This is a genomic window from Secundilactobacillus muriivasis, from assembly GCF_054785195.1.
Genome location: NZ_BAABMI010000027.1, coordinates 1 through 53,766, shown reverse-complemented (window position 1 = coordinate 53,766; position 53,766 = coordinate 1). Strand labels below are relative to the sequence as shown.

At 44.5% G+C, this 53,766-nt stretch carries 78 protein-coding genes, 1 tRNA gene and 1 pseudogene (1 of these 80 only partly in view); 16 read left to right on the top strand and 64 right to left on the bottom strand.

What is annotated here, in order from left to right; genetic code table 11:
• The 61 genes from ACYVR3_RS07235 to ACYVR3_RS06935 all read right to left on the bottom strand — a co-directional run.
• On the bottom strand, positions 1-124 hold the start of the coding sequence (locus tag ACYVR3_RS07235) for a hypothetical protein (RefSeq protein WP_461243690.1). It extends 206 nt beyond the left edge of the window; the window shows 124 of its 330 coding nt (coding positions 1-124); the start codon lies at positions 122-124; the stop codon falls past the left edge of the window.
• Between the two features lie 60 nt (positions 125-184).
• Positions 185-367: an XkdX family protein gene (locus ACYVR3_RS07230; RefSeq protein ID WP_461243689.1), complete on the bottom strand. Its 183-nt coding sequence runs from the start codon at positions 365-367 to the stop codon at positions 185-187.
• 1 nt (position 368) lies between these two features.
• The gene (locus ACYVR3_RS07225; RefSeq protein WP_461243688.1) at positions 369-872 is read right to left on the bottom strand and encodes a hypothetical protein; all 504 of its coding nucleotides are present in this window, start codon (positions 870-872) and stop codon (positions 369-371) included.
• Between the two features lie 33 nt (positions 873-905).
• A complete protein-coding gene (locus ACYVR3_RS07220) occupies positions 906-2,612 on the bottom strand; it encodes a pyocin knob domain-containing protein (protein WP_461243687.1) in 1,707 nt (568 codons plus the stop codon).
• An 83-nt stretch (positions 2,613-2,695) separates the two neighbouring features.
• Positions 2,696-3,325 (bottom strand): hypothetical protein, encoded by a 630-nt coding sequence (locus tag ACYVR3_RS07215; protein WP_461243686.1) that lies wholly within the window; start codon positions 3,323-3,325, stop codon positions 2,696-2,698.
• Positions 3,312-4,484 (bottom strand): baseplate J/gp47 family protein, encoded by a 1,173-nt coding sequence (locus ACYVR3_RS07210; RefSeq protein WP_461243685.1) that lies wholly within the window; start codon positions 4,482-4,484, stop codon positions 3,312-3,314. The genes ACYVR3_RS07215 and ACYVR3_RS07210 overlap by 14 nt, the downstream gene beginning before the upstream one ends.
• A gap of 12 nt (positions 4,485-4,496) precedes the next feature.
• On the bottom strand, positions 4,497-4,880 hold the full coding sequence (locus ACYVR3_RS07205; RefSeq protein ID WP_461243684.1) for a hypothetical protein: 384 nt from the start codon (positions 4,878-4,880) through the stop codon (positions 4,497-4,499).
• On the bottom strand, positions 4,877-5,245 hold the full coding sequence (locus tag ACYVR3_RS07200; RefSeq protein WP_461243683.1) for a hypothetical protein: 369 nt from the start codon (positions 5,243-5,245) through the stop codon (positions 4,877-4,879). Before ACYVR3_RS07200 ends, ACYVR3_RS07205 begins: the two co-directional genes overlap by 4 nt.
• An 11-nt stretch (positions 5,246-5,256) precedes the next feature.
• Positions 5,257-6,063 (bottom strand): hypothetical protein, encoded by an 807-nt coding sequence (locus ACYVR3_RS07195; protein WP_461243682.1) that lies wholly within the window; start codon positions 6,061-6,063, stop codon positions 5,257-5,259.
• Positions 6,064-6,111: 48 nt separating this feature from the next.
• Entirely contained in the window at positions 6,112-6,564 is a 453-nt protein-coding gene (locus ACYVR3_RS07190; RefSeq protein WP_461243681.1) for a hypothetical protein, read from the bottom strand.
• Entirely contained in the window at positions 6,564-7,040 is a 477-nt protein-coding gene (locus ACYVR3_RS07185) for a phage baseplate plug family protein (protein ID WP_461243680.1), read from the bottom strand. Before ACYVR3_RS07185 ends, ACYVR3_RS07190 begins: the two co-directional genes overlap by 1 nt.
• A gap of 11 nt (positions 7,041-7,051) precedes the next feature.
• A complete protein-coding gene (locus ACYVR3_RS07180) occupies positions 7,052-8,053 on the bottom strand; it encodes a LysM peptidoglycan-binding domain-containing protein (RefSeq protein ID WP_461243679.1) in 1,002 nt (333 codons plus the stop codon).
• Between the two features lie 56 nt (positions 8,054-8,109).
• The gene (locus ACYVR3_RS07175) at positions 8,110-13,443 is read right to left on the bottom strand and encodes a phage tail tape measure protein (protein WP_461243678.1); all 5,334 of its coding nucleotides are present in this window, start codon (positions 13,441-13,443) and stop codon (positions 8,110-8,112) included.
• Positions 13,443-13,721 carry a hypothetical protein gene (locus tag ACYVR3_RS07170; RefSeq protein WP_461243677.1) on the bottom strand — a complete coding sequence of 93 codons (279 nt, stop codon included), beginning with the start codon at positions 13,719-13,721 and terminating at the stop codon, positions 13,443-13,445. The genes ACYVR3_RS07175 and ACYVR3_RS07170 overlap by 1 nt, the downstream gene beginning before the upstream one ends.
• Entirely contained in the window at positions 13,678-14,238 is a 561-nt protein-coding gene (locus ACYVR3_RS07165) for a hypothetical protein (RefSeq protein WP_461243676.1), read from the bottom strand. The genes ACYVR3_RS07170 and ACYVR3_RS07165 overlap by 44 nt, the downstream gene beginning before the upstream one ends.
• A 17-nt stretch (positions 14,239-14,255) precedes the next feature.
• Complete coding sequence (locus ACYVR3_RS07160) at positions 14,256-14,693, bottom strand: hypothetical protein (RefSeq protein WP_461243675.1); 438 nt, start codon at positions 14,691-14,693, stop codon at positions 14,256-14,258.
• Between the two features lie 14 nt (positions 14,694-14,707).
• Entirely contained in the window at positions 14,708-15,895 is a 1,188-nt protein-coding gene (locus tag ACYVR3_RS07155; RefSeq protein ID WP_461243674.1) for a hypothetical protein, read from the bottom strand.
• Positions 15,895-16,395 (bottom strand): phage neck terminator protein, encoded by a 501-nt coding sequence (locus ACYVR3_RS07150; protein WP_461243673.1) that lies wholly within the window; start codon positions 16,393-16,395, stop codon positions 15,895-15,897. The genes ACYVR3_RS07155 and ACYVR3_RS07150 overlap by 1 nt, the downstream gene beginning before the upstream one ends.
• Positions 16,382-16,786 (bottom strand): hypothetical protein, encoded by a 405-nt coding sequence (locus tag ACYVR3_RS07145; protein ID WP_461243672.1) that lies wholly within the window; start codon positions 16,784-16,786, stop codon positions 16,382-16,384. The genes ACYVR3_RS07150 and ACYVR3_RS07145 overlap by 14 nt, the downstream gene beginning before the upstream one ends.
• On the bottom strand, positions 16,783-17,196 hold the full coding sequence (locus ACYVR3_RS07140) for a hypothetical protein (RefSeq protein WP_461243671.1): 414 nt from the start codon (positions 17,194-17,196) through the stop codon (positions 16,783-16,785). The genes ACYVR3_RS07145 and ACYVR3_RS07140 overlap by 4 nt, the downstream gene beginning before the upstream one ends.
• A gap of 38 nt (positions 17,197-17,234) precedes the next feature.
• On the bottom strand, positions 17,235-17,462 hold the full coding sequence (locus ACYVR3_RS07135; RefSeq protein WP_461243670.1) for a LysM peptidoglycan-binding domain-containing protein: 228 nt from the start codon (positions 17,460-17,462) through the stop codon (positions 17,235-17,237).
• Between the two features lie 14 nt (positions 17,463-17,476).
• Positions 17,477-17,809 carry a hypothetical protein gene (locus ACYVR3_RS07130; RefSeq protein WP_461243669.1) on the bottom strand — a complete coding sequence of 111 codons (333 nt, stop codon included), beginning with the start codon at positions 17,807-17,809 and terminating at the stop codon, positions 17,477-17,479.
• 13 nt (positions 17,810-17,822) lie between these two features.
• Positions 17,823-18,101, bottom strand: a complete 279-nt coding sequence (locus ACYVR3_RS07125) for a hypothetical protein (RefSeq protein WP_461243668.1) — start codon at positions 18,099-18,101, stop codon at positions 17,823-17,825.
• Between the two features lie 14 nt (positions 18,102-18,115).
• Positions 18,116-18,331, bottom strand: coding sequence for a hypothetical protein (locus tag ACYVR3_RS07120; protein ID WP_461243667.1), 216 nt, complete (start codon positions 18,329-18,331; stop codon positions 18,116-18,118).
• Positions 18,332-18,595: 264 nt separating this feature from the next.
• Positions 18,596-19,654 (bottom strand): major capsid protein, encoded by a 1,059-nt coding sequence (locus tag ACYVR3_RS07115; RefSeq protein ID WP_461243666.1) that lies wholly within the window; start codon positions 19,652-19,654, stop codon positions 18,596-18,598.
• 14 nt (positions 19,655-19,668) lie between these two features.
• Positions 19,669-20,043: a hypothetical protein gene (locus ACYVR3_RS07110; RefSeq protein WP_461243665.1), complete on the bottom strand. Its 375-nt coding sequence runs from the start codon at positions 20,041-20,043 to the stop codon at positions 19,669-19,671.
• Positions 20,044-20,057: 14 nt separating this feature from the next.
• Complete coding sequence (locus ACYVR3_RS07105) at positions 20,058-20,666, bottom strand: DUF4355 domain-containing protein (RefSeq protein WP_461243664.1); 609 nt, start codon at positions 20,664-20,666, stop codon at positions 20,058-20,060.
• Positions 20,667-20,785: 119 nt separating this feature from the next.
• Positions 20,786-21,703, bottom strand: coding sequence for a hypothetical protein (locus ACYVR3_RS07100; protein WP_461243663.1), 918 nt, complete (start codon positions 21,701-21,703; stop codon positions 20,786-20,788).
• Positions 21,648-23,129, bottom strand: a complete 1,482-nt coding sequence (locus ACYVR3_RS07095; RefSeq protein ID WP_461243662.1) for a phage portal protein — start codon at positions 23,127-23,129, stop codon at positions 21,648-21,650. The genes ACYVR3_RS07100 and ACYVR3_RS07095 overlap by 56 nt, the downstream gene beginning before the upstream one ends.
• A 12-nt stretch (positions 23,130-23,141) precedes the next feature.
• Positions 23,142-24,389 (bottom strand): PBSX family phage terminase large subunit, encoded by a 1,248-nt coding sequence (locus tag ACYVR3_RS07090; protein ID WP_461243661.1) that lies wholly within the window; start codon positions 24,387-24,389, stop codon positions 23,142-23,144.
• Positions 24,370-25,131, bottom strand: coding sequence for a phage terminase small subunit-related protein (locus ACYVR3_RS07085; RefSeq protein WP_461243660.1), 762 nt, complete (start codon positions 25,129-25,131; stop codon positions 24,370-24,372). Before ACYVR3_RS07085 ends, ACYVR3_RS07090 begins: the two co-directional genes overlap by 20 nt.
• A 52-nt stretch (positions 25,132-25,183) precedes the next feature.
• On the bottom strand, positions 25,184-25,402 hold the full coding sequence (locus ACYVR3_RS07080; protein ID WP_461243659.1) for a Thoeris anti-defense Tad2 family protein: 219 nt from the start codon (positions 25,400-25,402) through the stop codon (positions 25,184-25,186).
• Positions 25,381-25,572: a hypothetical protein gene (locus ACYVR3_RS07075; protein ID WP_461243658.1), complete on the bottom strand. Its 192-nt coding sequence runs from the start codon at positions 25,570-25,572 to the stop codon at positions 25,381-25,383. Before ACYVR3_RS07075 ends, ACYVR3_RS07080 begins: the two co-directional genes overlap by 22 nt.
• Positions 25,569-25,781 carry a hypothetical protein gene (locus tag ACYVR3_RS07070; RefSeq protein ID WP_461243657.1) on the bottom strand — a complete coding sequence of 71 codons (213 nt, stop codon included), beginning with the start codon at positions 25,779-25,781 and terminating at the stop codon, positions 25,569-25,571. The genes ACYVR3_RS07075 and ACYVR3_RS07070 overlap by 4 nt, the downstream gene beginning before the upstream one ends.
• Before the next feature lie 733 nt (positions 25,782-26,514).
• Positions 26,515-26,586 (bottom strand) — tRNA-Ile (locus ACYVR3_RS07065).
• Positions 26,587-26,773: 187 nt separating this feature from the next.
• Complete coding sequence (locus tag ACYVR3_RS07060; RefSeq protein ID WP_461243656.1) at positions 26,774-27,982, bottom strand: RNA-guided endonuclease InsQ/TnpB family protein; 1,209 nt, start codon at positions 27,980-27,982, stop codon at positions 26,774-26,776.
• A gap of 651 nt (positions 27,983-28,633) precedes the next feature.
• Positions 28,634-29,149, bottom strand: coding sequence for a hypothetical protein (locus ACYVR3_RS07055; protein ID WP_461243655.1), 516 nt, complete (start codon positions 29,147-29,149; stop codon positions 28,634-28,636).
• A 192-nt stretch (positions 29,150-29,341) separates the two neighbouring features.
• The gene (locus ACYVR3_RS07050; protein WP_461243654.1) at positions 29,342-29,776 is read right to left on the bottom strand and encodes a DUF1064 domain-containing protein; all 435 of its coding nucleotides are present in this window, start codon (positions 29,774-29,776) and stop codon (positions 29,342-29,344) included.
• On the bottom strand, positions 29,769-30,107 hold the full coding sequence (locus ACYVR3_RS07045; RefSeq protein WP_461243653.1) for a hypothetical protein: 339 nt from the start codon (positions 30,105-30,107) through the stop codon (positions 29,769-29,771). The genes ACYVR3_RS07050 and ACYVR3_RS07045 overlap by 8 nt, the downstream gene beginning before the upstream one ends.
• Positions 30,108-30,210: 103 nt before the next feature.
• Positions 30,211-30,465 carry a hypothetical protein gene (locus ACYVR3_RS07040; protein ID WP_461243652.1) on the bottom strand — a complete coding sequence of 85 codons (255 nt, stop codon included), beginning with the start codon at positions 30,463-30,465 and terminating at the stop codon, positions 30,211-30,213.
• Positions 30,466-30,610: 145 nt separating this feature from the next.
• Positions 30,611-31,417 (bottom strand): DNA adenine methylase, encoded by an 807-nt coding sequence (locus ACYVR3_RS07035; RefSeq protein WP_461243651.1) that lies wholly within the window; start codon positions 31,415-31,417, stop codon positions 30,611-30,613.
• Positions 31,414-31,551, bottom strand: coding sequence for a hypothetical protein (locus ACYVR3_RS07030; protein WP_461243650.1), 138 nt, complete (start codon positions 31,549-31,551; stop codon positions 31,414-31,416). Before ACYVR3_RS07030 ends, ACYVR3_RS07035 begins: the two co-directional genes overlap by 4 nt.
• 12 nt (positions 31,552-31,563) lie before the next feature.
• The gene (locus ACYVR3_RS07025) at positions 31,564-31,695 is read right to left on the bottom strand and encodes a hypothetical protein (protein WP_461243649.1); all 132 of its coding nucleotides are present in this window, start codon (positions 31,693-31,695) and stop codon (positions 31,564-31,566) included.
• A complete protein-coding gene (locus ACYVR3_RS07020; protein WP_461243648.1) occupies positions 31,688-31,849 on the bottom strand; it encodes a hypothetical protein in 162 nt (53 codons plus the stop codon). Before ACYVR3_RS07020 ends, ACYVR3_RS07025 begins: the two co-directional genes overlap by 8 nt.
• Positions 31,833-32,024, bottom strand: coding sequence for a hypothetical protein (locus ACYVR3_RS07015; protein ID WP_461243647.1), 192 nt, complete (start codon positions 32,022-32,024; stop codon positions 31,833-31,835). The genes ACYVR3_RS07020 and ACYVR3_RS07015 overlap by 17 nt, the downstream gene beginning before the upstream one ends.
• The gene (locus ACYVR3_RS07010; RefSeq protein WP_461243646.1) at positions 32,021-32,437 is read right to left on the bottom strand and encodes a hypothetical protein; all 417 of its coding nucleotides are present in this window, start codon (positions 32,435-32,437) and stop codon (positions 32,021-32,023) included. The genes ACYVR3_RS07015 and ACYVR3_RS07010 overlap by 4 nt, the downstream gene beginning before the upstream one ends.
• Positions 32,434-33,114: a putative HNHc nuclease gene (locus ACYVR3_RS07005; protein ID WP_461243645.1), complete on the bottom strand. Its 681-nt coding sequence runs from the start codon at positions 33,112-33,114 to the stop codon at positions 32,434-32,436. Before ACYVR3_RS07005 ends, ACYVR3_RS07010 begins: the two co-directional genes overlap by 4 nt.
• 11 nt (positions 33,115-33,125) lie before the next feature.
• Complete coding sequence (locus tag ACYVR3_RS07000) at positions 33,126-33,314, bottom strand: hypothetical protein (protein WP_461243644.1); 189 nt, start codon at positions 33,312-33,314, stop codon at positions 33,126-33,128.
• On the bottom strand, positions 33,311-34,174 hold the full coding sequence (locus tag ACYVR3_RS06995; protein WP_461243643.1) for an ATP-binding protein: 864 nt from the start codon (positions 34,172-34,174) through the stop codon (positions 33,311-33,313). Before ACYVR3_RS06995 ends, ACYVR3_RS07000 begins: the two co-directional genes overlap by 4 nt.
• Positions 34,167-34,997 (bottom strand): Lin1244/Lin1753 domain-containing protein, encoded by an 831-nt coding sequence (locus ACYVR3_RS06990; protein ID WP_461243642.1) that lies wholly within the window; start codon positions 34,995-34,997, stop codon positions 34,167-34,169. The genes ACYVR3_RS06995 and ACYVR3_RS06990 overlap by 8 nt, the downstream gene beginning before the upstream one ends.
• Before the next feature lie 114 nt (positions 34,998-35,111).
• The gene (locus tag ACYVR3_RS06985; protein ID WP_461243641.1) at positions 35,112-35,240 is read right to left on the bottom strand and encodes a hypothetical protein; all 129 of its coding nucleotides are present in this window, start codon (positions 35,238-35,240) and stop codon (positions 35,112-35,114) included.
• A 9-nt stretch (positions 35,241-35,249) separates the two neighbouring features.
• Complete coding sequence (locus ACYVR3_RS06980; RefSeq protein WP_461243640.1) at positions 35,250-36,083, bottom strand: PD-(D/E)XK nuclease-like domain-containing protein; 834 nt, start codon at positions 36,081-36,083, stop codon at positions 35,250-35,252.
• Complete coding sequence (gene bet / locus ACYVR3_RS06975) at positions 36,037-36,852, bottom strand: phage recombination protein Bet (protein ID WP_461243639.1); 816 nt, start codon at positions 36,850-36,852, stop codon at positions 36,037-36,039. The genes ACYVR3_RS06980 and bet overlap by 47 nt, the downstream gene beginning before the upstream one ends.
• Positions 36,852-37,064 carry a hypothetical protein gene (locus tag ACYVR3_RS06970; RefSeq protein WP_461243638.1) on the bottom strand — a complete coding sequence of 71 codons (213 nt, stop codon included), beginning with the start codon at positions 37,062-37,064 and terminating at the stop codon, positions 36,852-36,854. Before ACYVR3_RS06970 ends, bet begins: the two co-directional genes overlap by 1 nt.
• Positions 37,052-37,390 carry a hypothetical protein gene (locus ACYVR3_RS06965; RefSeq protein ID WP_461243637.1) on the bottom strand — a complete coding sequence of 113 codons (339 nt, stop codon included), beginning with the start codon at positions 37,388-37,390 and terminating at the stop codon, positions 37,052-37,054. Before ACYVR3_RS06965 ends, ACYVR3_RS06970 begins: the two co-directional genes overlap by 13 nt.
• Positions 37,391-37,566: 176 nt before the next feature.
• Entirely contained in the window at positions 37,567-37,728 is a 162-nt protein-coding gene (locus ACYVR3_RS06960) for a hypothetical protein (protein ID WP_461243636.1), read from the bottom strand.
• On the bottom strand, positions 37,725-37,874 hold the full coding sequence (locus tag ACYVR3_RS06955; RefSeq protein WP_461243635.1) for a hypothetical protein: 150 nt from the start codon (positions 37,872-37,874) through the stop codon (positions 37,725-37,727). The genes ACYVR3_RS06960 and ACYVR3_RS06955 overlap by 4 nt, the downstream gene beginning before the upstream one ends.
• Positions 37,843-38,238 (bottom strand): hypothetical protein, encoded by a 396-nt coding sequence (locus tag ACYVR3_RS06950; protein ID WP_461243634.1) that lies wholly within the window; start codon positions 38,236-38,238, stop codon positions 37,843-37,845. The genes ACYVR3_RS06955 and ACYVR3_RS06950 overlap by 32 nt, the downstream gene beginning before the upstream one ends.
• 317 nt (positions 38,239-38,555) lie before the next feature.
• Positions 38,556-38,852, bottom strand: a complete 297-nt coding sequence (locus ACYVR3_RS06945) for a hypothetical protein (protein WP_461243633.1) — start codon at positions 38,850-38,852, stop codon at positions 38,556-38,558.
• On the bottom strand, positions 38,852-39,571 hold the full coding sequence (locus ACYVR3_RS06940) for an antA/AntB antirepressor family protein (RefSeq protein ID WP_461243632.1): 720 nt from the start codon (positions 39,569-39,571) through the stop codon (positions 38,852-38,854). Before ACYVR3_RS06940 ends, ACYVR3_RS06945 begins: the two co-directional genes overlap by 1 nt.
• Positions 39,571-39,777, bottom strand: coding sequence for a helix-turn-helix domain-containing protein (locus ACYVR3_RS06935; protein WP_461243631.1), 207 nt, complete (start codon positions 39,775-39,777; stop codon positions 39,571-39,573). The genes ACYVR3_RS06940 and ACYVR3_RS06935 overlap by 1 nt, the downstream gene beginning before the upstream one ends.
• 131 nt (positions 39,778-39,908) lie before the next feature.
• On the opposite strand from ACYVR3_RS06935, the gene ACYVR3_RS06930 reads away from it, so the two are divergent.
• Together ACYVR3_RS06930 and ACYVR3_RS06925 are read left to right on the top strand one after the other, a co-directional pair.
• On the top strand, positions 39,909-40,145 hold the full coding sequence (locus tag ACYVR3_RS06930) for a helix-turn-helix domain-containing protein (RefSeq protein ID WP_461243630.1): 237 nt from the start codon (positions 39,909-39,911) through the stop codon (positions 40,143-40,145).
• On the top strand, positions 40,142-40,537 hold the full coding sequence (locus ACYVR3_RS06925) for a hypothetical protein (RefSeq protein ID WP_461243629.1): 396 nt from the start codon (positions 40,142-40,144) through the stop codon (positions 40,535-40,537). Before ACYVR3_RS06930 ends, ACYVR3_RS06925 begins: the two co-directional genes overlap by 4 nt.
• On the opposite strand, the gene ACYVR3_RS06920 is transcribed toward ACYVR3_RS06925, so the two are convergent.
• Complete coding sequence (locus ACYVR3_RS06920) at positions 40,534-40,830, bottom strand: hypothetical protein (protein WP_461243628.1); 297 nt, start codon at positions 40,828-40,830, stop codon at positions 40,534-40,536. The two genes, ACYVR3_RS06925 and ACYVR3_RS06920, sit on opposite strands and share 4 nt — an antisense overlap.
• A gap of 87 nt (positions 40,831-40,917) precedes the next feature.
• Here ACYVR3_RS06920 and ACYVR3_RS06915 point away from each other — a divergent pair, with 87 nt between their 5' ends.
• Complete coding sequence (locus tag ACYVR3_RS06915) at positions 40,918-41,187, top strand: hypothetical protein (protein ID WP_461243627.1); 270 nt, start codon at positions 40,918-40,920, stop codon at positions 41,185-41,187.
• A 133-nt stretch (positions 41,188-41,320) separates the two neighbouring features.
• On the opposite strand, the gene ACYVR3_RS06910 is transcribed toward ACYVR3_RS06915, so the two are convergent.
• Complete coding sequence (locus ACYVR3_RS06910; protein ID WP_461243626.1) at positions 41,321-42,139, bottom strand: ORF6N domain-containing protein; 819 nt, start codon at positions 42,137-42,139, stop codon at positions 41,321-41,323.
• On the bottom strand, positions 42,136-42,372 hold the full coding sequence (locus tag ACYVR3_RS06905; protein ID WP_461243625.1) for a helix-turn-helix transcriptional regulator: 237 nt from the start codon (positions 42,370-42,372) through the stop codon (positions 42,136-42,138). The genes ACYVR3_RS06910 and ACYVR3_RS06905 overlap by 4 nt, the downstream gene beginning before the upstream one ends.
• Before the next feature lie 131 nt (positions 42,373-42,503).
• On the opposite strand from ACYVR3_RS06905, the gene ACYVR3_RS06900 reads away from it, so the two are divergent.
• From ACYVR3_RS06900 to pgmB, 13 genes and pseudogenes are all read left to right on the top strand, one after another.
• Positions 42,504-43,280 carry a helix-turn-helix domain-containing protein gene (locus ACYVR3_RS06900; protein WP_461243624.1) on the top strand — a complete coding sequence of 259 codons (777 nt, stop codon included), beginning with the start codon at positions 42,504-42,506 and terminating at the stop codon, positions 43,278-43,280.
• 202 nt (positions 43,281-43,482) lie between these two features.
• Entirely contained in the window at positions 43,483-43,971 is a 489-nt protein-coding gene (locus ACYVR3_RS06895) for a hypothetical protein (RefSeq protein WP_461243623.1), read from the top strand.
• Between the two features lie 80 nt (positions 43,972-44,051).
• Positions 44,052-44,780, top strand: a complete 729-nt coding sequence (locus tag ACYVR3_RS06890; RefSeq protein ID WP_461243622.1) for a hypothetical protein — start codon at positions 44,052-44,054, stop codon at positions 44,778-44,780.
• Positions 44,781-44,943: 163 nt separating this feature from the next.
• The gene (locus tag ACYVR3_RS06885) at positions 44,944-45,369 is read left to right on the top strand and encodes a hypothetical protein (protein WP_461243621.1); all 426 of its coding nucleotides are present in this window, start codon (positions 44,944-44,946) and stop codon (positions 45,367-45,369) included.
• Between the two features lie 18 nt (positions 45,370-45,387).
• Entirely contained in the window at positions 45,388-46,083 is a 696-nt protein-coding gene (locus tag ACYVR3_RS06880) for a hypothetical protein (RefSeq protein ID WP_461243620.1), read from the top strand.
• An 18-nt stretch (positions 46,084-46,101) separates the two neighbouring features.
• A complete protein-coding gene (locus ACYVR3_RS06875; protein WP_461243619.1) occupies positions 46,102-46,533 on the top strand; it encodes a DUF6978 family protein in 432 nt (143 codons plus the stop codon).
• 41 nt (positions 46,534-46,574) lie between these two features.
• Positions 46,575-47,369: a DUF1828 domain-containing protein gene (locus ACYVR3_RS06870; RefSeq protein WP_461243618.1), complete on the top strand. Its 795-nt coding sequence runs from the start codon at positions 46,575-46,577 to the stop codon at positions 47,367-47,369.
• A 69-nt stretch (positions 47,370-47,438) separates the two neighbouring features.
• Positions 47,439-47,720: a hypothetical protein gene (locus ACYVR3_RS06865; protein WP_461243617.1), complete on the top strand. Its 282-nt coding sequence runs from the start codon at positions 47,439-47,441 to the stop codon at positions 47,718-47,720.
• Positions 47,721-47,814: 94 nt separating this feature from the next.
• Positions 47,815-49,245, top strand: coding sequence for a recombinase family protein (locus ACYVR3_RS06860; RefSeq protein WP_461243616.1), 1,431 nt, complete (start codon positions 47,815-47,817; stop codon positions 49,243-49,245).
• 72 nt (positions 49,246-49,317) lie between these two features.
• Positions 49,318-49,869, top strand: a pseudogene (locus ACYVR3_RS06855) (glycoside hydrolase family 65 protein); the annotation flags it as partial.
• On the top strand, positions 49,867-50,130 hold the full coding sequence (locus ACYVR3_RS06850; RefSeq protein WP_461243746.1) for a glycosyl hydrolase family 65 protein: 264 nt from the start codon (positions 49,867-49,869) through the stop codon (positions 50,128-50,130). The pseudogene ACYVR3_RS06855 and the gene ACYVR3_RS06850, both read left to right, overlap by 3 nt.
• A gap of 119 nt (positions 50,131-50,249) precedes the next feature.
• On the top strand, positions 50,250-52,967 hold the full coding sequence (locus ACYVR3_RS06845) for a glycoside hydrolase family 65 protein (protein WP_461243615.1): 2,718 nt from the start codon (positions 50,250-50,252) through the stop codon (positions 52,965-52,967).
• 24 nt (positions 52,968-52,991) lie between these two features.
• Positions 52,992-53,669, top strand: a complete 678-nt coding sequence (gene pgmB / locus ACYVR3_RS06840) for a beta-phosphoglucomutase (RefSeq protein WP_461243614.1) — start codon at positions 52,992-52,994, stop codon at positions 53,667-53,669.
• Positions 53,670-53,766: the final 97 nt, after the last annotated feature.

Here is a 53,766-nt window from a genome sequence, read left to right as displayed (position 1 = left end):
CGACCCACGCCACAATGCCAGCAATGAAGCCGACAATGGCGATGAGTTGCACCCACTCGCTTAGCTCAAAACCCATAAAAACATGGGGTGGTACGTGACTGACAACGGTTGTTAAAACTTCCAACGCTCCCTCATCTCCAATTTTTGGCAAAATAAAAGCACTGACTAACTGGATGAGTAGAAGCTAGTTAGTGGTGCTTGTGGTCGTTGCTTGAGTTGTTGGTGCTTGAGTTGTTGGTGCTACATAATCATCTCCGGTGATAGCCTGGTACTCCTCTGCGGTGATAACCTTCAAACTCACATAAGGCTTAATGTCCATGCCCCACGAAAATAGCATTTTAACTGTGTCGATTGTTGGAAAAATCATACTATTCAGCCTCCTTTTCTGTGTCAGTTGTGCCTGCCGTATCAGCCTTGCTGGTGTCAGTGCCGGTAGCTGGCGCAACAGTGGTTTGGTTAACCTGCATCTGCGTAACCGTTAGGGTCAGTTGACCCGCCAAAGTCTGTAATGACTTGATAGTTTCTTTGGATTCATTGACCGACTGGTTAAGCTGTGCTTGTTGCAACGTCAGGTCACTAGCAAGCTTTTTTAGGTCATTATTAGTCTTGATTGCACCTTCGAGTTGAGTCCCTTGCTGGTCAATCAATCCTTGCAAGTAGTCGATATCCAGATTGGGTAAGTTACCAGGAGGTGTGACTTCTTGCGAATCATCACGCTTGAATGCGTACATCCACCAGTAGCGAGTGAAGTATTGAATCGAGGTGGTTGGGATATTGACTGCCCGTAGTCCGTCCGCTGGATCGAGCGCGGGTGTCGTATCTTTGTCTGGAAACTTGTTGTCTGAATCTGGTTTTACGTAATAAATTGGCATTTCTTTTCCTCCTTCACGTATTAATTGAAATAATTAGTCAAAAGTAACCCTTAAAAATGGGGTGTCATCAGAAGAATTTGTACTTTCTATTCTTGAACCTACTGATAGCACGGTGCTATACCAAGCGAATGTTAACTTTGTGCCCGATATTTCTACAAAGCCACTGCCGTTGACGTTAGACAGACATACTATCTTTCCGCTAACCTCTTTTGGGGCGCTAACAATATCTTTTAAATCTAATAACTCTGTTTGTGTGTCAGGAGTATTTAAAATAGCATTTTTTCCAGTTCCCATTATTCCATGTAATATTAAATCTACATATTTTTCCTCATTATTCTTTTTGTACAGGCAAATATATGAAGATAGAGATTCGTTCTTACCAGTTATTGTATGCCAAGACGCATCTTCAATGCTTTTCAAATCGTCGCTAGTAGCGACTGATTTACCTCCGTTCACAGTGAGATTAGTGAAGTCAGTAGGTGTAGAAACAACCCCAGTGTTAGGGTTGCGGGCAATTGTATTATTGGCAAGCGCAACATCTTGCCCGTTACTCTGTAATCCCGCAGTAAAGTTTGTGGCTTTAGTAGAGTCAACCATGTTAGCCGTAGCGGTGCTGATAGCGGTTGTAACATCTGATTGTGTAGCTACTTGCATCCAAGAACGCCAGCCATTCCCCTTATAGAACTGTCTCATGGCTATTATATTATTTCCAGTAGCTATTTGATATACTGAATTTCCATCACCAAATACTATCAATTGCCAATAATGGGGAGAAGTAGACATAGACGGATAATTAATTGTAGCTACAGTATCAAATCTGTAGTTACCACTATTTATATAATTATTGAAATCTAGGCCATAAGGTTGATAGTCCTTCTGAACAGTATCAAATGGATTAATATTATGACCATTTATTTGTACTGTACCATCATGGTTATCATGAACTACCTTGCTATCGTCAGCAGGTGTGATAGTTAGCTTATCTTGTTTGGCGTTAACTTCTTCAATTCCGGCTACATCACTGGCTGGTTTACGCATATCCGCCGTGTGTACTACCTTGCTATCATCTGCTTTGCCACTAATCTTCGTGTCCGCATATTCCTTGGCCGATGTGAGTGTTTCCACGTCGCCATCGGCTAAATTCTTGGTGGTCGCGATTGCATTGCCCTTCCCGTCTACCGCACCGCCCGCTAGCGTCTGCTGCTCGGTGAATGTGTTGGCCTTGTCAATGAACGCAACTCGTTTCATCATTGCGTCAAAGTCAGCATGGGTAACCATACCAGCGGGGTCAACCTTGATAACGACATTACTTGATGAACCAACTAAGGTGTTCAAATTCAAATTAAACGTCGAGTTATTGCTAGATTTATGGATATAGATAGGGTCTTTTAAGGAACAAATCGAATAAAGCACTTCATCGCCATCATTAGGTTTGCAATACAATCCAATCGTTAGCAATGCGTAGTCTTCGGGGGCTGCCGTTTCGTCAATTTTCACTGGAATTTTTACAAAAGAGGGATCGTTATCAACGACGTCCACCTCTTTTAAATCAACTGTTTGAGTAACGCCATCTAACTCTGTTAATCCCGCAATATCAGCTTCGGATTCACCAAAATGGTTAGTCGTGCTCAGTTCAGCGCGCGTAAAGTCAATTTTGATCGTTCCAGCTAGTGCTTTCGCTGATAAGTTATTGCCCGCTTTAGTAAATTGGTAGCTTACGGACGTGTCTTGTTCCGCCATTAACTAACTCCTCCCTTCATGGTTATGTCTCGTTTATATTCCGTTAGAATACCTGTGTTTAAGGAAACTGATTGATTCACGTCTTACGTTTGGTCATAGAACTGGTTCATGTAAATGTCGAGCTGACCGTATAGCTGCGCGTACCCGGTCACGTAAATATGACCATACAAAAACTTAACGAATTCAACATTGGATAAGGTGATACCTAACGCCAATGCGTTCGCTAACTCTTCAATAAAGGTATTAATAATTTCAGGGTGCGCAATTTCATCAATAGGGATATTGTTCACTGACACACTGAACGGTATTCCGCTGGTGGTTCCGTCTTCATTAAGCACATAATCATTTTTGACTTGAAAATCATGTGGATCAATGTCGAAGGTTTCCGCAATGATGCGAATCAGTTCGTTAAACGTCCCCTGTGAGGTTCGATTGATCGATCGTAGTTTGAGTAAGAAACGGTAAATATCATCTGACTTACCTAACCGTGGCATGTCGTAATCATCGCCATAATCGTCGAGCTGACAACCAACCATATTATCCAGTGCGATTGCTTTTTTCATCACTTCAATGTCCTGCAGGTCATCATACATAAATCGATCAAACACCCGCATCAATCGTTCAGTTTGACTATTGGGCGCCGTATTAATTCGGTTGGTTGGAACTGATAACACTTCATCTTCGTGGTAAAGCTCAAAATCACTCTTTGCCATTAATTACCACCCCAATTGCATCATCGTTCGAGATCCCAACGGCAAAATTATCGAGTTTAATATCTGCCCGCTTTAGGTCGTCTGCACTAGTTCCCCACGTTAAATCAGTTACGTTACTAATACTGGTAACGTCATAGACTACCCCAAAGAGCTGCGTATATTTCAGCTTGTCGCCCATGCTAAATTCATCTAACCACGCCAGAATATTATCACGCACATCCTGGATAACCTCATCATCGCTCATTTCACCAGTATTACCTAAATCCACCTTGATGTTCATATAGATGGTTTGTGTTGACCCAACCGAAAAAGCGACGTGATTAACGTCACCATTATTTAATGGGATATCATATTTTTGCGGGCCGGTTAGCAAAATTCCCGCTGCTACATTATCAGAGATGGTTTGCGCTACATCCTGCATGTTCCCACCTAGCACATAAATGTGGGTCGTATAAGGCGGGTCTCCCTCGACTTCTGGCGCGTCTCGATTAATAACGTAACGCACACTTTTAACGCCTGGTAAATCAAAGAGTGCAGTAGCCACGCCATTGGATGTCGGTGACGCAGCGGCACTCATTGCATGTTTGATACGCTGACGAAAATCATAGTCAAATTCCATATCCGCTCCGCCAGAAGCCGGTTCTGGGTTGGTGACTGAATCAATTTCTTCAACGTACATTACTTGGTCAGTGATTGTGTTGGCGTCGCAGTTGTATTCTTCACCAGTCTCTTCTGCGTAAACTCGGACTTGAACGGTGCCATCTTGGCCAATAGTCACTTCTTCAGCCGTGACATAATAGCGGTTCTGGCTGTTGCTAAATAACGTTTCAGCTTCAATTACATAGCCAGGAGTTCCTTTAATCGTCAAAATAGTTGTGGCATATGCCGCTGTATTGCGCTTCATACCAACATTAGCACCTAATCGGTCAAGTGCCGTATTCTCCGCCAACGAAATAAATCGTGCGTCATATAGATCTGCCTTAGTTAAATCCGATTCTTCTAACTGTCGTGCAAAAGATTCAGCAAAGGTCTCGACATAAGAACCAGTTGACAAATCCACATCTGGTCCTAAGTTCTTATCCTTACGTAGCTCAGTTTGAATCGCTACCAGCCATTCGTCATATAGCTTTGGCTCAAATCCTGTTGATGTTAGTGGCATTTAATCGCCTCCTTAAATGTCAATATCGGTATCAAAATCTAAATTAGGATTGCCATTATCAGCAATCAAATCCGCATCCGCTAGTTGCAGTACTGTCTGGATATTAGCTCGCCGCTTTTCATAATCTGGCGTTACCGTCACACTGAGAACTGCAGCAATCCGATCATCTTGTTCCAACGACTCAGCAATCTTTTCTGCTGCTAAGTCTGAATTATTGTAATCACCAAAGAAGTCCAACCATTCAACGCCGAATTCAACATCATTGACGGCCCATCCAACTTGCGATAATAATCGCATTTCAAGTGATTGTCGTAACTCATCAACGCCCGTTATTAATGTGCGTCCATTGGTTAAATCCGGGTCACCATTTGCGTCTAAACGAACATCGGTACTCATTTAAGGACCCCCATTATGACGCTGGAATCGACACTATTTCGCCGATACGGATCTACCGTAAAGTTCTTACCCTTTTCGTAGTTGGCGATACTATCTGCGAAAACTGCAACCACGACCTCATCACCAACTTTGAGTTCACGAGTGTGACCATCATCTTCTGATCCTTTGATGTAATACTCAAAGTCGAGTTGCCGAACGTCTTGAATTGGCGCTTGCTTCTTTCCATCAGGGTTCAGAGCACGAGACTGAACGGTTAATGGTGACAATCCTGTAACGGTCGCTAAATAAATCGTCTTCAGTCCCGTAATATACGTCTCTACCTCATAATCAATTAACTCTAATAACTTGTTAGCCCCGGTTTTCATTGATCGTCACCTCACTTCTTTTTAGCTGCAGTCGTTCGCTTCTTACGGGTTGACTTGGTTTTGTCCTTTTGCTTACCGTCCTTAGCCTTCGCATTCTTGGCTTTCAAATCAGCCGCGGCCTTATCCTTAGCAGCGGACGCTTTAGCCTTTTTTAGACTTTCAGCATTGGTAATCTGGTACTGGCTGTAAGGAACAAACTGAAACGTAACCGTGCTTGAAGAAGTCGTATACTCACGTTGGCCACCCAATACCACGCACTTACCATAATTCTTTACGCCATCATCAACGTAGACTAGCGCACCAATATAAATTTCTTGCCGCATTAGCGACTGTGCTTCGTACTTCTTACCGTCGTACTCGCCGTCATCAGTTGGCGTAGGGTGTGTGAGCAATCCTGTTTCTGGCGTAAGGTGTAATTTTACCTTCTGACCGGCTGTAATTTCCCGAATGTAAAGCTTGCCATCCTGAATGTAGGTCTTCGTACTAGCCCCATCTGCTAATTTTTTTATTGCATTAATTGGTTTACCAGAAACCGTGTAACTGTCTGGGTATTTACGATTAAACGTCAACTTGACTGCACCAAGTGGAACTTTGGCTTTCTTCGCAATAGCGCTGATCATGGTCGATGTTGTCGTGTTCTTCTTAAACGACATATTCTCGTACTTAACCTGTTTGGCATACTTAGCCTTGCTGGTTTTGGTCTTACTAGTTTGTGTTGCCTTTTTCCGAATCGATGCGGCATACTTCTGTCGTTCATTAGTTAACTCTTTACGCTTCAGTCCACGTTCGTGCGAAGTTGCGTTAGGATTGTTCTTCAACCAAGTATTCAGCTCAGTCGTTTTCTTTTTACTGTACACAGTGATGAGTTAAGTTGCACTTTTACTGCCCGCTTTCTTACGGGTATTTTTAACCTTCGCCTTAACCTTGACCTTGGTTACTTTTTTGACCTTGATTGTGTCTTCGCTGATGTCAGGAAAGTGATTAAAGTTAACTTGAATAGAGCGGTCAACGCCATCTAACGACATCGGTGTTGATGATTTAATGGTCCCTTTTGTAATCAGTCCACCATTCTTGGCCGTAGCATCCGCATTATAAAATCCAGCTGTTACCGCAATCGAACGATCCTGTAGAAAATAACCAAACTCATCATCCGTTAAGTTGTACAGTGTCAATTGATTCATGTCCGGATTAACGCCAGTCGTAAACGGCGATGTCCATTCAAATGCACCATTATGAGGCGCTTTATCCCATGATAGAAACTCTTTTTGATGACCTTTCCAAGTGATATAAACCCGACTGTAACGATGAACCAGCAGCATTAACCATCACCTCGAATCAGGTCTAAATCATCCAACCCATCAAAGTCATCATCCGGTTCAGGTTCATCACTTTCATCGGCTTCAAATCCCATATTGGCGATATCACCGTCAGGATTGAAGATACCATCGTCGTTGTTACCCGGATCCATTTCACCAGTGAACGTCTCGTCAATGGTGATAAAAATATCCTTATTAACGTTGGCAAAGTTCACGCACGTTGACCGGCCCGTTTCATCAATTAAAACTAGATCCTCACTGGGCAAATTAACGTCCACGATATCCCTAAACAACGGCTCACCCGCAACAAGTTTCTCGTTCGTTACCAATGGGACATCATTCTCATCAGCAATCGTCAAGTAGAGCCGATCATTAACGTAGTTGTAAATGACCGTGATGTGGTAAACAATCCCACTAAGTGTTTTGGTGAATGTCTCAGGCAACTGAAACTTATTAAATTGAATCGTGCTCCGGTACATAAACTCACCACCTACTTAACTCTGATTTTTTTACCAACCGGTAACTTCGTATCAGGGAATCCGTTCCAACTCCGTAATTTAGCAATCGACGTACCAAACTTAAGGTGATAGCCCCAATAGGTGTCACCTTTTTTGATTGTAAGATATGATCCTGCTTTAGGTTTCGTAGTCTTACGATCACCCTTAGTAGTCGACTTCTCACCAGTATCATTCGGCTTCTTTTTAGTTGTCGTGGAGCCAGAACTTTTCTTAACATCGCTAGACGCCCACTTCACGTCCTGCAATGCAAGCGATATTGGCACCGCGTTATCCCGAGGTGCATCGAAGTTAGCTGCTACTGACGTAATCGTTGCACTATTAGTGCTCCGCTGACCATGATGTTGTTCAACCTCGGTCCCATTGGCCGCCCATCGTTTAAGCATGTCCAACTGCTTCTTCAGTCCAGCAACCTCCGAGATAGAAGAGCCACCTAACTTACCATCAAACTGGCGTTGCGGTGGCGTGGTCTGCGTATAGTGGTTGACATATTGACCAGGCGATAATGCGTTCGTTGTGATATCCGTTGTCGTTGTTTCACTCTCACTCGTATTATCGATAAAAACATAGCTGTGCATCGTCCCCGGATACTTTGGAATGATGTACGGCCGCTTGGCTTTCCAGTAGCCCGGCTTGTTCTTTTGCATCTGCGTGATCATTTTCTTCTTCAGTGCCAACGTTGCTTTACGTTTTTCAGCAGACTGATTACTCTTAAAAGTCGCTAAATTCTTTTTAGCTTTGGTGTACTTAGTCTTATCTGAATCCATTCGCGTTTTAGCTTTTGAAGTAGCGCGCTGTGCAGCCGTCACTTTAGATTTCAACTTAGTTTTAGCTGTACCAGTTGCCTTCTTGTACTTAGCAACAAGCCCATCAGAGGTCTTTTTATCTTTGGTATATGTTGTATGGGACTTATTCCACTTTGACTTTGCGGTACTAACTGCTTTCTCGTATGTTTTTAACGTCTTCTTAGTTGCCAAATACTCACCTCCTTAATTGTTGTATATGTAAAAAAGAAGCCCTATTAAGGACTTCTCTACAGTGAAGCTAAAATCGTATCGCAAAAATCATTAATCATCGTGCCGAACTGACGCCGATCATTGGTGAGTTGCTTGGAAACAATCTTACCCGTTTCGTTAGCGTCACCCGACCCGTTGATCGTGATTTTCGGACTATATGTGAACTGTGGCCGAATCGTTATGTTACCACTCTTCGGCTTCAGACTTGCCTTACTGGTTGCGTTGAACTTCGTTTGGGAAGCCTTCATCTTTGCCAACTCTTTTTGCATCTTTAAAAATGCCTTGAATTGAGCAAAGATACCGCTAGGACTCTTTGAAGCACGATCACTCATCGCTTCCGCAATCAGCGGATCGGCACTTGGCCGGTGAGTGTTAATCGCAACTTCGCTTTCGCCTGGTACTTCACCAAAGATGTTCAGTTTACCTGTTTCAGCCCAACCACCATTAGCAAAACGGCGAGACCCATGTGGCCCCGATCCAAGCCAATCAAATTTGCGTTTTCCCCAGATAGTGGTCATACCAGTTGCTGACTTGTATTGGCTATTATTCAAATAGGCTAATACTTGGTCGTACGGACTGCTCCAGTTCTTGTGACCAGCCACAGCATAGTTCATAAAAGTACTCCTGACATACTGTAATGGACCACCAGCTGGGTTACCGTTAGCGGAGTTAACATCATGAATTGTTTGTCCGATATTTCGATTACCGGATTCGGATACCGCCATTCTCATGATATCGCTCGCAACTTTCGCTCGAACACTTTCAGGAACTTTCATTACTTCTTCAGCCTTAGCAATCATCGCCTTAGTGATGGCATTACCACCAGTAGAAGTAAATCCGCCGACATCTCCGAAGTCATCTGCCAAATTTTTACCAACCCATTTAATTTGACTAGAAAGTTCTTTCTTAACGAGTTTGGTCAACCCTGAATCTTTTCCGCCTTTTTTCTTGTCATCGCCATTTGCAATAGCGGCACCACTAACACGTCCAAAGTAATGCGGACCGTGTGGGAAGTACTTAACATCACTCACACCAATATTTGGGTGATTATCGGGTGATTGCGCAGAATAATATTTACCTCCACCCATATAAACACCAATATGGCCATTATTACCAACCAAGTCACCCGGTTTGGCATTAGCTGCACTAATACGATGCGCGTAATTAATCTGTGCCCCCGAAACTCGAGGGTAGTTAATTCCGAATGCGTGCTTCAACGCATACTGAACTAATCCTGAACAGTCAAATGAATTAGGCCCAGTTGCACCCCATACATAAGGTTTCCCATGACCATATTTATAAACTGCTTTGACAAGAGCAGCCCCGTTAATAGACGCGGTACCATCATCACTACTCATTGCATCGTTCAATACAGACCAAACAGTTTGATACCATTTGGTTCCTAATGAATCAACTGCTTTTGAGCCAACTAAGCCTAAATCTTTCGCTAAATCCGTGTCCATTACTCGAAGGTTAATTTTAGCATCAAAGTCTTTAGAAAAGGCTTTGTCAGGTGCCTTACTGTTTCCCGTAATAATCCGCTTCAGCGCATCCGTACCTTTCGCAAAGTGTGGCAAGTTACCAAACATTTGGCGGGTTTCCGAGCCGTTGAGGATCTCATCACCCTTCTGCAGTTTAGTAACCACGTTACGTCCCTTAGGAAACATCACGTTTCCACCACGAACGATAGCTTCTTGATGCGGTCCCACAGAAGCATCGTTAACCACAGCTAACTGATCATGACTGATTGGGCCTTTAGACCCGGTTGCATAGTGCGCCAAATTCAACGTGGCTTTGTTACCACCAAATTGAGATAACACGCTATTAATTGACTTAAACCCACGATTCAATGCTGAAATCGTCTTCGACATTGCACTTTGAGCATAAACCGGTAAGTTATTAATGCCATCTTTAAAGTTCGTATAAATCGCCTTGACGTACGTCTGAACGCCTTTGTACATCTGCTTCATCTGCGTCATGGAGTTCTTTTGAGTATCATCAAAATCGCCAACGGTATTATTCTGCAACTTTTGGGTCTGCTTCTTAGTGTCTGAAGTTAGATCCTTAAATGTCGAAGTTGATTTTTTCTGTAATTGTGTCATTTGCTTAGTCGAAACCTTGTTGGACTTGGTATATCCGTTCTGAATTGATTTAGAGATTGACTTCATCGACTTCTTAGTTGATTCAGAAGTTTTGCTTAGGTTAGCACCCTTCAGCGAAACTGAAGTTGAACCAATTGCTGTAGTCAGCTTAGAGGTCCCTTTAGCGAATCCCGGCAGTGTTTTACCTTTGCCAAGGCCACCGTTATACAACTGGCGTGTGTCCTTGGCGTTCAAAACATGTTCTCCAGCGAATAGTCGCGTAACCGTTGGCCCATTACCGAGTGTTCGGAATTTACCCGTTAACGGATTGTACGCCAACTCAGTACCGGCTTCGTTAACCATGGCCAACTGAGTTTTACTGATTGGACCACCAGTTGCCTTGCCGATACCGGTTTGCACATTGATCTTAGGTTTAGACTGCTTTGGTGCACCCTTACCGCTACCGATACTCTGTGCAGTTTTGACGTTCTTAGTGATACCATCGCCACCAGACGACCCGGTTCCACCACTCAACCAGCGTTTAATCGTTTGAATTGGGTGCAGGACGAGGTCACCGAGATTCTTAGCAAGGTCTGTGATACCATCCCAAACCGAACCGAGAATATCCGAGAGTACGTTTTTAATCGTTCCAAAAATACCACTAAAGATTTGAACGGCATCTTTCCAAGCGCTCTTCCAGCGACCGTGAATTAAATCAGAAACCAGTGCAAATGTACCGCTAACCGTCTTAATCAAGCCACTCAAAATATGGCCAACGGCTTTAATCGCCGTCTTTGCAACTGCACCGAATACTTTAAACGCCACACCAGCAATTTTCATCGTAGGTACGAGTACTGATTTAAAGAACTTCATTGCGCCTTTGATTGCATCACCGCCACCCTTACCGGATAACGGCTTTACAACGTACTTTTCCCACGACTTGGATACACCCTTAGTAGCCGAACTCCAAACTTTACTAATGGATCGCGTAACGGACTGGAATGGCTTCAATAGTTTACTGAATGTCTTTTGAACACTCTTAACCGCTGAGCCAATCGACTTCTGAACCTTTTTAGGTAACGCTTTTTGAATTGTTGCACCAAATTTAGCCCCAAGTGTTTGACCGATAGCTGCACCAGCCATACCACCAATTGGACCAAATAAGGAACCAATTGCACCACCAGCTAACATCCCAGTTGCGGATCCAACCTTCTTACCGGCGTTTTTCTGATTCATGCCAATCAGGTTAGTTCCAGCCATCGCTACATCCAAAATTGGAATTCGAGAAGCAACTTTACCAGCAATTGATAAACTGCCTTTAGCAATACTCCCCATACGCGAAATACCAGGAATTTTACCGACTAAGCTAGTCGCTTTTGAAACGCCACCCTTAGCAATAGTCTTAGTATCGCCCCATAACGTAGGTAGTAACGACTTAGTGCCTTGCTTGATAGCTGAAGCACGTTTACCAACACGCGTATTACCCAACCAGGTCTTAATTGGTCCGGGAGCTTTAACGCTCACATTCTTACCACGACCAGATTCATTTAGTAACCAGCTACCAGGAATACGAGCCTTGCTGCTAAACTTTGTAGTCCGTCCACTACTCTTCTCAGACTTCCCGCCAAATCCAACTAAGTCAGCAATAGATCCCAGGATACCCGTCTTACCCTTACCACCACCGAGTTTGCTGATAGCACCTAAAGCACTGTGCATCTTCATCAGTGATCCCGCAACTAACGCTAATGGACCAACTACTGCAGTAATTGCAAGCGCGGCACCAGTAAATTTCTTCACCGGTTCAGGTAACCCTTGGAATTTTTCGAGAATATCAGCGACACTCTTGGCCAACTTTGTCAGAGTCGGCATCCAAGCATTCGCGATATCAACACCAGAGTTCAATAACCCCTGCTTAACTCGATTCCATTGATTCTGGAAGGTATCAAGGTTTTTCTCAGATAATTTGGCAACATAACCTTTACCGCCGTTCATATCCTGTGCCTTCGAAACCTTCTTATCCAGAGCATCAACTTTCTTGTAAGAAGCACCCAGAGCCTGTGCAGCACTCGACGCGTTTACGCCAAATAAGGCCGCATAGATTGCGCCCTTGTCAGTTTTGCTCATACCCTTCATCTTAGAATCTAGTTTCGCAAAGATATCTTGAATTGGTAGCAATTCGTTGTGTGCGTCTCGGAAATCGCTGTACTTCAACCCGAGTTTATCCATTGCATTGGGTGCCTTACCTTTAGAAGGCGGATTGATTAACCGCTGATAAATTTGGCGCATCGAAGTACCGGCTTGTGAGCCATCGATCCCAAAATTGGATAATTCACCGATTGCCGACGCTGTGGTATGCAGCGATTGATGAGCTGCATGCGCATCAGGCCCGGCATACTTCAGTGCCTCACCTAAACCGCCAAAGCTAGTTGCTGTAAGGTCGGCACTATAAGCCATTTGGTTAATCGCTGTTTTGCTGGCACGTTTCATTCCCTTAACGCTATTGGATTTCATCCCGAATTGTTCAATGGCAGACGCACCGTTGTCAACTACGTCATCGTATGAGTCGCCAGATGCAAGTGTGCCTTGTAAATAAGAGTTCTGAGAACCCAGCGCTTGTGCGGTCGTATAACCACGCCGATTTAAGGTCTCGTACCCTTTGGCGATTTTGGTGGCTTTCACACCGTACTGGTTGGAATAGCTAGTAGCGTCTTTGCGCATTTTAGCAACATTTCGCTTAGCCTCGGCTGGGCTTTCGCCACCAGTCGTTGCCAAGTTATTGATCACCTTAAACTCATTCTGCAAGTCCGTGGCAGTTTTAAGTGCGACGCCTGCACCGGCGGTGATGGCTGCGAAAGACGCCGTGGCTGTTGCACCAAACGCCTGCATCTTGCTGCCTAACGAATCGAGGTCACGCGCTTGCCTAGCGAAATGGACTTGCCCGTTAGCACGCTTCATGCTAGACCCAAATCTATCAGTCTTTCGTGCTGTTCGATCTAAAGCATCGTTAGACCGATTCACACTGGAGGTTACTTTGTCAACATGATCATGCAACCTATCAACGCTATGTGACATCTTATTGAATTTGTCCCCATTAACATGGTCAACGGCGGTATCAAACCGCTTCATAGCGTTCTGAGCATCTTTGGCCGCACCCGTCAATTTAGGAAAGAGCTTTTCCACTTGTTGAATGGTTTTTTGCATCCCAGCAAGTTTAGAGAGACCATCAATATCGATTTTATACGATATCCGATCACCAGCAATATCGGTCATCAGGCCCCCTCCTTTCCCCCAAACGCCAACGCAATAGCTGAAGCCTGATTGTAACAGGCCATTTTATAACGCTGTTCGGTCGCATACTGCAGAATACTTAGTTCATTGCCAGACATTCCCTGAATCTCTTCGCGGGTGATATTAACTGCACCGTGCATGTACGCTGACCATTCCATCGCCATCGCCGGATTTCGGTCAAAAATCTTCTCAATCTGACGTTTGTTGAAGAAGATATTACTCCGATAGGTAAAACGTCGTGATGATGCCCATAAAGTCATCCAGTTCACTCTTCGTCATGCCAATCTTAGAAAGGCTTTCAAAAGTGACTGTATGCAATGGGGCACCATCCACCAGAATTACTCGAATAAGTTCCTTCATGATCATTTGATATACTTCAACGTTGTTAACCATCATGTAACGTTGTCCCGTCTTACTTTCGTTAAAACGAAGCGTCGTATCAGATAGTTTAGCGCTAATCCCTAAGTCAGGCTTAACCACCGACGTCTTTAGCGTCTTCCCGTTCTTCAGCACGTAATTGAAGTTGAAGTTATCATCCACCTTCAGTTCCGGTTCATCCGAAGTACGTTTGATTGAGGGTAATGTGTCCATCACTTCCGGGTGCGTGTCTGTTGCCTCACCATCTGCAGTATCATCCGCTTTACCTTGATAATCCGGCATTGCAGTAACGTTAGCCGTTTCATCAGCAGTTGCTGTAGCCGCAGAAGTTGGAACTCCTGCTGAAGGTTCAGTTGCGCCTTCGGTCAAAACATCATCAATACTTGTTGCTTCACTCATATAAACTTCCTCCTAGATTAAGCAGCCTTGTTGCCTTCAAGCGTTGCCTTAACGCATGAGAAGGCACAATCAACAGTTTGTGCACCACCACCGATATTGATATCAGGCTTCTTAGTGAGCAATGACTTGCCTGAGTAAACGTGTTCGTATGGTGTAACGATGTTGATCTTGTGGTAACCGGTTGAAGCACCATAACCCATGATTTCTTGCCAAGTGTCGGACGCACGGTTCAAGTGCATCGTGATCGTAGCACGGTCATCATGGTTCTTTACTGCAGTCCCAGCGCCTTGCGCATCGATTTCCAGCGTAACGTTATCCGTTAACCAGGTAATACTTACAAGGTCATTCCCGTTGAAATACTTAACCAACTTGTCATCCAAGTAAACGGCGACGTCGGCAGCATCAAACAACGGTTCGTCGTCTTCAAGTGCGTTGGATAGGTTTTGATCAGCCATATATAATTCCCCCTTTACATTACGATTGTGTTTTCAATGTAGACGTCTTCGACCATGCCCATTGGGTGGTACTTCGTCTTAACACCACGCATTTCACGCTTAGTTTCATACGTCTTAGGCAACTCACCAGGTTTTGCGTAGTCCACGCTGTAATCTGGTTTACCCGTTTCTAACCCCGAATCATCAAGTTCAGGCGCAATGATATCCAAATCACCAGCATCTAAAAAGACACCCCGAATGACAGTAATGATGGCGTCAAAGCCAACTTCACTGTATGGGATGCCTTCTTTAGCATTTTGAACAAATAAGTGGGTGGTTTGAATCGTAATTTGATTCTGTATCCAATCCCACCCTAAAATCGTATCAATATGGACATCGTCGGCTGACATCCGTGAACTCGTCAACCGAGCAGAATCTAGAACGTAGGCGTACGTGACGATGTTGTAAGCATCTAGTTGCGCTAAATCATCCGGTGTAAAGCTATAACGATCCTGTTCCTTGGTGTAAGGTAAATCACCGATTGCGTACTTCCAAGCCGAATGCGGTTTACGACCATAGACCGTACCAATCACAGCGGCATCGAATACGTTGTTGTACGTATCTTGCATGTCAGCGGTCGAATCATCAACTGCAGGCAACGTTAACTTGAAAGTCCGTTTGTTACCTACATAACCCTGCATGTCCGTTACGTTGGTAGAATATGCCATATAGATACCGGTGTTTTGTAATTCAATAAAGTTTGAAATTGCTTCCGAAACATCAGCATTAAATTCTGCTAAGAACCAGAACTGTGGTCCCGCAAAGTAATACTTCTTCAGTGCTTGAACTGCACCTACCGCGTCTGTAGCAAGTTCACCAGTAGCTGAAGCAACATCAGCCGTAATCAAAGCACCATCACTAGTTGGTGTGGCTTTAACGTTTGTGGGTGCCGCTTCGGTATCGCTCTTACCTGGTGCAAATGTAACTACCAGCAAGCTGGCAGCTTCTTGATTCGCCGCAAAGTACGCGCGCGCCTTTTTCCATGTTGGCGAATAAAGATCGTAGTCTTCGGCCACACCATCTAAATCGTCGTAAACCACAATACCTTGCTTGTCGCCTTTAACTAACATGCCTGCAAAGACATCTTTGGCAGCCGTCAAGTACTGGTTTGAAATATGAGCCGGTGAAATCCGGTTCAAGGTACTAAATAATGTACTAGCCATTATTCATCCTCCTTCGTATCAATTGAAATATCCGTGATCGCTGAAATTTGATCAATCGGACTCTGGTAATGTCGATAGTATTGAAATGTCACATCGAAGCCAACGTGATGCACGGCCGAAATGGGTAAATTCGTAATTGAGCGAGTGTTTGGCGTGGTTACCTGTTGAATCGTAAATCCACCATCCCGTCTCATAGACTGCCGAGTGTAACGGTCAGCAAGATAGATTCTCAACTTTCCACAAGAACGGGTTGCTTCCAACATTGTTTTAGCGAATACGTCTAACGATACTGTCGTTTCAAACAAGCCGTCATTCAACGTTGCGTCACCTAAAACTGGGTCGTCAATCACTATTGGATAGTACGTTACAAATGGTAAAGTTTTCGTTTGTGCAATTCGCTCATTGGGAACGACTGACATCCCAGTAATCTGTTCAACTACCTTGATGAGCGTACCAAGGTGTTTTTCAACTTGGGTTGGATCCTCATCAAATGGATACAAGTGCGTCATCCCCCTTCAGCAGATACACAAAAATACCGGCTACGTTGTCGTACTCGGCAATTTTATCAATTTGTAGGACGTGGCCCTTCGTTTCCACTAACGTTCCACGGCGATACTCGTGTTCTGAATACCACTTATACATCGTTGGCAGTGTATCGCCACCACCACTCATCAGTTGCACCATTTCAGCAGAAAAATCGGACGATTTTGGTACGACCGGGTCATTTAGTCGTTCGACTTTCGAATCATTATCTAAATCCTGCTGCGTAAATGAAATAGCTTCGTTTAACGAATTAACATGGTCACCATCGAGAATGTTAAATGCTGGGTGAGCCCTAACAGGAACAGCGAATACGCTCAATGCTTCGTATAGATCTTCAACGATACTCATCGCTTAACGACCTCCTTATCAATTGAGCGGTACAAGCCACCGGTATCAACTAATGGCTGGTTACGTCCCTTTTTCCTGATAGTGCTTGGGGCGTTGGGTGGCCCCACAATATCAATTTGGTGTTTGACGTCTTCAACCATCCGATCACCCACTATTTTGTAGGCTTTATTACCGGTCAGTGAACCATTCAGCACTCCCTTAACTGCTTCACGACTGACAAAACGCCAACCATGTTTGCTGTTTCGGTACAGCGAACCACGCAAAAAAGACCGGGCTGGAATTTTAGTAGTACCAAATTCGTTGTACCGGACAATCTGTTGTAGTTCCTCCTGAGTATGTTCAGGTACCTCTTTGATTGCACCAACCGATACTTGATTAGCGTTCAACTGCTTCAACCTTCGCTGTTGCAATCGAAGCTTCCTGATGACGGCGTCTGCACCCGATTCCATTAGTAAACCAGCGGAATCTTAATCGTACTACCAACCTTCAATTCATTGGTTTCGATTCCGTTGGCCTGCTTAATGGCACCCACGGTCGTTTTAGCGCGTAACTTCAACCACAAGTTAAACACCGTGTCGCCTTCTTCAACGTGATAACTAGCAAATTGAACTTCACGCCGACCAATGAGCACTACACCCACCGGCTTCAACGTGTTGGTTCGCTTCTTTCGTGGCATTCCAATCATCCTTCCTACAAAAATTGAACTTGATTCTGACCATACCCTTGTTCTGACAGCAAATGTTTAAACTCGCTCCAGTAATCATCGGTATTGGCATCATCAAATTTGGTGTACTCTCCGTCATCAGCTTTAACCGACTTAAAGCGGTCCCTATGCTTTAGTACATCTACAAAAATCAAATGGCAGGCATACAAATAGGTCGCACGACCCAACACAGCACTATTCAGTTCGTATGCCTGAATCAGCCCCATTGCATCTTGCACTTTGTCCCTGATAGTTGCCTCATCTATTCCCTTCATTCGCGGGTTATTTTCAACCTTGGTGATGAGTTCCTCGATTGCCAATTAGCTCACCTCGCTAGCTAGCGGTAACTGTGATTTTAGCGCCGTCATCCGTTGCCGTTGCTGTTACCCCCGTTGGTGCGGGTGCTTGCGCTTTGTTAACAGTAAAGGCCGGTACGGGAACCTTATCCGATTCCGTTAGCTTGCCATCAGGGTCAGTGTGACTAGCTTCGTAATCGCCAGCCGCTACTGCGGTACCAGCGTCCAATCCGGTAATTACGACGCCATCAGCGTCGGTTCCGGTAAATGCAGGCGTCGTTTCGCCCTTTTTATAAATGTTTAAAGTTAAAGCCATTTCATGTTGCCTCCTTAGCCTGCAGTTGCAGGCTTGACAGTAAATCCGGGCACATCAACACGTTTAGATTCGGTCAATGCACCAGTATTATCGGTGTGAGTAACTTGGTAGTCCCCATCAGCAACCACAGTCCCGGCTGCTAAACCAGTAATAGCTACACCGGTTGCATCGTCACCAGTTGCAAGTGCAGTCGTGCCGCCTTTTGCGTAAACATTAAGCTTTAAAGCCATGGATGATTCCTCCTTCATTCTGTTAAGTGAGCGAGTAGTTGAGCCTTGGTGTCATTAGTCTTATACACGACGCTGTGAGCGTCCAAATAAGCTCTGATCGCATCATTGGTCCAACTGTCATCAGGGACGCCGCCCATTTCAGACGGCGAATCTATTTTGACGCGGTACCCGCAGTAATCAGCGCACCGTCATCTGTCGGGGTCGCCACCACATTAGTCGGCGCAGTAGCCTGTGTAGTGCTACCGTTTTCGTTATTAGGTGGCGTTACGCTTTTGGGTTAAGCACATCGAGTACGAACACTGAATCAATTTGTTCAAACGTTGGAATGAACTGTTGTGATACCTTAGTAACCTTAGTTACTGGGTCAGCTTCTGCGGTGGTCGTAATAGCCACACCGGTATCAGTGATAGATACGTCAGCGGCAGCACTAGCCATCAAATCAGCTTCTTCAGGCGTGGTACTAAACACAGTTGCACCTAAATTACCTTGAGGCATGAAAATTGCCTTGCCATCTGGAATGAAGTAGTGGATTTTACCATCGGTCCCAGTGTAGTACTGGTTATCAATCAGCACTGACAATGAGTATTCATCTAACAGATAACTGAGTAAATCCTTCTTAGGCAATACCAAGTTAGCCGTATTAGCGTTATTTGGCACGATGGTGGATTTCAACGAGTTATCCCGCAGCAATAAGTTGAACGTCTTCTTGTTCATTAACACTCGCGAAATTGTTTGGCCAGTATCATTACCAATCCTGTCCTGTGCCATCATGATATCGTCAACTGGTGTAGAACCGTCTGCACCCCAGATACCCTTTGCGCCACTGATGTGAGTTGCAGGCATTTCATAATCTTCTTCGTACAACTGATCATTCCCAGAAATACTAAATTTGCCGCCCAACACTAATTGGGAACGAACAAGTTCCCGCGTGATTGCGGCGCCACGAATCAAATCAACGTTATCGTTAAAGATTTTGTTGAAAATGATGTCCTTTTGGCTAGTGACCGGTGAAGTGGCAGCTAACAATAGTTGTTGGCGCAACGCTTCATCAATATATTTAGATTCCTTATAGAAGTTGGTGTGAGTGCCAACCTTTTCAAATCCTTGGCGTTCGCGTGGAATTGCGTTAACGTTGAACGCTGATGGGTTCAGGGGCTTAGGGGCATTGGTCATACCACGGAACCAGGTAACATCACTGGCACTTTGTTTTTGGTTAGGAAATAACGTTTCAAGCCCATATGGTGCTTCTTTAGCCTGAATAGTTTCCCAGAATGCTTTGGTTTCAGCGGACGTGATACCGCTAAACATATCAATTGGATCCATTAAACTATCCCTCCTTACTTATTACGTTTAAAGAACGTGACCTTGCTAGTCAAGGCCGTCTTAACGTCATCGCTAATCGTTACACCGTCAGGTAATCGGTTCTCGTTGATGTAACCAAACACAATCATGGCGCCATTGCCGTGACCGGTGCTTACATCAACTGCATACTCCAAAATACCTTGTACGGTACTATCGCTAACTGCCGATAATACAGCAGTTTCGTCATCTAACGCGGACGTTGCACCACCAATTGGTGTACCAGCCGGGATGATTTTCTTCCCCTGAGCATTCGCTGTAACGCCGGTATCGTTAAGTTGCACACTCAAAGCAACCTTAGGACCAACAATCCCTAGCACTTGCTTTGGTGAGCCATATACAGTTCGTTGCATATCTCTATTCCTCCTTAACCGAACGGACTTGGTCGCTTGGACTCAGTGCTGTTTGTTGCCAAACGTTGTCCTAGTTTACCCGCCTGTTCATTTCCTTTTTCGCCGTTGCGTCGTGGAGCTTTGCCAGTGAGGTATTCTTGTTTAACTGATTCACGAATTCGCTTGGTCAAATCTTTTAACCAGTCAACGTTAGCCTGCGTACTCTCAGCCTCAGTCGTCACGATATGAGTGAGGTCTTCATCCGTTACTGTGATGCCCGCTTCAGTAGCAGCTTTACGTGCGGTACCAGTCATTTCGAACTTGGCAACCTTGGCTTTAGCATCTGCCGCTTCTTGTTGAGCCTGTTGAAGTGCATAATCCTTCTTCTGATCACCGTTCATCTTGTCCAGTTTGGCGGCCTCATCCTTTTCGGCTTGCTGTTCAGCCTTCCACTTAGCAAACTTCTTGTCGATAATGGCGTCCACCTCAGCGTCAGAATACTTTTTCTCATCTGCTTTGGTTTCAGTGCTGTCGTCACTGTGGGTGTCTGATTGGGTTTGCGTAGTCGTAGTATCGCCACCACCAGCCGGGTTATCCTCAGCAAACATCCGTAATCCGTTAGAAAACAAGTTTAAATTCTTCATAGGTAAAACTCCTTCCATAGCTTTTTGAGGGGATCAATGCTTGCCCTTATCCGTAGCTTTTAAAGACGCTCCACGCCTGGTCAATGGTATAAAAATGCCCACGCTAGGGGCTAAATTAATTAAACTGATTGGTCAAATGGCACTTTAGTGCATCGACAATTAGGATGGCTGTCATCGGGAATGCTAGGGCAGTCATCAACAGCATACGGCCCACCATCGGCAATACCCATACATTTTGAGCATGCTCCCGGCTCAGTGACCCATTGAATCCACTTAACACTCTGCATCCGATACGTAGTCATATTGACCTGGTCAACTAAGCGAGCTGACTCAGTACGCACAATGCGCCTAGTGTTGGCCTGCATCTGAGTGATGCGGTCAGCTACCGATTGATTCGGCTTAAACTGTGCCGGATTAGCGTGTTTGGTCAACAGATTCTGCAGGTCAACCAAACTCATACCGTGGCGCAAGTGTTTGTTGACTAGGTTCTCAACGTCATTTGCCAACGTGTCGGTATCAAGCCATAAATTATTCGACCACAGCTCTTGTGTACTCGCCTGAGTAATTATGCTCGATACCTTTTTACGCTGTGACTGCGTCATTTTATAAGCCGTAGCCATACGTTTAAATTCTGATTCACCGTCCGACTTAACCCGCTGCTTAATCGCCTGACGATGCTTGACGACCATCTGTAGCAGACCAACGCCGATGATGGCGCCAATCATGTGCGGCTTGTCGATGCCTGCAACGACGCCGTAAGCTTTCAGTCGCTTGGTTGCTTCCTCCGGCCAGTCCGCAGTGTTGAGTGAGTCGATGGCCTGTTTCCACTGCGACAAGTCCCACTTGGACACTCGGCCTTGAACCTGCGTTAACGACAGGCCGGTTTCGTCGGCGTACTCTTGGTAAAAATGTAGCAAGTGATCCCGGATAAACGCCAAACACTCATCGTAATAGACATCCGTCGCCTGGTCGGTCTGATCATCAAGCCTTATTAGCTCCTGAATCCGCGCCTGTTGTTGTTTGACCGTTATTGCCATCACCTACACCGCCCTTCTGCTGGTCAGTTTGGTTAAGTACGGCTTGCACCATGGCGGCGCTTGATTGCTGGTCCTCAGTCTGCTCTTGCTTAATGAGTTCGAGTTCCTTGTCGGGATCCTCGATAAACGACATTTGAGCCAACGCAGTACGCTTACTAGTACGTCCCCATAAGTAACTGAGTGTTTGACCTTCTTCCAATAGATTCTGTGGAATGGATTGTGTGAACTTAAACGTCAAGTCTGGCCATGCGTCCATTGAGGTACCTCTCAGCGTCGACAGCACGCACTGAAACACGTCGCGCAATGCCTTCTTGAACTTCTGTGACTTGGTACCCGCCATGTCTTTCATCGGCTGATATTTGAGCCGTAGCGTGACACCGGACGGGTTCCCACTGAACGCCTCGTCATTCATGTTCGTCACTGACGCAATCTGGTAAATGTAGTCAACCAATCGGTCAATCAGATTTTCCTGCGTTGTGTCAGCGTTCGGTTTTGCCATGAAGTCAACCTCAGCGTCTTCGTTATTAGAGCCGTTCACGACCACTAAGCGATTGTCACGCAAACTCTGGCTAAACTCTTTGCTCTCGTCACCACTCATGTAAGCGTTGATAATTTTAAGGTAAGCGTCGGCAAAGTAGTCGACGTCATTGGCTTTCTCACTCATCGCCTTATCCAGCTCGTCAAAGATGCTGTAAATGTCAGCACACATTGCCATGCGCTCCTTGTTCTCCGGTGCCTCAATGATAGGCACGATTGGATAAGGATTGATCACGGCAGACGTTTGGTCCATGTAGTTGTTTGAGCTGCCATCGACGATAAAGTGACGCTCGTACTGCTGGTCAATCAAGGTGACCGTCGTGTAGCCGTCACTATTGAGCCCGTAGTGAACGCCGTAACGAACATGCTCAGCGAACGTGTCATCGTAAATCAAGAACGTATTGAGCGGGTCCACATCGACGACACACGGTTGACCGGTCTCATCTTGGTAGACATAGAAAAAGGCCCGTCCATAGATTGAACTGGCCTTGGATACCTCACTCATCGTATCCTCAAAATTATTCACGTTCTCCCACGTCTCGATTGCTGCATCCACACTCTTAGTCGGGTGATCAACCTTAATGGGCGTCCCATCAAAGAACCCATTGAATGTCGTGACCGCCTTCTTCGGAAAGTTAATCACTAACCGATTATCTGGCTTGTAGAGTGCTTTGCGTTGCTTGTGCAAGATAAAGTGGTTACCCTCATAGTAGTTACGGTCCCGCAGGTACTTCTTGCGAATATGCAGGCGGTGATAGTCGATTAGCTCTAGCAAGTCACCGCCAGTGATTTCTTCATCCGCCGGGAACAGGAACAGATTGTGATGCGTAATTTGTGCATGACCCAGGAATCGGTTGTCTAATTCCGGCAAATCTACTTCTAATGCCAAACTGTCACCTCCTTAAATTTTGAATGATTGAACTCGCTGTGGTTTGTAGTGCTTCGTGTAGTACGCGTATCGCCAAGCATCCATTGCATGATCATGATCCTTAACTGGTGCATCGTTTTTGTCGTCCCAGATATAGTTGTAGATTTCATCCATAAACGATTCCGTTGCGCTTTCCACCACATACATGTGCTTAGTCTTCAGCGCGCTCGCCACAAACTCAATACCAGATAGCACCGACTTATTGCCGTTACGTGCATTGATTCCTTCACGTCTAAAGCGGTCAATATGTTCGACACGCGCAGTATCGCAATAGAATGGAATGTTCTTCCCATACTTAGCTCGCACCTTGTTGGCATATTCAACCCAGTAATCAATTTCCTTGAACTGTTTACTGTGTTCACGAACCACGTAGGTATTGCCCTGACCGTCATCGCCCAGCACCATGATTGAGCCTGCATGCGAATATCCCCAGTCGACACCAGCGTAATAAGTTAGCCCCATCGGTAACTGATCTGGCGTAATGCAATGTACCCGTTTATCAAAATCGGCGTACACAACACCCTCGCCGGACACCCACAGGCCCTTAATGGCACGATCATAAAACATGCCGCTAGGCGTTGATTCCTTAAGCGACCGTACATAATCGGCATCCAGAAACGTGTTGTCGTCAATCGTAAAATGATTGCTGACAATTGATTTACTGTGTTCAGGGTTATCGATGTACTTTTTCTTAAGCCAGTGAGTCGGAACGTCTGGGTTAGTGTCACAAACAACACGCGCACCGTGGACAGAACAACGATATCGAATTTCGGTGAAGACTTCCTCGTTTGCTAGTGAGGCTTCATTAACGTAAGCTCCAGTAGCCGTCATACCACGAATAGCACCCAATCCAGCAATGGACCCGGTGAACGCCTGTACGATAGTAACCGCTGGTAAGCCGTTGAATTTAAGTTGAAACGAGTTGTGCTTATCAAATTGGAATTCCATGCCGAACGTATTCATGATTTCAGTCAACACGTTGTTATAGATAGACTTGCTACTAACACCGGCCAGAATGTATAGCGGGTGTGCAATTTCATGTTTTTGTGCAACCTGTGCTGCATGTTTAACTTCATACAAAAACACGAAATTATCCACGAATGTTTTTCCAGCACGGACCGCACCGTAGTTAACCATCAGCTTCCAATTTGGGTCAAACAGTTCTTGATTGATCACTTCCTGCTGCTTGGGCGTAAACAGGTTATTCAGTTGAATCGTCATGCTGTTCACTCCCTTGCACAATCGTGTTCAACAGTTTATCAATGCTTTCCATTTGACCATTTGTATTAACATTCGCCGCCGTTACTCTCATCGCAGCCAAATCGGCCTCGGCTTTAAGTCTACGAATTTGCTCACGATCTGATGCCTTCAATCCAAGCACATCAGTAATCGAGTTAACCGATTGAAGCATGGCGTCTGCATTAGCTTTCTTCACACCGTTGGCAATCATATCGGCTTTTGATTCATCGTGAACAAACGTCAGCTCATCAACTACTTTAGGAATCGACCAATCATATTCCGCTGCAGTAGATTCTGAAATCTTAGTTATTCTTAGTGCAACTTTCGGTTCTTTGGCAAGCTTAGACGCATTCACATACGCAGTTGCCAATGATGGCTTATTTCCAACGTATGCCGTCTGATAAGCCCGGTATAACGGTATTCGTTTGCCGCCTACTAGCTGAGCAAACAGCTCCTGTTGTGGTGTTAAATCACTGTTTTTTGTCGCTTTAAGCGTTCCTTTTGAATAGGAGCGCTCCTTTTGGTCATTAGGAACGTTCCCTTTAGAGTGTTCCTTTTGACAACCGTCGTTATTTCCGTCCCAATTATCTTCTGACTTCCACTTTCTGATTCGGTTTGGCGGTTTCCCAAGCTGATTTGCAATTTCCTTTAACGTTATTTTCTTGCCTGATTCCAGCCAGATACGTTTGGCTTCATCACGAGCTGGATCTCTTTTTCTACTCATTACATACCACCACACCTCCATATATAATAATTTGTACGCTTACTTGCCAGCGTTAATCACGGCCAACAACTTCCCAACCGTCGCTAAATAATTCAATATTTGTTTCTTTCCATGGCACACGTCCAAATCTGGATTGCACATATAAATACGGCGCTGTCATCTTACTGTGCTTATCTGGATATTGAGCAAGTATAACAACATCTGGCTTCCATTGAGGGAGTCTCATGCCCTTTCCATTTTTCACTTGTTCTAATGCTTCTCCGAAATCCATAATGGTTCCTCCTTATTTTCCAAGCTAAAAGTGCCATGCCTGTTTTGCTTGGCACGGCGCTCTTTGCGTTTTTGCTCGTCAAAATACTTTTCCAGATCCCGGTAGACTTTTAATTCCATCGGAAACACTGGCCCATAATCTGCTGAGCTGATAATCCTCACTCTGCTCATGTGTCCGCCTCCAAGTAGCCCTCAACCGTGATTTTGGGTGTGTGGCGGGTGTTAAATGCTTGGACGTACTCTTTTACCGTTTGATAACAGTAAGCCATATCGACGCGAATTTTACGGTGTGGGCGATTACCGTTGACCGCCGTTCCATTGAGTAATCTCCGGCACCGCTGTGCCCGCTGCATTAAATCAAAATAATCTTTATCGTTCATTCCGGTGCCTCCTAAATTTATGTACTAAAAAAGCCGGCTGACTAAGCCGACTTGCGCGAAAACTAACTATGCCCGCCCTGAGAGGAGCGTTCACCTCCGTGAATGTTAACGGGCAATGCAACCGGCGGGATTCGAACCCGCAAAACCATTTTCTCGATTGCATAACGGCGCACTAATCGAAACAACAAAACGTGGAGGACGTTCCTTCTTTCGATTTTAGATTTTTTGTGTGCGCCAAAGAAGCGACGGGGATTTGAACCCCGCTCAGTCCAAAGTAGCCTACGCTTCGGTGCATCGACTAAATTAAACTAACCATCACCCATGAGTTCCAACGCTCACGAGTTCACTCCTAGTTAGGCTTGCCTCATGGGCTACCATACCATTGTCGCCTACCCTTGCTGACCTCGGTGCACCGGTGCTTCCATCGCGACATAGGGATATCTCCCAGAGCTTCGCGGGTATTTGACTCAACATCTCACCACGGATTTGAACCGTGCCCTACAGCAAAACAAGCTGTCGTACTTCGCTATACGAATGAGATATGATGATGTGGGGCGAGGTTTCCAGTCCCCACTTACCGAACCGGCTTCTTGAGTGGATGCTCAATGACCGAAATCACTTGGCTCACGTTCCGCACTCATCAATGCGTAGGAGTTGACCAACTTTGAAACTTCTTTAAACTTGCTTGCATGTGTGATCTTACTCGCATATACAAGGTGTAACTCAACAAGCATGGTGCAAGTTGGACTCGAACCAGCAACCTCACGATTATAAGTCGTGTGCTCTACCAACTGAGCTATTGCACTATATTTGACCGTCCGGCGACGGTCATGTTTGAAGGAAACCAATTTGTCAACTACTCGTCACTAAAGTAACGAGCTTGTAACTCACGACCCTATGGGTCAGTAGTTCAAACGTCCTAAGACTCCTACCAAAGTGGTTACATCTTCGGGTGGTTGACAACACCCGTTTAATAACTAGGATTTACCCAGCTATTCTTCGTTTGATTTAACTTGTTTGAAACTGGTTAGCTTATCGGTAACCCAGTTGGTACCCAGTAGTTGAATATTCATTGCACCCACCCGGTCATCATTGCTGGTATAACCACAATGGGTACAGTGATACTCATGGGTACAGTGGTTACGGGCCAACTTGTCTATTGAACCACATTTAGGACAACGTTGACTAGTGTAGTGGGCGTCTATCTTAATCACGGTCGAGCCTGTAAGCTCAGCCTTGTAGGTTAAGAATTGTTCAAATTGATAGAAAGCCCAACTAACCTGTTCATATCGTTTGTCTTTTGTTGCCTTTTCAGTTGCAAAGCGAACATTGGTTAAATCTTCAATTGTGAATACTGTGCCACTACCATACGTATCAACGAGTGTCTTAGTTACTTGATGATTAATATCGCTCATCCAGCGGTTTTCTCGTTGATTGATAGCCTTCAGTCTACGCTTGGCAGACTTAGTACCTTTGCTTTGTAATTGTTGACGCAACCGCTTAAATTTACGGCGTTTAGCTGTTATTGATTTACCTGAAACAAAGGAAGTATTACCTTTTTCATCATAGACCGTGGTTAAAAACCGTAATCCCCGGTCTAATCCCACAACATGTTTGAGAGTATCCTTCTCAAATTTAGAGTTATCTAAAGTACAAGAAACATGTAAGAAGTAGCGTCCTTGGGATTTAACCAGTTTTGCGGTTCCTAACTTTCCTTGTTTTAAATACTTATCAAAGCCTTTGGTTGAAAAACTCATTTTTTCCCGGGTGCCCACAGTATTGATAGAGAGCTGGTCTTTAACAAGCGACCAATCTCTAACGGACACAAGATCACATTGTGGACGGCGAAATTGGATAGGCTTTTGCAACCAGTCAAGGTTACGTTTAACTGAAACCCACTTTCCAGATTTCGAGTCTAGGTATTTGTAAGGCTTCCTTCCAAGCTGAGTATTAACTGTTTTGTATCTAGCTAACACTGTTTTAAAACTAGACTGGGTCATTTGTGCTTTAAGTCCAAACCTATTCCTTATTAAGTGATATAAGGATTTCTGTAAGTCACTTTGCTTTGGCTTAAAACTATGCTCAAAGTAGTAATTAGATACTAGGTTAGACGCTAAACGGTATTGTTCCATTGTTGCCTCTAGTAGGTTAGCTTGATTACCGTTTGGATACAACCTTAACTTCAAAGTAATTGTGGTCAAATTGTTTCACCTTCTTTCACTATTAATTATACGCTCATATTCTAGTGAAAGATATTATATACAACTAATATTTTAGAAAAGAGGCGTGTTGCTCAAGACGACGATTCCTCTCGGTACTAAAGTACCGAGTTTCCTCGTCTAGCAACTCTTATGAAGGCTTGTCGGCTAATCGGACCGGCAATTGCACAGCCCGGAGTTGAACCGGGATCTGACTGTGAAGGTCAGTGAGTGACCACTCTCCGTACGCAAACGGTAAAGGAAATAACGCAGTCGTCAATGGTGTTAACTGCGATTAAGAATATTTTGCCGACCAATCCGGGCCGACAAAGTGGGCAGCGGGATTTGCACCCGCATCTTGATCTGCTCTACTTGAGCTATGCCCATAGCATGTGGTCGTTTTCCGCCGGCCACACTAGCTTGATTCACGTACAAAAGAAAGACGGTACCTATGACTGTTACCAGCCAAAGCATGAAGTGGGAGTCGAACCCACGTTGCCCATTACAATCATGCGTGTTGCTTGGGGGTATTCCACTTGGGTAAAGGAGTTGTCGATTTCTTTTCTTTCGACAATACCAATTTAACCCCGTTGGCCACCCAAAAAGTCTGATTTCGTCCGGATTTGGTACGGAATTGTCCGGTTTTGTCCGGATTTAGTCCGAACTTTTTTGCAGTGACTTTTCCACAACTACTTGCTCACGATCGGGATAGATTTCAGCGAATGCCAGCACGGCTTCACTCTGATGGTCGTTAAACGTCTGTTTTGGCACCGGAGATCCGTGGTAGTGGTCGGCGTTGTAGTCTAGCTCTCCTAATAGCCGACAGCACTTAGTGACCGAATAATGGCGCAAAAACCGATAATCAAGTAAGGTCGCATAGTAGTCCTCTTGTTCGTCGATGTCCCGCAGTGTTTTAATCGTGGCGTCAATCATGGCGATTTCGTGGGTTAAGTACGCCCGTTGTTTTTCTACACGGGCGATTTCATCAATCAAAGCGTCTTCTGTGCCGTTGCGGTTGGTCGTGCTTTTAGGCATCCCATCGTAGTTGATCCCCGACAATGATGTTTTGACGCTTAGGTGCGCACGCTCAACTTTTAAGTGATGATAGCTTTTAAGCACCTTTTTTGTATGTTCCTTAGTTTCTTCCTCGTCCCAATTTGAATAATGCACCCTCTACACCCCTTGTTATATATGACTTTGTAGCATACAATATTAACTGTCAGATTAATTCGTATGCCACCTTGCGGGGTGGCTTTTTTGTTGCCTACTTTTTTCCACGGCCTATAATCCAGCCATAAAAGATTGCTATTAGCATCACCGGAACTATGATTCCAAGAACCATTTCTATTAGCTGTATGTTGGTCATTTCTCTGTCTCCGAAAACGTGCCGTCATTGTAGTTGTAACGTGCAATCACCACTGGGATGCGGTATCGATCCATGAACAACGCCATTCGTAAACTAGCGGCGTCCGTTAATGTAGCGTCACCGCCTTTAACATCGACCACGCTCACCAGCTCACCATGATCGTAGATACAAAAATCTGGCGTGTAGATTCTTTTTTGGTGCTGTTTTCCGTTAAGTGTGAATGCGTCCATGATGTCAAACGATTCATGCCACTTAAAATCTAGCTTTAGATTTTTGAGTTGTAGATAGTAGGCACCCTCGGCTTTGCTGTCCCAGCGAATATCGTCAATGATGACCGGTGATGAGTTAAACTTGTTTCGTTTACGCTTGCGGCTCTTAACCTCGGCTAACTTAAACCGTCGTCTGCTAGTTCCCCGTGGGTACTTAACCATGTTTCTCTGTATTAACGTCCCTGATGCTAGGCGTTGGCCAGTTGACTGATTGCGTATCTTCGGCTGTCAAATTAATGGCGTCAGACGCCTTTTCTTGCCGTTTTTCGGTGTACTTATCAACGTTGAGTGCTTTAGCAATGATGTGAATGTTGCGGGTATTAGCATCGATGTTAATCGCTAATCCTGCATCACGAGCAATTGAATTCTTACCGTCATTTTCCATTTCTGTGTAAATTAATTCGGATAGTTGTCCCATTATCCAATGGCAAATAATCATCGTCGTTCCGACTGCAATCAGCACCGAAACCAGCATCATAACTATGATTTCCATTTCTTTAGTTCCTCCTTAATAATTTCCCGAATTGCTTCGGCTTGAAGCCGGTTAAAAACTACTTGGGAGCCGTGAACGGCCTGCCCATGCTCCAACCGAGTTTTTAAGAACGACGGTTTCTTGGTGAAACGAAATTTTGGTGTCCGTTCTGTTCCCATTCAACGCCTCCTAGAAATGCGATGTAGCATTCTGCGTGGTTAATCAGGTCTAACCGTTGTTTCCCCGTCAGACGCTTAAACTGGGGCGGTAATGATTGTTTGCCAGCAAGCAGTTCCATAATGCCGTCCACCCGTTTAGGTGGCGCCATCTCCGTTTCTGTCAGCCATGTGGCAAACCAGTTAGGGAGTAATTTATTCAACTTTCGGTACCACCTTTTCAGGATATTTTTTAACTAGTTGCTTAGCCAACCATTTGTACATATCGGCCGCTGTATTAAAACTATCGTAGAGTGGCTGAATGTAGTCCGGTGATGACGAGATCGTCATCGGTTAAATCATTAGCTTTCATTGGTGTGACGCCTCCAACAAATCCAGCTGTTCGCTTGCCTCTTTAATTGGAAAATTACACCAGACAACCTCGACACGCTTGTCACCGGTTTCGACACTCGCTGCTTTGGTTGCTTTCCACCAGCTGGATAAATGCTCCTCGTACATTTCAGATTCATAGCCTGAAATAATAACCTTGCCTTTAAAATTAACCAGCTGGTCGAGCAATGCCTCATGGTCGGCATCGCCGAACTCGTAAGCATAATGTCGTTTGCTGCGTGTGCTCATTAAGTACGGTGGGTCAACATAGGCTAAAACTCCGGGACGATTGTATCTTTCAAGCAGCTGGAAAGCGTCCTGATTTTCAATTTGAGCATCCTTCAAGCGACCAGCTGCTGCCAAAATCCGTTTATCAAGGTGATTCCATTCGACTGTCTTCGACCAATTTTGATTGATATTTGCCCGCCATCCAGTGTGGTCTGACGTTTTGCCACCGATTGCCTGCCAGCTTCTCACCATCATACGTCTAGCATCTTCCAATGGATCCTTTGCAATTTCGTAGCTTTCCATGTACTCTTGCCGACTAAGTGGTGTTAGTTCCACCAACTGGGAGAGCTCTTGCGGGTGGTCTCGACATTGCTTGAAGAAATTTACGATACGACCATCAATGTCGTTGATGGTTTCAATAGTGCTGGGCTGTTTGTTGAAGAAAACTGCCCCAGATCCAAAAAACGGTTCCAAGTAAGTTGTATGGGACGGCATCATCGAAATAATGAAATCAGCTAAATTCCACTTGCTACCCGGATAATTTAAAATTCGTTTCATTCGTCCGCCTCCATGCTGGCGATTTGTCGAATCTTGCCATTAATTTTCTTGTACCGCTTATTGCCAACCGCCACGCACGTTACGGCAACACCGGCCTGTTCAGCCGTCCAAAACGCACTCTCGGCATCTTCCATATCGCTGTACCGCTAATTTGCTGTGGTGTACGTCTGCACCAGCTTACGGTGATTAAATAGCCGGATCGTTTTATAGTGATCTGCGTCAAACTTCGACATCCACCATGCGTTCGCTAGCTTATCTGATTCAGTTAGTTCAGTCATTCATCTTCGCCTCCGAATACCAAGTAACTGGTGGTCGTGTCCCTAGTGGTGGTACGTTTTCGATGCTGGCAACTTCCATCAAGTTGATGGCGGCTGGCCGGTCACTAAGTGTTAAATAATTACCGTTGATGCTAGCTTTAAACTGTTTTGGCATAGTCCTTGACCTCCATAATTCGCCAGCCATTAAGTGACCGGCCATCTTTTATTGCTTGTTCCATTTGCCATTTACTGATTCGGTTGCGGGTACCGTGGTTAATGATGCTGCGAGCAGTCGTGTAGAGCACTGCCCGGTGCCACTCACCCGACCGACTAATTGTGAGTCGTTTCATCGCACACCCATCTCCCTTTGGATGGCGTAGCATTTTTGCTCAACTGCCGAGTAAGACCGATCTGGTAACTTACTTGATAGCCATAAAACTGATTTGCTCATGTTACGCCTGATAAAGCTGATTTCGGTGTCCGTCCAATGTTTGTTAGTTGATTTATGGTGCTCAACGGGCGTCTTTGTTTTTGACGTGTCGAGCTGCTCAACTATCCGCATTGGTTCTGGGAGTACCTCACTGACCGGTACCTTACTCGGCCCGCCACTAGCCAGCGTCTTGCGAAAATTGATGTACGTGTCGTTCAAAAACCTTATGCAGTCCGCCTTAGTGGCGTTTGCTTTGGTGATGCCAGCTTTTTTAGCGGCATCATCAGGGTAATAACAAACCTGTGATTCATATCCGTGAACTGCGTAGCTCATTGTGTCTGTCCTTCCTTTGTGGAGATAATGGGTTCACCATACTCAATCGTCCAGTTACCCAGTCGCAATAACTCAGCGATTTCTGGTGTGATTCGAACGCCCTTTAAATGCCATTTGTTCATAAAACTATGGATTCCGAGGTTATGCTGTTGTCCATGATGAATACGACACAGAGCCATTGCCGAGTTGCCAACGTGGTTAATGTGGTTACGATCCCGGCCAATGCCGACAGCATGCACATGAGCAATATCGGCGGGGTTGCCACAAATGCAACACGTTCGATTTTCTAAGCAGTGTAGCTCCCAGCCATAACAGCCCTGGACTAAATCCAACGTCCGGCTGGCAAACGGCACGCCCCACGCTAGGCAAAACTCAATCAGAAAGTCGATAAACTCACTGGCCCGTCTGATTGAGCAATCCGCTAGTGATAACGGCAGATAGTCCTCACGTTCGATCATGTACTCCCGTTTCATTTGGGCTTTGGTCAATTCAACGTTGTAGTTGCCGAAGTGTTCGTCAATCTCACCCAACATGGCGTAAGCCTTGTTCTGCTGGTCACGAGTGATTGTCCGCCGGTCTTCAACTTCCAGAACCGCATTAGCCTGTGATTCATCGGTGTAAACGAAGCGGCCACCCGTTTCATCGTGTTCCGCTACCAAAATTGGGTACTGCTTCATGGTCACACCTCCTAACCCAGCATCTCGGCAACAGCTTGGCGCACCCAGTCGGGCGTCTTAACGACCTTGGTTGCTTCTTCAAACTTCTTTTGTTCGGCCAGTTTGTGGGCCTCGTTACAGTTAGGACATGGTTCGATTACAAGTCCCCAGCCGTTATCCGTGTAGATTCGGCCACTACCGTCACACAATTCACATTTCATACGTTGCGCACCCCTTTCATGCCCTCAAAAATCAGTTGATGCTCACTGTCATTCGTAAACACCCGATCAACGAATTTTTCGTCATACATCATTTTGAGTTCCCGTTTGCTGTTGTTAGTCGTGATAATTGTCGGGCCTTTAACGGAGTTCTTCTCGAAATCCACGCGGGCGTTAGCAACGTCGTACATCAACGCCGCTAAATCTCGGTGCACCGGGGCAAATTTCTGTCCGCCCTCGGTGCCGAAATCATCCAGCACCAAAATATCGACCTTAGTCATGGCACCTTTCAGCTCGTCAATTTTGCTGATTAGGCTCTTGTCGTCAAACTTGGCATTGATCAGCCCCAACAGTTCAGCCGTATTCACGAACATGGCGCTTCTACCGGACTGCATAAGCAAGTCAATCATCGCCAGTGCCAGTGAGGTTTTGCCAACGCCCGGCGTTCCCAACATCGCCACGTTGAAGTTATCGTGGGTGAGCTGTTTAGCCAGCGTATAGGCTTGTTTGCCAAGCGTGCGGGCTTGCTGGGCATCGTCTTGGATGTCCGGCTTCCAGTCAGCAAAAGCAAATTTAGCCTTGACCCCGCCCGACCACAGCGACCGTTTGTAGAACCAACGAACCTTGTTTTGGTCGTTAGCCCGTGTCGCCCGTAGCGCCGTTCTCCGGTTGAGTTCGTCCGGCGTAGGTAAATCATCTAACGTCTTGCCGGACGCCTTTAGACGTGCCAACAATTGACGATACCGGGGACTTTTAGTAATCGCATCCCCCAAACTTTCAGCTGGCTCCGGTTCAGCATGCTGCTGTTTGAGGTATTTAAGGCTTTGGTCGAGTACCTTGGCTTGATCATGTGTGTCAGTCATCTACCCAGTCCCCCTTTGTGCGTGGTTTACCTGTCACTGAATCTTGCGGTGCCGTCAGGTCGTAGTTGTCCGTCCAGCGCCGTTCCTCCATGTATTTCTGTGACCCCTTGATGTACGACTGCTGAACGCCGTTAAGCTTGACCCACTCAGCATATTTTTCGATGCCAGCAATGATTTCTTGCTCGGTAGCGCCTTCCAAAAGTGCGTTGTAGTAAGCGTCATACGTGGCGTCTTGGTTGAGTTGACGTGGAAACTTAGGCCATACGTCAACCAGAAACTCGTTGTGTTTGCGTTCAAAGGGATCATCGGAAACAGGAGAATCAGAAACAGGTTCTTTTTTATTTTTCTTTTCTTTACTTTGGTTTACTTTACTTTCCTTTTCTTTGGCATCGTTTGGCATTGCGTTTGCATTGCGTTCGCTATGCGTTTGCATTGCGTTCGCATCGTTTGGCATTGCGTTCGCATTATTTTTGCCTTTCCAACGTGCCTTGGCAGCCTTTTTACTAGCCTCCTTACGCCGATTAACTTTATCGTCTTTGAATGCCATTCGTTTGTTGAATCCTTCGGAGTAGAAGCACTTACCATCATCGGTAAAGTCAAATAACCCAAAATCTTCGACAACGGACTTAACTTTGGACGCGTCAGTATGAAGGTCAAAGGCTATAGCGTTATAATCTTTGACACTCATATAGTCATGTTCCTCTCGGAGCCGCTCCAATATCATGAAGTAGATTCCGTAGCCCTCAATGCCATGCTTTATACGAACGTTAATCAGTTGATCGGAATTTCTAGCGTTACTGTCATGAGAGAAGTAGCTGTTCAACGTTACTGTCTCCTTTGCCTACCCGCCCACCCCTGAAACTTTTTGAATTTAATATTCAGAACTCGACATGACCAACGCAATCTGGCTCATTACAAGCATCAGATCCATTGCGTATTATCGTTCTTCCTCGGTAGCAGTTCCGTTTTCAAACGCCTTTTCGATTTTGACCATCGTGCCATGCATGACAATCAAGTCTTGCCAGTCACGTTCAGTTAAAATCGGATCAACTTCAACTTTTTCCATGGTGACCTCCTAGTAGAATGGAATCTCGTCAATCGGAATGACGTCTTCCAATAGTTTTCGACTACGGCAGTAAGCACAGTGCCCACATGCCGTTGGTTCTTCTTTACCAGCTTTAACTGCCTCGATATGAGGCTGATCGTACTCAATGGTATCTAAGGCGTTTTCCATCAGATAATCGGGGATGCTGAACACACCTTTATCTGGCTGGTCTTGCTTCGACACAGCGATAATTAGCGGCTCACACTTAACTCCGTAGGTCTGATAGATAAGTTCCCGGTAGATGGCCATCTGCATGTCATAGCCTCGATCTTGGGCGAATGCGACTGGCTTGTTGCTCTCATCAATCCAATGTTTTTTGTGAATGTCGTCCACGGTCTTTAAATCGTAGAACTGACCACGGTCGAGGTTTAAGCAGTCGATTCGGCCCCGCCACTTGACCCCGAACAGGGTGCCGGTGACGATAACCTCTTTTTGACCTTGATAGAGTTTCTGAAAGTTTTCGTCATCTTCAAGTGTGGCAATCATATTCTCAGCCTTCTTGAATGCTTTCTTAGGATGACCTTTAGTTTTACCAGATTTTGAAATGATTTCGTCTTCGTGTTCTGCCAGAAATTCTGCATGTGCTACTGCACTTTCAAAGTGAGTGTGTACGAAATTGCCAACCAGCAACGGCTCTAAATCCTGTGGCGGGTTCCAGTCACCTTTGAGTGCTGCCAACGCTTCGGCTTCGCATTTCTCAAAGCGCCAGAACCACGATTTTGACTGTGTAAGCCAATCTTGTTCGTTTGAGTAATAGTTATCCCTCGTCAGTTGGGACGGCTTCTCCGGTGCGTTCATCGCCATTAGGTACCGCCTCCTTTTGCTTTAGGCCTTGCTCCTCGGTGAATTTAGTGAACGGGTCTTCGTCTGGAATGTCGATAACTTCATCGTCCTTAGCTAACGGTTCAGCCGGCTTACCACCAGCGAATAGATCATCAACCTTGCGAGTGGCTTGGGTATCTTCTTCCTGACCGTCCACGTTGATTCTGGTGGTGTCATCAGGCCGCTTGTCGTCTTCGGTGTACATGTCCCCTAACTGCTCGGGGAACGCCTCACGTAAGGCGTTAACGATGGCTGATTTGCGAATCATGTTGTTCGGCATGGACTTCCAAGTTGATTGACCTTTGCTAAACTCTTCAAAGGCAATCTCAACATGGGTGTCTTCACGATCGTCACGCTTCACAGTTGCCCAACCGCCAATCAATTTATCCTTCGGCAATTTAACGGCACCGTCTAGCTGTTTGATTTCGTCGCCCCGGGCAACCATAATGCCGGCCTTGATGCCTTGGTAGTGTTTATTGGCATTAGCCCGCTTCATGAACGCCTCTTTAGAAACGATGATTGAAGCCGGTGAGTTACCGAACTTAACCAAGTAAGCTTCATTCAAAAATGGGTTAAGGTGTTGGAACCGTGCCAGTTGCATAAACATGACGACTTCTTGATCAGTGACGTTCCCACTACCACTTACGAGGTAGTCACGCACCATTTGACCGCTTAGTTTGACCTCTTCGCCGTTAACTTCGTACTTAATCGGTGTGGTCATAATTTCGTTTGTTGCTGGATTACTTGCCATTACGCATGTGCCCCCTTTAGTAGAACCGCCTTTTCGTGGTCGATTTGCTCAAAAATATCTTCGAGCGCTTCGGCGTTGGCTACAACCACTTTGCCGTTTGCATCCCGTGTGATGAAAACGCTGGTTGAGTTGAGCGTGTCGACCCAGTAGTTCAGCATATTACGTTGTGTGTCTTTGATGTAACTCGTTTCATTCTTTTTTACGCTGTCCATTTTCGTTCCTCCGTTTGACCGTACCCGCGATAAAGCAGATATGAGATGTGTTCTGCTTCTTCCTCGGCGATTTGCTTAACCGCTTCGTGATAGTCATCAATTCCGCCGCCATCTTCATAGGTGGCCTCCAAGTAGTCGTTAATGCCATCCAAATCGTCAAAGATGTAAACCGGATCAGCCCAGCCATACTGTACCCGCCAGTAAAAGCAACCGGGTTCAAGTGCATCACCATCTGCGTCAATCGGCACTTCAATCGGTGCCGGTTCGTCTTGATGGTGAAGATAAGCGTTTAATTCTTGACGGTGCAAGTAGTCTTCATTAGCCATGCTTGACGCCTCCCTGATAAGTTAGATAAGCGCTCCGGTGTAGCACCCGACGCTTAATACGTTTGATACGGTCAGCCAGCCGTTGTCGGCGACTAATTTTTGGTGTAAAATTAAGACCGAAAATATTTGATTCAAGCAATCGAATTTCAAGCTCTGGGGTGCATCCCAGGGCTTTTTTATTTGGTGCCAAAGAAGTCATCTCTAAACCATTTTTTGATGTCAAACTTAATGTCCCCTTTCTTGTATTCGAATAGTTCGTGGCGGTTGATCAATGCGTAGGTGGCAAATGCAACCAGCCCCGTGTAGACCACAAGCCCGCCGATGTCGAATGAAATCATGCCGTTTCCTCCTTCGTCACCGATTTGCTAACTTCACCATTTGCCAGCGCCAGCCAAAGCTTTAAAATCGCTGGGTCAGTAACTGGTGGCATGTCCTTGACGGATTCATAAACCTTACCGTCTTGCGTTTGACAGGTAACTTTCATGTTGCTTAAATCCTTGATGACCATAATTCAAGCCTCCTCCTGCTTGCTTAATCCAATCGGCAGTTGCTAGGTCGAGATTATTTTCGGATTCAACTTCTTCTCGCAGCTCCTTGTAAAATTGTTGCACATCAATCAAATCTTCCTTAGTCGCCATTTTTGGCGGTTTATTTAGAATTAATTGGGCCTTCAATTCTAATTTATGACGGTCAGCCTCTTCTTTGCTTGAACTGATAATCCAAGCAATCGGGGTATCGCCGTTAAGCTGCTGGTCAGAAATCATCGGGAATCCGAATTGATACTCCCATATCTTGCAACGCAACCGCATATCATCGAGGTAGTTAGCCAAGTCAATTAAGCGTTGCAACGGCAATGTCCGTGTGGGCATGAGCCAATTAGCAATGTTTGAGGGCGTCGTGTTTAGTGCGCTTGCGATTCGTTTCTCTGACTGCCCTGACCGTGCGATTGCGTTTTTCATTTCATTCCTAATGTCAATGTCCAAATGTCCCACTCCATTCGTGATGTTTGCGGCGTTTAAGTTCACAAACATAAATGGTATTTTTAAATCAATGAAACGATTACCAAGCACCCATTAGTGATTCGTGGACGCTTTGCTGAGTTTCAGATTGTACTAAGTAAGCAACGCCTACTAAATCTTGATCATCCCCTTTCGTTCCTTGACAGCTAAATAATCGTTTTCAATACTTCAAACGCCTGTCTAGCTTCGTCAATGTTGAGTTCGCTGATCTGATACACATTCTTAATGCCTAAATGGAATCGAAGAATAGTGTTGATGGCGCCAATGACTTTATACGACTCAGTTTGATGACCGTGGTCGTATTTCCGTTTGGTGTACTCCTGAATCTCTTGGCTAAGTTTTGCCCACTCTAGTGGACGTTTAGGCTTGTTGACCATTGATTCGACCTTCTCGTTAACCTTTTGGTCAATTAGCTGGTCGAGTTGTTCCTTAGTTATTTCCATTACTTGGTCACCTCCAATTCACCGGATAAGCTATTCAGCAGAATATTAAATGCGCTCCGACCATTTGCAGTAATTAAAGTTTGTGGGTAGCCCTGCTTGTTATCTTTGATGGTGAAGTAAGTATTTGTGTAGGCTGCCATCGGTTTAAGCGTGTGATGACCGTCACGGTAAATGAACTTTCTTTCCAATAACCAGTTGATAAATTCCTTTTGCCGGCGTCCTAACATTTTGGCTGTGTCTCTGAAATTGGTTAACGTCCCACGTTCAACTAAATCGTCAAAATAAGCTGCCTTGGGTAACATCAACTCATTCTTGGACGCTAGCGCCCGGTTTTCAGATTTAAGCTGATAGTTCTCATCTTTGAGGTATTCATAGCCTCGTTTAATGACCTCGGCCGGATCGTTCCATTTACGCTCAACTTCAATAAAGTAGGCTCGGTATTCGGCACCTTTTTGCGTTTTGCTCATTAGTGCTAAGTTCTTTGCCATGTCAACGGTAATAGCGTAGTCTTGAATGTTCTGTTGCTGTCCGTTTGGATAGTTAGGATTGTAGGGCGTAGTTACAACTACACCCTCAAAATCGGTTCCTTCAACAAATGCAGTAAAATTCTGATTTACCCATTGGCTAAATCTTGTTTTAAGTCCTAGTCCTTTGTGCAACTCGCGAGCCGAAACAACCTGCTCATGATTCTTGTTGACTTCAACTTTAATTAGTTCCATTACTTGGTCACCTCCTCTTCTTCCAATAGATCGCTGATATTGACATTCAATGCTCGTGCCAACGAGAGAAGCTTTTTAATATTAGGAATGTAGAGATTGTTTTCTGCATCGCTAATTGTTGTTTGAGAAACTCCTGAGAGCTTAGCTAAACCTATTTGTGAGTAGTTCTTAGCTCTTCGGAGTCTTTTGAGATTATCGCCAATCATTTTTATCACCTACCTTTATTTCGGTAACTTTATTATACCGTTATAAAGGTAACTGTCAACGGTATTTCGGTAATTTTCTGTAAAAATATCTCTTATACTAGAGATATTCATAAATAGTTAGGAGCAACTCAATGAAAACCGACGCACAACTCATTTCAGACAGACTCTTTACGTTCCTTGAAGAAAGAAACATCACAGTTAACAGGCTTGCTACTCTATCCGGCGTTCCCCAGACCACGTTAAACGGAATCGTTAATGGTGAAAGTAAAAATCCGCGAGTAGGGACAATCCGAAAGTTATGCAAAGCATTAAACGTTTCATATCACGACTTCTTCGACTTCCCACCCTACAACGAGGTGGAAAAATGAAACCTGAACCTATTCCAGAAGTCATTGTGTACGGTCGTATAATCTTGATTCATGTTGAGTACCTTACTAAGCAACTGACTGGACTTTATAGCGATGATCCACTCACTGACACCAAGGCAGATTTGCTTAAAATGCATTTCAAAATTATTAAGCGCAACTACCATTCTTCAATTGATTTAACTGATAATCCGCGTGCTGAAAGTCCATTCTTGTACACAGACTTTCTGATTGAAGTAAAGAAATTAATTCAGTTACTCGATAACCAGTTGCCTGTCTTATCTATCCAAGGTAAGTCGAGGCTTGATTCAGTAGCTGAAAGCCTCCAAACTAGCTATGATGCACTACTAGATAATTTTGATGATGGTGCTTCGTATTTAACCTATTACCACTAGTTTTCTAAGTCTTCGTGTTTTGTAATTACGACTGAGGTCACATCTGCGTCTAGTGCCCGTGAAATAGCGGTCTCTAAATCTGACAAGTAAGAAAAGCCAGAATGAAGACCAACACCATGATTGCGAACTGCTAAATCAGCGTAAATTTTTGTTTCTTCACGCTCTTGGTTACTTGCGATAACCGAGAGTGTTTTGTTTAGTTGGTCGAGTTCGTCAATCAACGAAACTTGGAACACACCTTGATCTAGTACTACGGCGTCTGGTTCACATTCAGTAAATTTCCATTCTTTCACGTTCTCACCTCCTGCTCCTTGAAAATTGATGTGCCACTACTCCTTTAGTGGGATAATTAGATTGTTCCACTAAGGAGGTGAACCACGATGGACAGTTTTAAACCAGCAAGAATCAATTTCGCTAAAGATATGCTTGAAGAATTGGGCACTGATTTACAATTTACAAAAACAGACAACCCTGACAGCAAAGTGATTCTTCGTGATGCAGACGGCAATCCCATTTCGAAAACAGAGACGTTAGGCAATCAGTTAATAAAAGTTACCTCTTTGCTTCCGAACGGTTCTATCAAATTGCAATATCTGCATTATTCACAATTAAGCTTGTCGGTCTCAATCGAGAAAGATGGTGCCAAGTAAATTGTGATGTCAGCGTTATACGTATCTTTAAGGGTAGCTATTTCCGGTAGCTGCTCTTTTAGTTCATCAATCGAGCTTACTTGAATTTGTGCTGTAACTTGCATGTTCACGTTCTCACCTCCTGCTTGGGTAACTACTCGGCTACCTTTTGAGAAACAGCATTCTTAACGGCTTTTACTCCAGCTTTGAAGTAAAGCCATTGTGGAACTTCCTTATCAGAGCTACGTGACTTACTGTTTGACCAGCGTCCGTATTCGTTTTGACCGGGTTGTTCAGCTTTCAAACCAATTCGATTCGCAATTCGGCCAACCATATTAGCTGAAATACCTAGTTGCTTGCCAACCTGACCAGCCGTATATTCTTTGTCCTTCATTACGGGGATTGTCATTTCACCAGTAATTGCTTTAGCGGCTTGAGCTAACAACGCTTGCCTAGAAGAATCCGATGCAGTTGCTTTGGCAATTCGTAGCAGCGCATTAGCTTGAGCTGTGTTGGCTCGCTTCTCCATGATTTCAAGATGCTTGCCCTCTAATAAAGCTGGCTGGTTCTCGTTGATTGCCTGCCGCATGTTGAAGTAGTTATCAACTAACTGGTCGTAAATGTCCCACGCAGTATCATCTTCGAGAATTTTAAGCAGTTTGCTGTAGCCCCGTTCGGATAAGAGGTAAATATTTTTGGCGTTGCTAACTGCCCGTCCCTTAAGGCCTAAAGCTTCGAGATTCTTTTGACTGATAAGTTGCATATTATTTTTAATGTCAATAATATCTAACCAATCTTTAAACCGTTTACGGTTTTGGTTTATCAAATAGTTGATTTTAGCAACATCTTGCCCGTGTACCTGAGCAATATCCTTAACAGTCATCGCCCGCTTACCTTCGCCAAAGCCACCTTCGATTCCAGTGAACTCATATTGACCGATGTGTTCTTTACCGATTACTTTTAGGTCATTCATTTGACCGCCTCCTTTTCTTTATCCTGTGAATCATGAATTACATTTTGAGCAGGAAAAAGCGCTTCACTCGTGCTATTAAGCACTTCTGCCATCAAATTGCCGATGTACACGCTAGGAACTTGTGTACCGCGTTCCACATTGCTGATAAATCCACGAGAACGTTGTACTTTTTTAGCAAGAAAAGTTTGCGTCATTCCCTGCTGTTCACGGGTTTCTCTTACTCGATTTTTCAAATTTAGTTCCTCCTTTCGTTTACATACACTAGTGTACATCAATGATTACATAACTGTCAACACTAAATTACACGAGAAATATATTATTTTTGTACATCATAGTTTACAATATAGTTATGGAGGGGTTTGACATGGCCTACAAATTAGGAAATTATTTGCAACAACTCCGCGGAGATTTATCTTTCCGAGAAGTTGCCAATCGTACTCACGGAAAATTAAGCCACAATACAATCTCACAAGCTGAAAAAGGTATTAATTCTCGTGGTCAGAAATACAAGCCAACGCCAGAAACATTGAAAACTCTTGCAGAGGTTTACAATGCCGACTATTCCGTTTTGATGAACCTGGCTGGTTACCTACTACCGCCTGAAATAAAGGGCGTTACCGCTTCTTCTGACGGTGCGTCGATTAGCGTTACCAATCCTAATCACGAAGATAAGGAACTAAATAAAATCGTTGATAGAGAGCGAAAAAAGAACGACAGTCAAAATGTTATTCTTGCCGATGAACGCATTCCTGTTTATGGAAAAATCCACGCCGGTGAGCCTACCTACGCATCTCAGCGAATTATCGGGTATACACCCGCTACGTCTGACATCATTGATAAGTATGGACAAGCTAGCCTGTTTGCTCTACAAATCGAGGGCGATAGCATGAGTCGAAGCATGCCTGATGGTTTCACTGCCGTATTCAGCAAAGATGCCCCTATTGAGAATGGCGACATTGTTGCGGTGTTGATCGACCACGAAGACGCTACTATCAAGCGATTTAAAGAAACATCTATGGCCGTTATCTTTGAGCCGAACTCCTACAACCCGATTTACAAGCCTATTGTTTTTCAAAAATCGGGCGAGCAGGATTTTAAAATTTTGGGGAAATATATTTATTCAACAAGCATGCCGATTTAAAAAATAAGTAGATTATTTCAAATAATATGTATTGTAGGGGTAAGATAATGACCAGGAAGAAAATGGTTGCTTGCCTAGTAACTACTTCGACTTAGTACACGCGTACGGATTCCCTACAATCGGGGATTAAAGGGGAAGTAATTGTGAAATAGATTCAATAGTTGAAATGATAAGTAGATTTAATATGTAAGGGATGGTAATTGTGAAGTTTGGATATCGAAAACCCAATATATCAAAGTCTTTTAAGGCTCGAACTACTGGTAATTTAAATCGCAAGCTTCGTCGTGCAATAAATCCTTTATATGGAAGGAAGGGATTCGGGGCTATTAAAAATCCCCAACATACCCTATACAATCAGATTTACCACAAAACTACAAAATCATCCATCAATACTTCGCACCATCTACCCCATCAAAAAACTGATAAGAGATTTAAACAAAATTACGATCAACAGCAAGATTTTCCGACGATGAAGGAAATTGAAAGATCTTCGAAATATGTCGAAAATCACTTCGAAATAAGACCTCAACCAAAACCCAAAAGTGATTATGAACCCGGTATAAATTCTGGCTGTGGCTGTCTCCTAGCACTGTTTCTGACATCAATAGGCATAATGAAATTATCAGTCGGAATATTTTTAATGGTAATCTGTACAGCATTTTTTATATTTGCACGTTTAAATTCCAAGTAATTTTACTCATAAAATTAAATTACAGTACTCACATTGGAAATTGGAATGATAAGTAGATTTAATATTTAAGGAGGCGTGCGATGACTCAAACAAAAACCCAACAACTTTTTGATAAGCTAAAAAAGCTAATTACTCACTCCCATAATCGTTTTAAGGGAGTGAAGGTTAATGATTCACTAAATATTTTCGCTGATAATTTACTCAACGATTGGAATACACGCAATGATGAAAAACAATATCTCACTTATCATCGTGGAACCGTTGTTTACGTAGATTTCGGTTTAAACGTTGGTGCTGAACTGTCAGGCCCACACTACGGAATAATCTTAAACAAACATGATAATCCAGTTAGTGCAAAAGTGACAGTCGTTCCTTTAACCTCTAAAGAAGGAGCTTTCAATATTCCCCTACCAACTGGTCTTACAAAAGTGCTTGGTGAATGGTACGCAGTAACTGGATTAGTTCACTCCAAAAATTTTCAACCAGTCACTCCCGACACGATATTTGACTTATTTGCCGTAAGCGAAGAAAAGCGAAATAACCACGGACACTCCAAAACAGAGCAGAGAATGTTAGAACGCTTTAACCAATATCGTGAGGAAACGAATTTGATTAAAAGCGAACTTAAAAAACAACTTCTCGATTTAGAAAAGATCTCTTATTTCAAAATTGATAATGTTGCTACCATTTCAAAATATCGTATTCAAAAACCACATCACAAATTTGACGCTCTGGGAAGAATGACCTTGCCTTCAGATGACATGGATTTAATAGACCAACAGATTGTGCAACATCTTCTTGACAACTAAATATACGTCCTCTATCATGTAATTGTAATTTGGTGGTCTACGGGTCACCCTGGTGGATTGATTTCATCAATCACATTTTGATAGTACTATCACTGGTATGGGGACGCTATATGCGTCCTCTTTTTTTGTCATATTCAATTCAATCTTGTAGGGAGATTTTATTATGAAATTAAAAAGTTACATTATGATTGGACTTGCATCTTTATCACTAGGAACTGGCCTAACCGTTACTACAGAAAATGCATCAGCTCATACATGGTACGATGGTACCCCATCAAATACTCACGGTTACTGGCGTACTAAGTCGGTTTTCTCACAATCACTCGGTATCAGTGGTCATGGTGCGCTAAAAATCAAAGCACACTCCGTTTACTTCACCTATACGCAGTCAGCCGGTTTTTACATAAAGGACACCTACTGGCGCAAAACAGGCTACCTAACTTATACCATTCATGGACGTGAACCAGCAGATGATAACTATGACCATCGCATCACTATCAAAAAATCAAGTAAAAATCTTGCAAAAGTCTATATCGATGGCCGGTCAGCAACAAAGGCAACGCCATTTCCGAACTCATTTTATCGATAGACAAAGGAAGTCTTATAAATGAAACTATCTAAATATGTACTGCTGGGCGTCACCGCCCTATCACTGGGTGCTGGGCTAGCAGCTACCACAGAAACAGCCAATGCTGCTACCTATACGCCGCGCAGTTGGCGAGGAACCTACTATATGAATACTGACAGTGGTAGAAGCTACATGAAGGTTAATACCTATTCAGTCGTTTTAAATGGTAAAACGATGTACAAAAACACATGGAGTGGTTGGAAAAAATTATCCTTCAAACGGATTAGTTCTGCCGATGCTGTTACCAAAAAGCATAAACTCTACACGTTTAATTCACTCGCTAAATATGGGTATCAAAGTAGCCGTCAATGGCGGTTAACCACCAAAAACGGCAAGAAAGAATTAATCAACTATCAAGTCCAAGGCTATATTGATGTTTGGCACAAAGTTTCCGCGTCCACAGCCAAATATAAATCATTCCATGGTTACCGTGTAGCTAACTCAAAGAGTGATTATACCTACAACACGTTCTATGACACCGATTCACATGCCACCCTTTCGGATTACCGCCCCACTCAAAAGTCCAAGGTTATTTTTAGATACGGTTCTCACGTATACCCAACCAGTCATGAGTGGACGTGGTTCCATGGAACAGATCAAAATCTGCTAACGGACTACCGCTATATTGGCGGTTCGTGGGTTAAACAAGACACAACCGATGTTAGCGATGATTAATTAAGGGAGGTACGATATTTGGACCCAGATATGTTAACTGATACCGAGGTTGCATTTCTTATTAAAAGCACTAAAGAGTTTTTGAATCACCCCGTCCTAAACGCACCAATTATTGGCAAATACAATCTGGAAGAAACTGTTGCAGATCAAGTAAATGGGATTACTTACAAGCTTCATGTATATCGAGGTAGCCTTGAAACGAAGTACAGTATGCATTTACGATTTATTTCTAACAATATTCACTTAGTACGTATTTGTATTAATGGTGCTCGACATCATAATTCTGATGGAACCATTTTGACTGGCAACCATATTCATATTTATAGATGCCGAGATGGTGTTACAGAAGACTATGCATACGAACTAGACTCGACACCCTTTAACAAAAGTGACGATCTGGCTAAATCTCTGGAAAAATTTATAGAGTACGTTAATATAGAGGTAGCCTAAATTCGGATAAAAGGTTACTGATTACAAAGGAGGTGTAATTAATGTTAACTGGTAAGGAACTTAGCGAAGAATACTATACCTGGATTAAAAATAACACCGTTTTTAAAGAGCTAGACGACGGTGTTACTAGGGTCGACGTCCCTTTTGTTGATAATTCTTCTGACGAAATTGTTATGTACATTATTCAGAAAGACGATGGCCACATCGCTTTAACAGACGATGGTTGGACGCTTGATAATCTAGAAGGTAAAGGCGTCTATATTTCTCGCTCTGCTAAGCGTCGTCGCATTCTTGAACAGCAATTAAAGTCGTACGGTGTTAGCTGTGAAGACGATGAATTATTCATCAATACGACTCTCGAAAAGTTTCCGGAAAGCAAGCATCGATTATTACAAGCTATTCTGTTTGTAAACGACATGTTCATGTTGGCCCCTTCTGTAGCTAGTAACGTATTTTTTGAGGATATTTCTACTTACTTCTCAGCGCATAATATCAGAACTAGCAAAAACATGTCCTATGTGGGCGCCAGCGGTTTAACTCATAAATACGAGTTTTCAATTCCGGGAATTGATTCCGTGCCAATGAAATTAATTAAAACCATGGCTACACCTAATAATTCGATGTTTGCAAAATCAATTTTGGCGGACGTTGAACAAACACGACCTGTATTAAGTGACCCTGGTGTCTTTTACGTTTTTTTAAATAATCGTAATCCAAAAAAAGACAACGAAACAGTAAAGGTCAATCCGGACATTATGAATCTTTTTAAAATGAATGACATCAAGCCAATTTTATACTCGGATCGAGAGGAATATGCACCCGAGCTTGCTAAGTAAAATTCTGAAACGCAACGTGACGAAAAGCCTTATAATAACGGTAAAAATGATAATACCGGAGGTGGAAACATGTCACAATACGTCACTCACGAAGAACTTAACCACGTTGAAGATAATCTTAGACATGAAATTAAAGAATCAAAATTAGAACTTACAGGTAGCATTAAAGATACCAAAAATGAACTTAACAGCAGTATTAGCGACCTTTCGGGAAAAATTGACAAACTATCATCAAACATCGATACCAAATTTGCCAACCAAAAAGTTTGGTTAATTGCTACTACAATCACCGTTGTAAGCGCTGGAGTTGGAATTCTTAGCTACATCATGAACCTAATGATAAATCATTAATCAATAATTAGGGCCCCTCATCAGGGCTTTTCTTTAGCACGTTAAAAGAACATACGTTTGATATTTGTGTACTTTAAGGAGGCAAATTCACAAAATGGAAAATCAACGAATCGTAGGAATCTATGTACGGGTCTCAACCCAAGGCCAAGTCGATGAAGGCTACTCAATTGACGAGCAAACGGACAAACTCAAAAAGTACTGCGACATCAAGGACTGGGCAGTGTTTAAGGTTTACACTGACGGTGGTTTTTCGGGGTCAAACATCAAACGCCCGGCCATGGAGATGATGATTGACGACATCAAGGCCAAACGAATCAACACCGTGCTTGTGTATAAGTTGGACCGACTTTCACGTTCACAAAAAGACACCCTATTTTTGATTGAGGACGTGTTTAATAAAAATGGTGTGGCGTTCATCTCACTCAATGAAAATTTCGACACCTCCACGGCATTTGGAAAGGCGATGGTTGGTATGTTGTCGGTCTTCGCACAACTGGAACGTGAGCAAATTACGATGCGCATGCAGATGGGTATGCTGGGACGCGCAAAGACTGGCCTGTTCCACGGCAGTGGCAACATCCCATTCGGTTACGACTACACGCCAGAAGGAAAATTAATCATCAACGAGGCCACCGCCCCGCTCGTACGCACGATTTTTCACGATTATTTGACTGGCGAAGGCCTCACCCGTATGCAAAACCGTTACAACGAAATAGGTCACCCCGGCCGAAAATATCCGTGGACGACCCATACACTGCAATACATCTTGAAAAACCGCACTTACATTGGCGAGATTGCATTCGCCAAGCAGTGGTTTCCCGGTCAACAGAAACCAATAATCGACGTAGAAACATTCGAAAAGGCTCAGGGTGAAATCGCCCACCGCCAACAGAACGCATTCAATCAGCGTCCATATCGGGCTAAATACATGCTGTCTGGATTACTAAGGTGTGGTCGGTGTGGCGGTAACATGATTTTTGGTCGTAACGGGTCACACCAACCTTTTTACTACTGTGAAAACACCAAAAATTCACTGCTAATCAAATTTCATCGTGACCCCATTGCTGACAAATGCAGCCTCCCTACTTTTATGATGGAACCGCTGGAAAAAATGGTTGTCGATACGATCATGCAAGTAGCCTACGATGATGACGCAATTAAATCAATCATCAAGGAAGCTGCCCCCACCACAGCCAAACCGGGTCCGCTCAAAGTGCAGTTGACCAAACTCGATAAAAGTCTCACCCGGTTGATGGACTTGTACACGACTGGTGTCATCTCGATTGAGGACATCACCAAGCGGGCTGAAAAAATCAACTCCGATAAAAACGTCATCAAAACCCAACTGGCATCCATTGACACTAAACCCGTCAAAAAGTCGCTTACGCAAGTTCGCAAAAAATTCCGACAGGCCGCTAAGAACCTTGATCACCTCGACTACGAAAATCAAAAAAATATCGTACACAACATGATACAGTCAATCAATTTAACTGATGATGGCTTAAAAATAATTTGGCGCTTCTAGTATGAGTTAGCCCCTACTGCCACCTAGTTTTAGGAATGCTCGTAAAATTTACGGTAGTCAGTTGTAAACAACAATTATTTTACCAACCGAATGGCGCAATATAACCTTCAAATCGCAGTTGACTATTCGACCCAACTAAAGCATGAACATCCCGAAAAATTGGTAGCATTAAACGTGACAACCGCCGAAATCGATGCGTTTCAACGAGCCGCAACTCACATGACCTTACCATACGATGACGAGCGACAGATTAAGTTACAGGACGATGTGTCAACGACGAAACCGGTCTGGCCAATTGCGGAAACACCTCGGAATCAGTTTCCACTTCTGTTACACTTCCACCCAATGACGATCTATCACTACCAAGTGAATAAACAAGCCGATACCATGATGAGTGATTTCTTATTTCCCGATGACCAAGATCAAGCACAACTCCAACGCGACTTTGACTACTACGAGGCGATTACGGTTCATGATTCATCACTGTCCCGCGCCATCTTCGGCATTCTCGCTCACCGCCTTCATCAACCCGAAAAAGCCTACCAGTACTTCACTGAAACGGCAATGATGGACCTCACCAATGCACAAGATAACACTGGTAACGGGATTCACGCGGCGAATATGGGCGGCAGTTGGTTAAGTTTGATTTTTGGTTTTGCGGGAGTTGCGTTAACTACCGATCATCAGTTACGGCTTGATCCTCGGCTTCCCGAAAACTGGACGAGTCTGCGCTTCCAGCTTCAGTTTCGAGGACGGAAGCTCGCCTTTACGGTCACCCAATCTGCGTTAACGTGTCGATTGATTGCGGGCAAACCACTCACCATTTACCTTCAACACGAGCCAATTTTGATTACCAATGAAAGCATCAGTCACCGTTTTCTATAAGCGCCAGCTTCTTGGAAACGAAGTCTAATTGTTTGCGAAATGATTGACTGCTCCTTATGATTAAAGTATGGGGCTCAAAGAAATATGCATTTCTAAGAACGAAAAGAGGCTGATTTTTGATGAAAACAATTGCACTTCGAGTGATGCAGGATTCAATCGAAATTGCTTACTCGGCCAATGATAATCAGACGCCGTATCGACAATTCGTGATTACCTACAACCCCGATCAAACGATTGGTGACAACCTTGAAAAAATCAAGGTCGTATTGGCTGGGTTACCGATTGACGCAGCCATTTTACTCAATGCTTTGGAATATGAATTTTCAGATACGATCATCGGCATCAATCACCGCCGAATCGATATTGGACTCGCAATTACGAACATGTTAAACATTCCCGTTGTTTGCCAACGAGACGTGGACGAGCACGGTCTCGCCCAAGCTGTGAAGCGCAAGCAACACTACAACGAGTGGCATCTCGACTACTACGGCCAGTACGACAGTAAGCGCAACTACGGTCAAGAAGCCATGCTCACGATTGGTAACGGCTACTTAGGCCTCCGTGGCGCGTACGTGGAATCTAAAGCCGATGCCGATAACTATCCTGGCACCTACGTTGCGGGCGTCTACAATCAACTGACAACGAAAATTGGCGACCGTGATGTAACTAACGAAGACCTCGTTAATCTGCCAAACGCCCAGTATTTAACCTTTGGCGTTGATGAGCAACCACCATTTAAAATTAATCATCAAGATATTCAAGACGTTTACCGGAGTTTGGATCTCAAACACGGTACCCTCACAACGATTATGCACGTTCAGTTATCAACTGGGCACACCCTCGCCATTACGACCACCAAAGTGGCCAATATGGTTGATTGGCACCAGTATGCGATTCGATATACCGTGACCCCCCTTAACTTTTCAGGGAGTGTCCAAATTTACTCCGAAATCGACGGTAGCGTGATCAACGGTAACGTTGACCGGTACCAAGATTTTGACCAACACCACCTGCACATCACCGGGATGAACGCTAACGACCACCAAATGGTCATGACCGGTGAAACCAAAACCTCACACATTAACTTTGCGGTGGGGAGCACGCTCCACATGGCCAAGGTCAAAACCGAACCAACCGTGACCGTTGCCATGGGCGATAATAAGATTCGGCAAGTGATGAGCACCGAAGTGACAACCGGCGAACCCGTTGTTTTTGATAAAAACGTTGCCATCTATACTGATTTAGAAACGACTGACCAACCACTCACGCAAGTCGTTGATGATGCTCTGGACACCGCGACCTACAAACAAACGATGCAGCAGAGCACCGGTTACTGGAAACAGGGTTGGCAAAACTTCGACATTCAAATCAGTACTGACATTACCAGTCAAAAACTCACTCGAGTGAACCTCTTTCACGGGATGGTCTCAGCCGCAGCGATTGCGTCTGGTCAACTTGATGCGTCCGTTGGTGCGCGGGGCCTGCACGGTGAAGCTTACCGAGGTCACGTCTTTTGGGATGAAATGTTTGTGCTGCCATTTTACACGCTGCATTTTCCACAACTTACCAAACAACTGCTCATGTACCGGTACCGCCGCTTAGACGCTGCCCGGGCTTATGCGGCTAGTGCCGACTATCAAGGCGCGATGTATCCTTGGCAATCTGGGATGACTGGTGATGAGCAGTCTCAATTTACCCACTTAAACCCAATGACCCACACTTGGGATCCAGACAACAGCCGACTTCAGCGTCACGTTTCACTGGCCATCGCCTACAACGTGGTCAACTACGTCCACGTGTCTGACGATCAGACGTTCATGGCCGACTACGGGTTAGAAATGCTGCTGTCGATCGCCAAATTCTGGATCAGCACGACTAGTTATGATGCCAAAACCCAACGCTATAGCATCAGCCACGTCATGGGGCCTGACGAGTTTCACGAAAACTACCCCAATGCCGATGAACCAGGGCTGACCAATAATACCTACACTAACTTGATGGTCGCCTGGTTGTTCAATACGCTATTGGACTTACAAGCGCAATTAAAGCCCGCTACGATCAAAGCGGCCGCAAAAAAGAGCGGGTTTACCACCACCAACTTTGATCAACTCAAGGATATCGCGCACAAGCTCAAACTAGATATCAACAAAAACGGCATCCTTGCCCAATTCGAGGGCTACTTCAAGTTACCAAGTTTGAACTTCGAAGCTTATCACCGCAAATATGGCGACATTGCCCGAATGGACCGCATCTTAAAGGCTGAAGGAAAAACGCCTGATGCTTACCAAGTGGCCAAGCAAGCTGATACTTTAATGCCATTTTACGTTTTAAGTATTGACGAGGTCGACCATCTTCTGGGACAATTGGGGTATCAGTTACCAAAAGAATATCTCACTAAGAACATCCAATATTACTTAAATCGAACCACGCACGGGTCGACCCTGTCTCGAATCGTTTATGCTGTGCTCACCGAAATGGACGATAACCTTGACCAATCTTGGTCACTGTTTTCAACTGCCCTCTTCTCTGATTACTACGACATTCAAGGCGGCACGACTGCTGAAGGGATTCACCTTGGCGTCATGACAGCGACGCTGATGATCGAAACCAGAAACTACGCTGGCGTTGATAGCTCAGGTAAGGTGATTTCAATCCACCCTCACCTCCCAGCCAAGTGGCAATCACTGCATTTTCGTCAGTTGATTCGCGGTCATTGGTACGACTTCACGGTCACCCAAAAACAAGTTCGAGTTACAGCGGATACGGATGCGACAGTGGCTATCTTAGGGCAACCGGTTGCATTGACCGCTAATCAAACCAAAACGGTTGATTACTAAACTAATTTTAAAGGAGTTGGCATCATGACAACAATTGCATTTGATCAAATTAAGGGCTTTGTTTTCGACCTCGACGGCGTTATTACGGACACTTCTCTCTACCACACAAAGGCTTGGCGTCAATTAGCCGAAAAGCTCGGCGTTACGTGGACTAAGACGCTCGAAGACGGCTTAAAGGGCATCTCGCGGATGGATTCATTGGAAATGATTCTCAAGGCTGGCAACAAAGAAAACGACTATACTCAAGACGAAAAAGTAGCGTTGGCAACCGAAAAAAACACCAACTACGTTAACGCCATCCACCAGATGACGCCTGACAATATTCTTCCGGGCATCAAGGCCTTTCTCGATGACTTGCGTGCAAACGGTTACTTGATTGCATTGGCTTCAGCTTCTAAGAACGGCCCAACCGTGTTGAAGCAACTAGAACTCACCGACTACTTCCCAAAAATCGTTGATCCTGCCACCCTTTCAAAGGGCAAGCCTGATCCAGAAATCTACGTCAAGGGCGCCGAAGCACTCAACCTCGACCCCACTCAATGCATCGGCGTTGAAGACGCAGCTGCCGGCATTCAAGCCATCAACGGCGCCAATGAAACGTCTATCGGTATCGGCGACCCCGACACATTGAGTGCAGCGGATATTCACTTTAACGATACTAGCGAAATGACCTTGGCGAATATCGAAAAGGCAATGGCATAACCTTAACGTTTGTGTACAGTGTAAGCATTCTTCTGTTTAGTTTGTGAAGTTTGATTTGCGTGAACTGTCGATTCCGGTCAGCGGCTAGGTTCCTGCT

Excerpts from the sequence above, each read along its gene's own strand:
- ACYVR3_RS07215 (WP_461243686.1), bottom strand. The coding sequence starts at position 3,325 with ATGGCAAAGAGTGATTTTGAGCTTTACCACGAAGATGAAGTGTTATCA.
- ACYVR3_RS07105 (WP_461243664.1), bottom strand. The coding sequence starts at position 20,666 with ATGAAGAATTTAAACTTGTTTTCTAACGGATTACGGATGTTTGCTGAG.
- ACYVR3_RS06885 (WP_461243621.1), top strand. The coding sequence starts at position 44,944 with ATGAAATTAAAAAGTTACATTATGATTGGACTTGCATCTTTATCACTA.
- ACYVR3_RS07125 (WP_461243668.1), bottom strand. The coding sequence starts at position 18,101 with ATGGCTTTAACTTTAAACATTTATAAAAAGGGCGAAACGACGCCTGCA.
- ACYVR3_RS07010 (WP_461243646.1), bottom strand. The coding sequence starts at position 32,437 with ATGAGCTACGCAGTTCACGGATATGAATCACAGGTTTGTTATTACCCT.
- pgmB (WP_461243614.1), top strand. The coding sequence starts at position 52,992 with ATGACAACAATTGCATTTGATCAAATTAAGGGCTTTGTTTTCGACCTC.
- ACYVR3_RS07085 (WP_461243660.1), bottom strand. The coding sequence starts at position 25,131 with ATGAGTAGAAAAAGAGATCCAGCTCGTGATGAAGCCAAACGTATCTGG.
- ACYVR3_RS06945 (WP_461243633.1), bottom strand. The coding sequence starts at position 38,852 with ATGGAAATAACTAAGGAACAACTCGACCAGCTAATTGACCAAAAGGTT.
- ACYVR3_RS07210 (WP_461243685.1), bottom strand. The coding sequence starts at position 4,484 with ATGCCACTAACATCAACAGGATTTGAGCCAAAGCTATATGACGAATGG.
- ACYVR3_RS07020 (WP_461243648.1), bottom strand. The coding sequence starts at position 31,849 with ATGCCAAAACAGTTTAAAGCTAGCATCAACGGTAATTATTTAACACTT.
- ACYVR3_RS07030 (WP_461243650.1), bottom strand. The coding sequence starts at position 31,551 with ATGGAAGATGCCGAGAGTGCGTTTTGGACGGCTGAACAGGCCGGTGTT.
- ACYVR3_RS07005 (WP_461243645.1), bottom strand. The coding sequence starts at position 33,114 with ATGAAGCAGTACCCAATTTTGGTAGCGGAACACGATGAAACGGGTGGC.
- ACYVR3_RS07170 (WP_461243677.1), bottom strand. The coding sequence starts at position 13,721 with ATGACTTTATGGGCATCATCACGACGTTTTACCTATCGGAGTAATATC.
- ACYVR3_RS06880 (WP_461243620.1), top strand. The coding sequence starts at position 45,388 with ATGAAACTATCTAAATATGTACTGCTGGGCGTCACCGCCCTATCACTG.
- ACYVR3_RS07115 (WP_461243666.1), bottom strand. The coding sequence starts at position 19,654 with ATGGATCCAATTGATATGTTTAGCGGTATCACGTCCGCTGAAACCAAA.
- ACYVR3_RS07090 (WP_461243661.1), bottom strand. The coding sequence starts at position 24,389 with ATGACGATTCAACTGAATAACCTGTTTACGCCCAAGCAGCAGGAAGTG.
- ACYVR3_RS07205 (WP_461243684.1), bottom strand. The coding sequence starts at position 4,880 with ATGAGTACCGATGTTCGTTTAGACGCAAATGGTGACCCGGATTTAACC.
- ACYVR3_RS07155 (WP_461243674.1), bottom strand. The coding sequence starts at position 15,895 with ATGGCTAGTACATTATTTAGTACCTTGAACCGGATTTCACCGGCTCAT.
- ACYVR3_RS06870 (WP_461243618.1), top strand. The coding sequence starts at position 46,575 with ATGTTAACTGGTAAGGAACTTAGCGAAGAATACTATACCTGGATTAAA.
- ACYVR3_RS06890 (WP_461243622.1), top strand. The coding sequence starts at position 44,052 with ATGACTCAAACAAAAACCCAACAACTTTTTGATAAGCTAAAAAAGCTA.
- ACYVR3_RS06955 (WP_461243635.1), bottom strand. The coding sequence starts at position 37,874 with ATGAAAGTTACCTGTCAAACGCAAGACGGTAAGGTTTATGAATCCGTC.
- ACYVR3_RS06960 (WP_461243636.1), bottom strand. The coding sequence starts at position 37,728 with ATGATTTCATTCGACATCGGCGGGCTTGTGGTCTACACGGGGCTGGTT.
- ACYVR3_RS07145 (WP_461243672.1), bottom strand. The coding sequence starts at position 16,786 with ATGAGTATCGTTGAAGATCTATACGAAGCATTGAGCGTATTCGCTGTT.
- ACYVR3_RS06930 (WP_461243630.1), top strand. The coding sequence starts at position 39,909 with ATGAAAACCGACGCACAACTCATTTCAGACAGACTCTTTACGTTCCTT.
- ACYVR3_RS07185 (WP_461243680.1), bottom strand. The coding sequence starts at position 7,040 with ATGTACCGGAGCACGATTCAATTTAATAAGTTTCAGTTGCCTGAGACA.
- ACYVR3_RS07165 (WP_461243676.1), bottom strand. The coding sequence starts at position 14,238 with ATGAGTGAAGCAACAAGTATTGATGATGTTTTGACCGAAGGCGCAACT.
- ACYVR3_RS07200 (WP_461243683.1), bottom strand. The coding sequence starts at position 5,245 with ATGAAAACCGGGGCTAACAAGTTATTAGAGTTAATTGATTATGAGGTA.
- ACYVR3_RS06925 (WP_461243629.1), top strand. The coding sequence starts at position 40,142 with ATGAAACCTGAACCTATTCCAGAAGTCATTGTGTACGGTCGTATAATC.
- ACYVR3_RS06965 (WP_461243637.1), bottom strand. The coding sequence starts at position 37,390 with ATGGCTAATGAAGACTACTTGCACCGTCAAGAATTAAACGCTTATCTT.
- ACYVR3_RS06865 (WP_461243617.1), top strand. The coding sequence starts at position 47,439 with ATGTCACAATACGTCACTCACGAAGAACTTAACCACGTTGAAGATAAT.
- ACYVR3_RS07080 (WP_461243659.1), bottom strand. The coding sequence starts at position 25,402 with ATGGATTTCGGAGAAGCATTAGAACAAGTGAAAAATGGAAAGGGCATG.
- ACYVR3_RS06940 (WP_461243632.1), bottom strand. The coding sequence starts at position 39,571 with ATGGAACTAATTAAAGTTGAAGTCAACAAGAATCATGAGCAGGTTGTT.
- ACYVR3_RS07225 (WP_461243688.1), bottom strand. The coding sequence starts at position 872 with ATGCCAATTTATTACGTAAAACCAGATTCAGACAACAAGTTTCCAGAC.
- ACYVR3_RS07035 (WP_461243651.1), bottom strand. The coding sequence starts at position 31,417 with ATGAAACGAATTTTAAATTATCCGGGTAGCAAGTGGAATTTAGCTGAT.
- ACYVR3_RS07190 (WP_461243681.1), bottom strand. The coding sequence starts at position 6,564 with ATGCTGCTGGTTCATCGTTACAGTCGGGTTTATATCACTTGGAAAGGT.
- ACYVR3_RS07000 (WP_461243644.1), bottom strand. The coding sequence starts at position 33,314 with ATGAAATGTGAATTGTGTGACGGTAGTGGCCGAATCTACACGGATAAC.
- ACYVR3_RS06850 (WP_461243746.1), top strand. The coding sequence starts at position 49,867 with ATGGGCGGCAGTTGGTTAAGTTTGATTTTTGGTTTTGCGGGAGTTGCG.
- ACYVR3_RS07175 (WP_461243678.1), bottom strand. The coding sequence starts at position 13,443 with ATGACCGATATTGCTGGTGATCGGATATCGTATAAAATCGATATTGAT.
- ACYVR3_RS06935 (WP_461243631.1), bottom strand. The coding sequence starts at position 39,777 with ATGATTGGCGATAATCTCAAAAGACTCCGAAGAGCTAAGAACTACTCA.
- ACYVR3_RS07160 (WP_461243675.1), bottom strand. The coding sequence starts at position 14,693 with ATGGCTGATCAAAACCTATCCAACGCACTTGAAGACGACGAACCGTTG.
- ACYVR3_RS07070 (WP_461243657.1), bottom strand. The coding sequence starts at position 25,781 with ATGAACGATAAAGATTATTTTGATTTAATGCAGCGGGCACAGCGGTGC.
- ACYVR3_RS07230 (WP_461243689.1), bottom strand. The coding sequence starts at position 367 with ATGATTTTTCCAACAATCGACACAGTTAAAATGCTATTTTCGTGGGGC.
- ACYVR3_RS07025 (WP_461243649.1), bottom strand. The coding sequence starts at position 31,695 with ATGACTGAACTAACTGAATCAGATAAGCTAGCGAACGCATGGTGGATG.
- ACYVR3_RS07110 (WP_461243665.1), bottom strand. The coding sequence starts at position 20,043 with ATGCAACGAACTGTATATGGCTCACCAAAGCAAGTGCTAGGGATTGTT.
- ACYVR3_RS07075 (WP_461243658.1), bottom strand. The coding sequence starts at position 25,572 with ATGAGCAGAGTGAGGATTATCAGCTCAGCAGATTATGGGCCAGTGTTT.
- ACYVR3_RS07120 (WP_461243667.1), bottom strand. The coding sequence starts at position 18,331 with ATGGCTTTAAAGCTTAATGTTTACGCAAAAGGCGGCACGACTGCACTT.
- ACYVR3_RS06980 (WP_461243640.1), bottom strand. The coding sequence starts at position 36,083 with ATGGCGATGAACGCACCGGAGAAGCCGTCCCAACTGACGAGGGATAAC.
- ACYVR3_RS07135 (WP_461243670.1), bottom strand. The coding sequence starts at position 17,462 with ATGCCACGAAAGAAGCGAACCAACACGTTGAAGCCGGTGGGTGTAGTG.
- ACYVR3_RS06900 (WP_461243624.1), top strand. The coding sequence starts at position 42,504 with ATGGCCTACAAATTAGGAAATTATTTGCAACAACTCCGCGGAGATTTA.
- ACYVR3_RS07100 (WP_461243663.1), bottom strand. The coding sequence starts at position 21,703 with ATGGCAATAACGGTCAAACAACAACAGGCGCGGATTCAGGAGCTAATA.
- ACYVR3_RS06970 (WP_461243638.1), bottom strand. The coding sequence starts at position 37,064 with ATGGACAGCGTAAAAAAGAATGAAACGAGTTACATCAAAGACACACAA.
- ACYVR3_RS07050 (WP_461243654.1), bottom strand. The coding sequence starts at position 29,776 with ATGGTTAAGTACCCACGGGGAACTAGCAGACGACGGTTTAAGTTAGCC.
- ACYVR3_RS06910 (WP_461243626.1), bottom strand. The coding sequence starts at position 42,139 with ATGAATGACCTAAAAGTAATCGGTAAAGAACACATCGGTCAATATGAG.
- ACYVR3_RS07045 (WP_461243653.1), bottom strand. The coding sequence starts at position 30,107 with ATGGAAATCATAGTTATGATGCTGGTTTCGGTGCTGATTGCAGTCGGA.
- ACYVR3_RS06860 (WP_461243616.1), top strand. The coding sequence starts at position 47,815 with ATGGAAAATCAACGAATCGTAGGAATCTATGTACGGGTCTCAACCCAA.
- ACYVR3_RS07015 (WP_461243647.1), bottom strand. The coding sequence starts at position 32,024 with ATGAAACGACTCACAATTAGTCGGTCGGGTGAGTGGCACCGGGCAGTG.
- ACYVR3_RS06985 (WP_461243641.1), bottom strand. The coding sequence starts at position 35,240 with ATGGAAAAAGTTGAAGTTGATCCGATTTTAACTGAACGTGACTGGCAA.
- ACYVR3_RS07220 (WP_461243687.1), bottom strand. The coding sequence starts at position 2,612 with ATGGCGGAACAAGACACGTCCGTAAGCTACCAATTTACTAAAGCGGGC.
- ACYVR3_RS06915 (WP_461243627.1), top strand. The coding sequence starts at position 40,918 with ATGGACAGTTTTAAACCAGCAAGAATCAATTTCGCTAAAGATATGCTT.
- bet (WP_461243639.1), bottom strand. The coding sequence starts at position 36,852 with ATGGCAAGTAATCCAGCAACAAACGAAATTATGACCACACCGATTAAG.
- ACYVR3_RS06995 (WP_461243643.1), bottom strand. The coding sequence starts at position 34,174 with ATGACTGACACACATGATCAAGCCAAGGTACTCGACCAAAGCCTTAAA.
- ACYVR3_RS06845 (WP_461243615.1), top strand. The coding sequence starts at position 50,250 with ATGAAAACAATTGCACTTCGAGTGATGCAGGATTCAATCGAAATTGCT.